General features: G+C 42.6%; 59 protein-coding genes and 2 tRNA genes (2 of these 61 only partly in view). 34 read left to right on the top strand and 27 right to left on the bottom strand.

The features are described 5' to 3' along the window. Window positions 1–690 carry the 5' portion of a hypothetical protein gene (locus tag ACMUMQ_RS03440; RefSeq protein ID WP_414680615.1) on the bottom strand. It extends 150 nt beyond the left edge of the window, so the window shows 690 of its 840 coding nt (coding positions 1–690); it begins with the start codon at window positions 688–690; its stop codon lies beyond the left edge, outside the window. A 102-nt stretch (window positions 691–792) separates the two neighbouring features. Further along, window positions 793–1,095: a YhbY family RNA-binding protein gene (locus ACMUMQ_RS03435; RefSeq protein ID WP_317002816.1), complete on the bottom strand. Its 303-nt coding sequence runs from the start codon at window positions 1,093–1,095 to the stop codon at window positions 793–795. A gap of 99 nt (window positions 1,096–1,194) precedes the next feature. Between ACMUMQ_RS03435 and rlmE the strand changes: the two genes are divergently transcribed. The 15 genes from rlmE (at window position 1,195) to ACMUMQ_RS03360 (ending at window position 16,995) form a co-directional block, all read left to right on the top strand. Next, window positions 1,195–1,815 carry a 23S rRNA (uridine(2552)-2'-O)-methyltransferase RlmE gene (rlmE, locus tag ACMUMQ_RS03430; RefSeq protein WP_414680614.1) on the top strand — a complete coding sequence of 207 codons (621 nt, stop codon included), beginning with the start codon at window positions 1,195–1,197 and terminating at the stop codon, window positions 1,813–1,815. Window positions 1,816–1,875: 60 nt separating this feature from the next. Next, window positions 1,876–3,846, top strand: coding sequence for an ATP-dependent zinc metalloprotease FtsH (gene ftsH, locus ACMUMQ_RS03425; protein WP_414680613.1), 1,971 nt, complete (start codon window positions 1,876–1,878; stop codon window positions 3,844–3,846). A 30-nt stretch (window positions 3,847–3,876) separates the two neighbouring features. Further along, window positions 3,877–4,710 carry a dihydropteroate synthase gene (gene folP, locus ACMUMQ_RS03420; protein WP_414680612.1) on the top strand — a complete coding sequence of 278 codons (834 nt, stop codon included), beginning with the start codon at window positions 3,877–3,879 and terminating at the stop codon, window positions 4,708–4,710. Next, window positions 4,710–6,056 (top strand): phosphoglucosamine mutase, encoded by a 1,347-nt coding sequence (glmM, locus tag ACMUMQ_RS03415; RefSeq protein WP_414680611.1) that lies wholly within the window; start codon window positions 4,710–4,712, stop codon window positions 6,054–6,056. The genes folP and glmM overlap by 1 nt, the downstream gene beginning before the upstream one ends. Before the next feature lie 87 nt (window positions 6,057–6,143). Then, complete coding sequence (gene tpiA, locus ACMUMQ_RS03410) at window positions 6,144–6,893, top strand: triose-phosphate isomerase (protein WP_414680610.1); 750 nt, start codon at window positions 6,144–6,146, stop codon at window positions 6,891–6,893. Between the two features lie 3 nt (window positions 6,894–6,896). Then, window positions 6,897–7,247: a preprotein translocase subunit SecG gene (secG, locus tag ACMUMQ_RS03405; protein WP_414680609.1), complete on the top strand. Its 351-nt coding sequence runs from the start codon at window positions 6,897–6,899 to the stop codon at window positions 7,245–7,247. Between the two features lie 62 nt (window positions 7,248–7,309). Continuing rightward, window positions 7,310–7,395, top strand: a tRNA-Leu gene (locus ACMUMQ_RS03400). Window positions 7,396–7,712: 317 nt separating this feature from the next. Further along, a complete protein-coding gene (gene rimP, locus ACMUMQ_RS03395) occupies window positions 7,713–8,174 on the top strand; it encodes a ribosome maturation factor RimP (protein WP_317002822.1) in 462 nt (153 codons plus the stop codon). Window positions 8,175–8,202: 28 nt separating this feature from the next. Beyond that, window positions 8,203–9,693 carry a transcription termination factor NusA gene (nusA, locus tag ACMUMQ_RS03390; RefSeq protein WP_414680608.1) on the top strand — a complete coding sequence of 497 codons (1,491 nt, stop codon included), beginning with the start codon at window positions 8,203–8,205 and terminating at the stop codon, window positions 9,691–9,693. A gap of 26 nt (window positions 9,694–9,719) precedes the next feature. Then, window positions 9,720–12,269 carry a translation initiation factor IF-2 gene (gene infB, locus ACMUMQ_RS03385; protein WP_414680607.1) on the top strand — a complete coding sequence of 850 codons (2,550 nt, stop codon included), beginning with the start codon at window positions 9,720–9,722 and terminating at the stop codon, window positions 12,267–12,269. A 12-nt stretch (window positions 12,270–12,281) separates the two neighbouring features. Then, window positions 12,282–12,677, top strand: coding sequence for a 30S ribosome-binding factor RbfA (gene rbfA, locus ACMUMQ_RS03380; protein ID WP_317002823.1), 396 nt, complete (start codon window positions 12,282–12,284; stop codon window positions 12,675–12,677). A 9-nt stretch (window positions 12,678–12,686) separates the two neighbouring features. Then, complete coding sequence (truB, locus tag ACMUMQ_RS03375) at window positions 12,687–13,616, top strand: tRNA pseudouridine(55) synthase TruB (protein WP_414680606.1); 930 nt, start codon at window positions 12,687–12,689, stop codon at window positions 13,614–13,616. Window positions 13,617–13,701: 85 nt separating this feature from the next. After that, complete coding sequence (gene rpsO / locus ACMUMQ_RS03370; RefSeq protein ID WP_012068748.1) at window positions 13,702–13,971, top strand: 30S ribosomal protein S15; 270 nt, start codon at window positions 13,702–13,704, stop codon at window positions 13,969–13,971. A 180-nt stretch (window positions 13,972–14,151) separates the two neighbouring features. Continuing rightward, a complete protein-coding gene (pnp, locus tag ACMUMQ_RS03365) occupies window positions 14,152–16,260 on the top strand; it encodes a polyribonucleotide nucleotidyltransferase (RefSeq protein WP_414680605.1) in 2,109 nt (702 codons plus the stop codon). Window positions 16,261–16,404: 144 nt separating this feature from the next. Then, a complete protein-coding gene (locus ACMUMQ_RS03360) occupies window positions 16,405–16,995 on the top strand; it encodes an LPP20 family lipoprotein (protein WP_414680604.1) in 591 nt (196 codons plus the stop codon). Window positions 16,996–17,058: 63 nt separating this feature from the next. Here the strand turns inward: ACMUMQ_RS03360 and ACMUMQ_RS03355 are convergent, their stop codons facing one another. After that, window positions 17,059–17,469, bottom strand: coding sequence for an acyl-CoA thioesterase (locus ACMUMQ_RS03355; protein ID WP_317002826.1), 411 nt, complete (start codon window positions 17,467–17,469; stop codon window positions 17,059–17,061). Between ACMUMQ_RS03355 and ACMUMQ_RS03350 the strand changes: the two genes are divergently transcribed. Further along, entirely contained in the window at window positions 17,468–18,493 is a 1,026-nt protein-coding gene (locus ACMUMQ_RS03350; RefSeq protein ID WP_414680603.1) for a DUF3080 family protein, read from the top strand. The two genes, ACMUMQ_RS03355 and ACMUMQ_RS03350, sit on opposite strands and share 2 nt — an antisense overlap. 10 nt (window positions 18,494–18,503) lie before the next feature. On the opposite strand, the gene ACMUMQ_RS03345 is transcribed toward ACMUMQ_RS03350, so the two are convergent. Further along, window positions 18,504–18,827, bottom strand: a complete 324-nt coding sequence (locus ACMUMQ_RS03345) for a hypothetical protein (RefSeq protein WP_414680602.1) — start codon at window positions 18,825–18,827, stop codon at window positions 18,504–18,506. Between the two features lie 282 nt (window positions 18,828–19,109). On the opposite strand from ACMUMQ_RS03345, the gene ACMUMQ_RS03340 reads away from it, so the two are divergent. The 4 genes from ACMUMQ_RS03340 (at window position 19,110) to ACMUMQ_RS03325 (ending at window position 23,394) form a co-directional block, all read left to right on the top strand. After that, entirely contained in the window at window positions 19,110–20,174 is a 1,065-nt protein-coding gene (locus ACMUMQ_RS03340; protein ID WP_317002829.1) for a diguanylate cyclase, read from the top strand. A 103-nt stretch (window positions 20,175–20,277) separates the two neighbouring features. Then, entirely contained in the window at window positions 20,278–21,252 is a 975-nt protein-coding gene (gene glk, locus ACMUMQ_RS03335) for a glucokinase (protein WP_414680601.1), read from the top strand. Between the two features lie 19 nt (window positions 21,253–21,271). Continuing rightward, a complete protein-coding gene (gene zwf / locus ACMUMQ_RS03330; RefSeq protein ID WP_347982702.1) occupies window positions 21,272–22,747 on the top strand; it encodes a glucose-6-phosphate dehydrogenase in 1,476 nt (491 codons plus the stop codon). Between the two features lie 20 nt (window positions 22,748–22,767). Beyond that, on the top strand, window positions 22,768–23,394 hold the full coding sequence (locus tag ACMUMQ_RS03325; protein WP_414680600.1) for a bifunctional 4-hydroxy-2-oxoglutarate aldolase/2-dehydro-3-deoxy-phosphogluconate aldolase: 627 nt from the start codon (window positions 22,768–22,770) through the stop codon (window positions 23,392–23,394). A 65-nt stretch (window positions 23,395–23,459) separates the two neighbouring features. On the opposite strand, the gene ACMUMQ_RS03320 is transcribed toward ACMUMQ_RS03325, so the two are convergent. The 5 genes from ACMUMQ_RS03320 to rpsU all read right to left on the bottom strand — a co-directional run bounded on the left by ACMUMQ_RS03320 (window position 23,460) and on the right by rpsU (window position 29,903). Next, window positions 23,460–24,863, bottom strand: a complete 1,404-nt coding sequence (locus tag ACMUMQ_RS03320; RefSeq protein WP_414680599.1) for a PhoH family protein — start codon at window positions 24,861–24,863, stop codon at window positions 23,460–23,462. Between the two features lie 326 nt (window positions 24,864–25,189). Next, entirely contained in the window at window positions 25,190–27,025 is a 1,836-nt protein-coding gene (rpoD, locus tag ACMUMQ_RS03315) for an RNA polymerase sigma factor RpoD (protein ID WP_414680598.1), read from the bottom strand. A gap of 115 nt (window positions 27,026–27,140) precedes the next feature. Further along, window positions 27,141–29,093: a DNA primase gene (gene dnaG, locus ACMUMQ_RS03310; protein WP_414680597.1), complete on the bottom strand. Its 1,953-nt coding sequence runs from the start codon at window positions 29,091–29,093 to the stop codon at window positions 27,141–27,143. A 4-nt stretch (window positions 29,094–29,097) separates the two neighbouring features. Then, on the bottom strand, window positions 29,098–29,544 hold the full coding sequence (locus ACMUMQ_RS03305; protein ID WP_414680596.1) for a GatB/YqeY domain-containing protein: 447 nt from the start codon (window positions 29,542–29,544) through the stop codon (window positions 29,098–29,100). A 143-nt stretch (window positions 29,545–29,687) separates the two neighbouring features. Then, window positions 29,688–29,903, bottom strand: coding sequence for a 30S ribosomal protein S21 (gene rpsU, locus ACMUMQ_RS03300; protein WP_009835737.1), 216 nt, complete (start codon window positions 29,901–29,903; stop codon window positions 29,688–29,690). 405 nt (window positions 29,904–30,308) lie between these two features. On the opposite strand from rpsU, the gene tsaD reads away from it, so the two are divergent. Together tsaD and folB are read left to right on the top strand one after the other, a co-directional pair. After that, window positions 30,309–31,346, top strand: a complete 1,038-nt coding sequence (tsaD, locus tag ACMUMQ_RS03295) for a tRNA (adenosine(37)-N6)-threonylcarbamoyltransferase complex transferase subunit TsaD (RefSeq protein ID WP_414680784.1) — start codon at window positions 30,309–30,311, stop codon at window positions 31,344–31,346. Between the two features lies 1 nt (window position 31,347). Next, window positions 31,348–31,719 carry a dihydroneopterin aldolase gene (folB, locus tag ACMUMQ_RS03290; RefSeq protein WP_414680595.1) on the top strand — a complete coding sequence of 124 codons (372 nt, stop codon included), beginning with the start codon at window positions 31,348–31,350 and terminating at the stop codon, window positions 31,717–31,719. 14 nt (window positions 31,720–31,733) lie between these two features. Here the strand turns inward: folB and ACMUMQ_RS03285 are convergent, their stop codons facing one another. From ACMUMQ_RS03285 to lptD, 8 genes are read right to left on the bottom strand one after another with little or no spacing between them, the layout of a single operon-like run. Beyond that, window positions 31,734–32,843, bottom strand: a complete 1,110-nt coding sequence (locus tag ACMUMQ_RS03285; RefSeq protein WP_414680594.1) for a tRNA nucleotidyltransferase/poly(A) polymerase-related protein — start codon at window positions 32,841–32,843, stop codon at window positions 31,734–31,736. 3 nt (window positions 32,844–32,846) lie between these two features. After that, window positions 32,847–33,170 (bottom strand): thiosulfate sulfurtransferase GlpE, encoded by a 324-nt coding sequence (gene glpE / locus ACMUMQ_RS03280; protein ID WP_317002843.1) that lies wholly within the window; start codon window positions 33,168–33,170, stop codon window positions 32,847–32,849. After that, window positions 33,167–33,994, bottom strand: a complete 828-nt coding sequence (locus tag ACMUMQ_RS03275; protein WP_414680593.1) for a symmetrical bis(5'-nucleosyl)-tetraphosphatase — start codon at window positions 33,992–33,994, stop codon at window positions 33,167–33,169. The genes glpE and ACMUMQ_RS03275 overlap by 4 nt, the downstream gene beginning before the upstream one ends. Before the next feature lie 6 nt (window positions 33,995–34,000). Next, the gene (gene apaG, locus ACMUMQ_RS03270) at window positions 34,001–34,375 is read right to left on the bottom strand and encodes a Co2+/Mg2+ efflux facilitator ApaG/CorD (protein ID WP_317002845.1); all 375 of its coding nucleotides are present in this window, start codon (window positions 34,373–34,375) and stop codon (window positions 34,001–34,003) included. Next, window positions 34,376–35,176 carry a 16S rRNA (adenine(1518)-N(6)/adenine(1519)-N(6))-dimethyltransferase RsmA gene (gene rsmA, locus ACMUMQ_RS03265; protein WP_414680592.1) on the bottom strand — a complete coding sequence of 267 codons (801 nt, stop codon included), beginning with the start codon at window positions 35,174–35,176 and terminating at the stop codon, window positions 34,376–34,378. Further along, window positions 35,173–36,192, bottom strand: a complete 1,020-nt coding sequence (gene pdxA / locus ACMUMQ_RS03260; protein WP_414680591.1) for a 4-hydroxythreonine-4-phosphate dehydrogenase PdxA — start codon at window positions 36,190–36,192, stop codon at window positions 35,173–35,175. Before pdxA ends, rsmA begins: the two co-directional genes overlap by 4 nt. Before the next feature lie 11 nt (window positions 36,193–36,203). Next, the gene (locus tag ACMUMQ_RS03255) at window positions 36,204–37,457 is read right to left on the bottom strand and encodes a peptidylprolyl isomerase (RefSeq protein ID WP_414680590.1); all 1,254 of its coding nucleotides are present in this window, start codon (window positions 37,455–37,457) and stop codon (window positions 36,204–36,206) included. A 2-nt stretch (window positions 37,458–37,459) separates the two neighbouring features. Next, entirely contained in the window at window positions 37,460–39,715 is a 2,256-nt protein-coding gene (gene lptD, locus ACMUMQ_RS03250; protein ID WP_414680589.1) for an LPS-assembly protein LptD, read from the bottom strand. A gap of 128 nt (window positions 39,716–39,843) precedes the next feature. On the opposite strand from lptD, the gene djlA reads away from it, so the two are divergent. Then, window positions 39,844–40,635 (top strand): co-chaperone DjlA, encoded by a 792-nt coding sequence (djlA, locus tag ACMUMQ_RS03245; RefSeq protein WP_414680588.1) that lies wholly within the window; start codon window positions 39,844–39,846, stop codon window positions 40,633–40,635. 44 nt (window positions 40,636–40,679) lie between these two features. On the opposite strand, the gene ACMUMQ_RS03240 is transcribed toward djlA, so the two are convergent. Next, window positions 40,680–41,639 carry a DUF3530 family protein gene (locus tag ACMUMQ_RS03240; protein ID WP_414680587.1) on the bottom strand — a complete coding sequence of 320 codons (960 nt, stop codon included), beginning with the start codon at window positions 41,637–41,639 and terminating at the stop codon, window positions 40,680–40,682. Window positions 41,640–41,725: 86 nt separating this feature from the next. Here ACMUMQ_RS03240 and rpe point away from each other — a divergent pair, with 86 nt between their 5' ends. Both rpe and ACMUMQ_RS03230 read left to right on the top strand, forming a co-directional pair. Next, complete coding sequence (gene rpe / locus ACMUMQ_RS03235) at window positions 41,726–42,397, top strand: ribulose-phosphate 3-epimerase (RefSeq protein ID WP_414680586.1); 672 nt, start codon at window positions 41,726–41,728, stop codon at window positions 42,395–42,397. Continuing rightward, complete coding sequence (locus ACMUMQ_RS03230) at window positions 42,397–43,077, top strand: phosphoglycolate phosphatase (RefSeq protein WP_414680585.1); 681 nt, start codon at window positions 42,397–42,399, stop codon at window positions 43,075–43,077. Before rpe ends, ACMUMQ_RS03230 begins: the two co-directional genes overlap by 1 nt. Before the next feature lie 81 nt (window positions 43,078–43,158). Here ACMUMQ_RS03230 and ACMUMQ_RS03225 read toward each other — a convergent pair whose 3' ends face one another. Both ACMUMQ_RS03225 and ACMUMQ_RS03220 read right to left on the bottom strand, forming a co-directional pair. Continuing rightward, window positions 43,159–44,280 carry a mechanosensitive ion channel family protein gene (locus ACMUMQ_RS03225; protein WP_414680584.1) on the bottom strand — a complete coding sequence of 374 codons (1,122 nt, stop codon included), beginning with the start codon at window positions 44,278–44,280 and terminating at the stop codon, window positions 43,159–43,161. Between the two features lie 63 nt (window positions 44,281–44,343). Next, window positions 44,344–45,675 (bottom strand): magnesium transporter, encoded by a 1,332-nt coding sequence (locus ACMUMQ_RS03220; protein WP_414680583.1) that lies wholly within the window; start codon window positions 45,673–45,675, stop codon window positions 44,344–44,346. Window positions 45,676–45,966: 291 nt separating this feature from the next. On the opposite strand from ACMUMQ_RS03220, the gene ACMUMQ_RS03215 reads away from it, so the two are divergent. The 4 genes from ACMUMQ_RS03215 to ACMUMQ_RS03200 all read left to right on the top strand — a co-directional run bounded on the left by ACMUMQ_RS03215 (window position 45,967) and on the right by ACMUMQ_RS03200 (window position 48,906). Continuing rightward, window positions 45,967–46,545: an anthranilate synthase component II gene (locus tag ACMUMQ_RS03215; RefSeq protein WP_414680582.1), complete on the top strand. Its 579-nt coding sequence runs from the start codon at window positions 45,967–45,969 to the stop codon at window positions 46,543–46,545. A gap of 9 nt (window positions 46,546–46,554) precedes the next feature. Then, complete coding sequence (gene trpD / locus ACMUMQ_RS03210; protein ID WP_414680581.1) at window positions 46,555–47,595, top strand: anthranilate phosphoribosyltransferase; 1,041 nt, start codon at window positions 46,555–46,557, stop codon at window positions 47,593–47,595. 26 nt (window positions 47,596–47,621) lie between these two features. Continuing rightward, window positions 47,622–48,437, top strand: a complete 816-nt coding sequence (gene trpC / locus ACMUMQ_RS03205) for an indole-3-glycerol phosphate synthase TrpC (RefSeq protein WP_414680580.1) — start codon at window positions 47,622–47,624, stop codon at window positions 48,435–48,437. Between the two features lie 61 nt (window positions 48,438–48,498). Next, window positions 48,499–48,906 carry an OsmC family protein gene (locus ACMUMQ_RS03200; protein WP_317002860.1) on the top strand — a complete coding sequence of 136 codons (408 nt, stop codon included), beginning with the start codon at window positions 48,499–48,501 and terminating at the stop codon, window positions 48,904–48,906. 78 nt (window positions 48,907–48,984) lie between these two features. Here ACMUMQ_RS03200 and arsC read toward each other — a convergent pair whose 3' ends face one another. The 7 genes from arsC to flgA form a co-directional block, all read right to left on the bottom strand. After that, window positions 48,985–49,404, bottom strand: a complete 420-nt coding sequence (arsC, locus tag ACMUMQ_RS03195; protein WP_414680579.1) for an arsenate reductase (glutaredoxin) — start codon at window positions 49,402–49,404, stop codon at window positions 48,985–48,987. 26 nt (window positions 49,405–49,430) lie between these two features. Next, window positions 49,431–50,447: an ACR3 family arsenite efflux transporter gene (arsB, locus tag ACMUMQ_RS03190; RefSeq protein ID WP_414680578.1), complete on the bottom strand. Its 1,017-nt coding sequence runs from the start codon at window positions 50,445–50,447 to the stop codon at window positions 49,431–49,433. 11 nt (window positions 50,448–50,458) lie between these two features. Further along, on the bottom strand, window positions 50,459–51,163 hold the full coding sequence (gene arsH, locus ACMUMQ_RS03185; protein ID WP_317002863.1) for an arsenical resistance protein ArsH: 705 nt from the start codon (window positions 51,161–51,163) through the stop codon (window positions 50,459–50,461). A gap of 268 nt (window positions 51,164–51,431) precedes the next feature. After that, a tRNA-Arg gene (locus ACMUMQ_RS03180) sits at window positions 51,432–51,506 on the bottom strand. A gap of 132 nt (window positions 51,507–51,638) precedes the next feature. After that, window positions 51,639–52,118, bottom strand: a complete 480-nt coding sequence (locus tag ACMUMQ_RS03175) for a flagellar protein FlgN (protein WP_414680577.1) — start codon at window positions 52,116–52,118, stop codon at window positions 51,639–51,641. 35 nt (window positions 52,119–52,153) lie between these two features. Continuing rightward, window positions 52,154–52,468 (bottom strand): flagellar biosynthesis anti-sigma factor FlgM, encoded by a 315-nt coding sequence (flgM, locus tag ACMUMQ_RS03170; protein ID WP_317002865.1) that lies wholly within the window; start codon window positions 52,466–52,468, stop codon window positions 52,154–52,156. A gap of 114 nt (window positions 52,469–52,582) precedes the next feature. Beyond that, window positions 52,583–53,275, bottom strand: a complete 693-nt coding sequence (gene flgA / locus ACMUMQ_RS03165) for a flagellar basal body P-ring formation chaperone FlgA (RefSeq protein ID WP_414680576.1) — start codon at window positions 53,273–53,275, stop codon at window positions 52,583–52,585. Window positions 53,276–53,415: 140 nt separating this feature from the next. Here flgA and ACMUMQ_RS03160 point away from each other — a divergent pair, with 140 nt between their 5' ends. The 5 genes from ACMUMQ_RS03160 to ACMUMQ_RS03140 all read left to right on the top strand — a co-directional run. Continuing rightward, complete coding sequence (locus ACMUMQ_RS03160; protein ID WP_414680575.1) at window positions 53,416–54,345, top strand: chemotaxis protein CheV; 930 nt, start codon at window positions 53,416–53,418, stop codon at window positions 54,343–54,345. Window positions 54,346–54,405: 60 nt separating this feature from the next. After that, on the top strand, window positions 54,406–55,242 hold the full coding sequence (locus ACMUMQ_RS03155; protein ID WP_414680574.1) for a CheR family methyltransferase: 837 nt from the start codon (window positions 54,406–54,408) through the stop codon (window positions 55,240–55,242). A gap of 204 nt (window positions 55,243–55,446) precedes the next feature. Further along, a complete protein-coding gene (flgB, locus tag ACMUMQ_RS03150; protein ID WP_414680573.1) occupies window positions 55,447–55,839 on the top strand; it encodes a flagellar basal body rod protein FlgB in 393 nt (130 codons plus the stop codon). A gap of 5 nt (window positions 55,840–55,844) precedes the next feature. Beyond that, window positions 55,845–56,294, top strand: coding sequence for a flagellar basal body rod protein FlgC (gene flgC, locus ACMUMQ_RS03145; RefSeq protein ID WP_317004866.1), 450 nt, complete (start codon window positions 55,845–55,847; stop codon window positions 56,292–56,294). 10 nt (window positions 56,295–56,304) lie between these two features. Beyond that, a protein-coding gene (locus ACMUMQ_RS03140; protein ID WP_414680572.1) for a flagellar hook assembly protein FlgD crosses the window boundary here: on the top strand, window positions 56,305–56,330 show its 5' end (the start). The gene runs 682 nt beyond the window's last position; the window shows 26 of its 708 coding nt (coding positions 1–26); it begins with the start codon at window positions 56,305–56,307; its stop codon lies beyond the right edge, outside the window.

Here is a 56,330-nt window from a genome sequence, read left to right as displayed (position 1 = left end):
CCAAATTCTTAAACCCGAGGTGTTGGACGGGTCTTGGTTTGCAGAGATTTTGCTCTGGTTTATATGTGAATACAGAGGTGATAGTTGGTCAGGCTCGCCATCTTGATCGAGCAAAATATGATAATGAGTCAGTTGCTGTGATAAGAAATCAGGTGAATAAGGCGTGTTTAGTACTGGTAACCAACTCTCTTTTGGCAGTGTATGGAACAAGCTGTGTGTTTCTGGTGAGCCATGGTGAGGAGACATTAATAATGTCATCTCAATTGGTATGCCATAAGCAGGCTTTACTGGAATATGGAAAATTAACTGTTTGGCTGGTGGTTGCTTATGTATTTCTGGCTCGATGTAGCCAGCGGTTCTTTGCGTATTTTCTGCTCTTACTGGTGGTACCTGTAAAAAAAGTTTCCAGTCTTTTGAATCTAAAGAAAGTTCTTCTGGTGAGTGTAGGTGTAGCTTTGTGCCCATTGTATGGCTCAAAACATGTTCGATAAGATTAGCAAACACACTTGCAGGGGCGGTTAGTTGAGTTTTTTCATGGCTATCAAGATGTATTTCTTTAACTTGATTGCCTGCTGAACTCAAATCAACAGAGTCTTTATGGCTGATGGTAGGGCGTTTTCTTTCCCTACTGATCAGCTTTTTTCCACTCGATTGAGGGTTGGCTTTATTGATTGCCTCTATAAATAACATGGTCCGGCTCCTGTGATAGCTGTCAAAGGTATCGGCCGAAATCTAGAGGAGTTTAGAGATAGTCGTTTTTTTTGAGCAAAAAGACCATCTCTTATGCCGTAATTAACGTAGTAAGTTAGATAGCTTTGGATTTGGCTCTAGGGCTGCGCGATAAAAAAGTGCGACTTTGCCAATCGTTTGAACGGTTTCACATTTCATTATTTTGCTAATTTCAGCGATTAATGCAGTGCGTACATCACGATCTGCAATGCTAATGCGTACTTTGATAAGCTCATGATCTTCAAGAGCACGGTCTACTTCTGTTAATACTGTTTCAGTTAAGCCGTTGCCCGCTATCATGACGACTGGGTTAAGGGCGTGTCCGATTAGACGATATTGCTTTTTTTGGGCGTTTGTAATGCTCATAGTAAAATTTTCTCATATTAGTTGACCCTCTTTATTGGAGGCTTTAGAGGTTAAGCGATATTATAGCGGAATATAGACTGATTTAGGTATGATGAAAACGTGGCAAGATCAAAAAGTAGTAATAGTTGGATGAAGGAACATTTTGATGATCCTTATGTCAAAAAATCCCAGCAAGATGGTTATCGTTCTAGAGCAAGCTATAAGCTGATAGAAATTAACGATAAGGATAAGCTGTTTCGACCCGCAATGCGTGTGGTAGATTTAGGAGCAGCTCCAGGAGGTTGGTCTCAAATTGCAGCTAAGCTTGTGGGAGACAAGGGTACGATTATTGCGTCTGATATTTTGGAAATGGCGCCACTGCCTGGTGTGACGTTTGTTCAGGGGGATTTTACTGAGCAAGAAGTTTACGAAGCCATCTTGGTTGAAATGGGTGATGAAAAAGCAGATCTTGTAATTTCAGATATGGCCCCCAATATGAGTGGTAACAGTTCTTCAGATCAGCCGCAGGCTATGTATCTTGTAGAGCTTGCTTTGGATATGGCGGCTCAAGTGCTACGTCCAGGTGGAAACTTTTTGGTTAAAGTGTTTCAGGGTGAGGGGTTTGAAGAATACCTCAAAGCCATGCGGGCTCAATTTTCGTCTGTAGTAACACGGAAACCAGATGCATCGCGAGCGAGAAGTCGCGAAGTTTATTTATTAGGAAGACAATATAAAGGTTAATCGAACATGTTCTGATACTATTGTCAGATACATTAAAAATAACCGTTTAGAGGTGTGCTCTTGAACGACATGATGAAAAATATACTGTTGTGGTTAGTTATTGCAGCTGTACTGCTAACAGTTTTTAACAATTTTAATACTCCGGCTGAAACAAATCGAATTACCTATTCTGAATTCGTGAAAGAGGTTCAAGACGGCCGTATCGCAAAAGTAACTGTTGATGGCTATATCATCAGCGGTAACAGAACGAGCGGTGATTCGTTTGATACTGTTCGTCCTGCTGCTGCAGACCCTAAAATAATGGATGATTTGCTGAACAATAATGTTGTTGTTGAAGGGCGTTTGCCTGAGCAAACAAGCATTTGGACTCAGTTGCTTGTAGCGAGTTTTCCTATTCTGCTTATTCTTGCCATCTTTATGTTCTTTATGCGCCAAATGCAAGGCGGTGGCGGTGGTAAGGGCGGGCCAATGTCTTTTGGTAAGTCTAAAGCACGTTTATTACCAGAAGATCAGATTAAAACAACCTTTGCTGACGTTGCTGGTTGTGATGAAGCGAAAGAAGACACTGAAGAGTTGGTCGACTTTTTGAGAGAGCCAAGTAAGTTTCAGCGCTTAGGTGGTAAAATTCCACGCGGTATTTTGATGTGTGGTCCTCCAGGTACAGGTAAGACTTTGCTTGCAAAAGCGATTGCTGGTGAAGCGAAAGTGCCTTTCTTTACGATCTCTGGTTCTGACTTCGTTGAAATGTTTGTTGGTGTGGGTGCGTCTCGTGTACGCGACATGTTTGAACAAGCTAAGAAACATGCACCTTGCATTATCTTCATTGATGAGATCGATGCAGTAGGTCGTAACCGTGGTTCCGGTATGGGCGGCGGTAATGATGAGCGTGAGCAAACATTGAACCAGTTGTTGGTTGAAATGGACGGCTTTGAAGGTAACGAAGGTATTATTGTTATCGCGGCAACTAACCGCCCTGACGTATTGGATCCAGCGTTATTGCGTCCTGGCCGTTTTGATCGTCAGGTGCAGGTAGGTTTGCCAGACATTCGTGGCCGTGAACAAATTCTTAAAGTGCATTTGCGTAAAGTGCCTTGCGATGATGATGTTGAGCCAAAAAACATTGCTCGTGGTACACCGGGTTTCTCTGGTGCTGATCTTGCTAACCTAGTAAACGAAGCGGCATTGTTTGCTGCTCGCTCTAATCGCCGTTTGGTGAATATGGAACAACTTGAATTAGCTAAAGATAAAATCCTCATGGGCGCAGAGCGTAAAACCATGGTGATGAGCGATAAAGAAAAATTAAATACGGCATATCATGAAGCGGGTCATACTATTATTGGTTACTTGGTTCCTGAACATGATCCTGTGTATAAAGTATCTATTATCCCTCGTGGTCGTGCTCTGGGTGTTACCATGTATTTGCCCGAAGAAGATAAGTACAGTGTCAGTAAGATCGGTCTGGAAAGCCAAGTGTGTAGCTTATATGGTGGACGTATTGCCGAAGAAATGATTCATGGATTTGACGGTGTTTCTACTGGTGCATCTAATGATATTGAGCGTGCAACTAGCATTGCTCGTAACATGGTTACTAAGTGGGGCTTGTCTGAAAAGCTTGGTCCATACGCATACGAAGAAGATGAAAACAGCGGTAGCTACATTTCAGGTCCTACTGGAAGTAAAGCGAACTATTTCTCACCAGAAACTGGCAAAGTAATAGATGCTGAAGTTCAAGATATCATTACTCGTTGTTATGCTAAAGCGACTGAAATATTGCATGAAAACCGCTCTAAACTGGATGTTATGGCTGAAGCCTTAATGCAGTATGAAACAATCGATGCGAAGCAAATTAAAGAAATCATGGATGGCAAAAAGCCATCTGCGCCAGAAGGTTGGACGGATCCAGGTTCTACACCGCCAAAGGGTGATGCGTCTGTTGAACCTACAAGTGAGACGGAATCGTCTTCTGTAGATGTTTCATCAGATGATTTAGATGCAAATCCAAATCAAGCATCTAAACCTTTGGGTGAATAATTTGTATTCATTGTCTGATATGGTTATTTCATGTCGTTGATATCTTTTGGGGACAAGTCGCTAGACTTGTCCCTTCCTCATGTTATGGGGATATTAAATGTTACGCCGGACTCTTTTTCTGACGGCGGGGCATTTAATTCCTTAGATTCCGCCTTGCGTCAAACAGAACGAATGATTCAAGAAGGCGCTAGCATCATTGATGTTGGTGGTGAATCGACTCGTCCTGGTGCTGCTCCTGTTTCGGTTCAACAAGAACTTGATCGTGTTTTGCCTGTTATTGAAGCAATCAAAAAACGTTTTGATATTGTTGTGTCTGTTGATACAAGCACTGCAGATGTAATGAAAGGTGCGGCTTTGCTTAATGCCGGACTGATTAATGATGTTAGAGCGCTTGAGCGTGAAGGTGCCTTGGAAGTGGCTGCAAGTACCAATTTGCCCGTTTGCTTGATGCACATGAAAGGATCGCCTCAAACAATGCAGGATCAGCCAGACTATCATTCTGTTGTTTCAGACGTTACAGAGTGTTTGCTGGCTAGAGTAAATGCTTGTGAGAAAGCGGGTATTGAGCGAGATCGTCTAATATTAGATGTCGGTATTGGGTTTGGTAAAACATTAGCCCATAATTTATCGTTAGTTAAACATACTGAGCATTTTAGAAAATTAGGTTTTGAAGTTCTGGTTGGTCTGTCTCGAAAGACCATGATTGGTGACGTGTTAGGTTTACCAGTTGAAGAACGTTTGTATGGCACCATGGGGGCAAATGCTTCCGCTTATATGAAGGGTGCCCGTATTTTTAGAGTTCATGATGTTAGGCCGCATGTAGAAATGCTGGCGCTGATGTCCCGTATTGAGAGAGAAGTTTGATGCGTAAATATTTTGGTACAGATGGAATTCGTGGAAAGGTCGGCACAACGCCAATTACGCCTGAGTTTATGCTTAAGCTTGGGTGGGCGGCTGGTCAAGTTTTTAAGGAAAATGACAAAAAAATATTGATAGGCAAAGACACTCGTATCTCCGGTTACATGTTTGAATCTGCACTTGAGTCTGGCATTGTTGCTGCTGGTGCGGATGTTCGTTTGGTTGGTCCTATGCCAACGCCTGCTATTGCTTATTTGACTCGTACTTTTCGTGCCAGTGCCGGCATTGTTATCAGCGCTTCTCATAACCCTTATTCAGATAATGGTATTAAGTTTTTCTCTGCGGAAGGTGGGAAAATCTCCGATGAGATTGAAGCGCGTATAGAGTATTTTCTAGAGCAGCCTATGGAAGTGGTGGAATCTAGCTTGATTGGTCGTGCTAGACGAATTGAGGACGCGGCTGGGCGTTATATTGAGTATTGCAAAGGTACCTTTCCAATTGGTCTGCAGTTGAGTGGATTAAAGATAATTGTCGATTGTGCTGATGGCGCTACTTATCATGTCGCACCTCGCGTTTTCTCTGAGTTGGGTGCGGAAGTTATTTCTATTGGTGTGAACCCTGATGGGTTGAATATCAACGAGTTTAGCGGGGCAACTAAGCCAGAGCTGTTGCGTAAGAATGTATTGGCTGAAGGTGCTGATATCGGTATTGCTCTTGATGGCGATGGAGATCGATTAATATTGGTTGATCGTCACGGTGTGGTTCGTGATGGTGACGATATTCTTTATATTATTGCCAATCATTTGATGCAAACGGGTCGCTTTAGTGGTGGTGTTGTTGGGACCTTAATGAGTAATTTCGGTCTTGAATTAGCATTTTCTGAAACGGGTATTGGTTTTAGCCGTGCTGCGGTTGGTGATCGATACGTTAATGAAAAGCTAATGCAACATGGTTGGGTGCTTGGTGGTGAGCCATCGGGTCATATCGTATGTCGTTCAATTACCACCACAGGCGATGGTATTATTGCTGCTCTTCAAGTGTTGAGAGCTATGGTTGAAGAAGGTAAGTCATTAGACGAGCTTTTGACTGGCTTGGTGAAATTTCCTCAGAAACTAAAAAACATTCGTGTAGCCAAACGTTTTGTGCCTAATGAAGAGCCAGCGCTACAAAAAGCGATTGCGATTGCTAATGAACGTTTGAACGGTTTAGGGCGAGTTTTACTTCGAGCGTCAGGGACGGAGCCTTTGATTCGAGTGATGGTTGAGGGTCGTGATGATGAGACAGTTAATGAGCTAGTGGATTATCTAGTGGAAGAAGTGAAGCTGGTTGTTGAATCCAAAACATCTGCATAAAGTGAATATCTTTAGTCGCTTAAATAAATACTTGAAACCAAACGGGGCTTTCCATAGAATGGGCGCCTCGAATTTAGGGGTTAGAATATGATTCGTCAGAAAATAGTAGCTGGAAACTGGAAAATGAATGGCTCAAAAGAGTCTATTAATGCCCTGGTTGATGGCTTACTTGAGATGAAGGGTTCTAATTCTGAAGTGGTGATTGCTCCTTCTTTTCCTTATCTATCACTTGTTAATGAGCTTGTTGCAGCTAGCGATTTTAGTTTGGCTGCTCAGAACGTTAGTGATGAAGTAAAAGGTGCTTATACAGGGGAAGTCTCGGCTTCTATGTTAGGTGATTTCGATGTTAAGTATGTTTTGCTTGGTCATTCGGAACGCCGCACACTTTATAATGAAACAGATGATGTTGTTGCAGCTAAAGTGGCGACTGCTTTGAATGCTGAGTTGACGCCAATTTTGTGTATTGGCGAAACCTTGGAAGAGCGCGAAGCAAATCAAACATTTTCTGTGTGCGAACGTCAGATTCAAGCTGTCATTTCAAAAGTCGGAATCGAAGCTTTCGCAAAAATAGTTATTGCTTATGAGCCAATTTGGGCGATAGGCACAGGATTATCAGCAAGTGCTGAGCAAGCCCAAGAAGTGCATCAGTCAATTAGAGCCTTCTTGGCAGAGTTTTCAGAAGTTGTGTCTCAAAAAGTACAAATTCTGTATGGCGGAAGTGTTAAAGCATCAACCAGTAAGGCTTTGTTTGAAATGCCTGATGTCGATGGTGCTCTTGTTGGTGGTGCATCACTTGATGCAAAAGAATTTATAGCAATAGTAAAAGCAGCAGGTTAATTAATGGAAGCACTTATTTTAGTTTTGCATGTACTGGCGGCAGTAGCGATTATTGCGTTGGTTTTACTGCAGCAAGGTAAAGGTGCAGATGCTGGCGCCTCTTTTGGTGGCGGTGCATCTCAAACAGTATTTGGTAGTCAAGGCGGCGGTAGTTTCTTCGGGAAAATGACAGCTGTATTTGCGTTGGTTTTCTTTTTGACGAGTTTTGGTTTGGCTTTTTTTGCCAGCGAACAAGCGAAAAGTGTTTCTGGTGCGCTTGATTTTGTTCCTTCTGCTCCTCAAGTGGAAGATTCAATTAGTTTGCCTGAATTGGGTGAAACACAAGCGACTTCAGATCTACCTGTTACTGAGTAATTTCAGTTTATAGGTTTCAATGAAATATCTAAATTGGATGTTTTATTGTTTATAAGTGTTTTGCGGATGTGGCGGAATTGGTAGACGCGCCACCTTGAGGGGGTGGTGAGCTATGCTCGTGGGGGTTCGAGTCCCCCCATCCGCACCAATCTTGAATTGATGTTGTATCTTGTGTATGATGTCGCGATATTGATGCAGAGTAATTTGGTTGGTTGAAGATAAACGCGATTTATCTTCATGGTTTCCTTTATTAGGTGTCCACGCCATTTTGTTCTTGGTATTAAGTGTCAGGATTGACGACCTTCTTTGAAGGATGCTCTTTCAGTGTTGCTGAATAGAGTATTAAGAACCCCTATATGGGGTTTTTTGTTATCTGTACTCTTATTGCTGTTTTATAAATGGAAATGGGCCTTGAGCCCGTTTTTTGTTTCTGCGTTTTACAAAATTGGTTTTCGGAGAAAACGATTGTCAGCAAAATATACGATTTTAGAAGAACTTATTCGACCTGTCGTTGAAGGACTAGGGTTTGAGTTCTGGGGGATGGAATATTTATCTTTAGGTAAAGATTCTGTGCTTCGCATTTTTATTGAGACGGATGCGGAGAAGGGTATCGATGTAGAAGATTGTGCCCGTGTTAGCCGTCAAGTTAGTTCTATTTTAGATGTTGAAGACCCAATTACTGGGGAATACAACCTAGAAGTTTCATCACCAGGTTTAGATCGACCTTTATTTAGTTTGGTTCAGTACCAAGCCTATATTGGTTCTGTTGTTTCTTTGCGTTTGCGAGTGCCATTTGATGGGCGTCGTAAGTTTAAAGGCCAACTTATGGGGATCGAAAACGAAGACGTCGTCATTCGTGTAGATCAAGAAGAATATTTACTGCCTATCGATTTAATCGATAAAGCGAATGTTGTTCCACAATTTTAAAAATTAACCTTGAAGAGAGGCTAAAAGGATGAGCAAAGAAATTCTTTTGGTAGTGGAAGCCGTTTCCAACGAGAAAGATGTTCCGAAACAAGTTATTTTCGAAGCCGTTGAAATTGCTTTAGCTAGTGCTGCCAAACGCCGTTTTGAAGAAGAGGCGTTAATTCGTGTCTCTATCGATCAGCGTACAGGTGATTATAAAACATATCGCCAATGGAACATTGTTGCAGATGAAGACTATTCCGCACCTGCGTATGAATTAACAATCGATGATTCTGAAGAACAAAACCTTGGCGTTGATATTGGCGGTGTTTACGAGGAAGAAGTTGAGTCTGAAACCTTTGGTCGTATTGCAGCACAAACTGCAAAACAAGTCATCGTACAGAAAGTGCGTGAAGCTGAACGCGCAAAAATGGTTGCGTTGTATGCCGAGAAAGTTGGCAAGCTTGTACACGGTCAAGTGAAGAAAGTGACTCGTGATAGCTTGATCATCGACCTTGGTGAAAACGCAGAAGCGTCTTTACCGAAAGATCAATTGATCGCGCGTGAAAGTTTCAGAATGAACGATCGTATTCGTGCATTGTTGTTAGAAATTCGTGACGACAGTCGCGGTGCTCAGTTGGTTCTATCTCGTAACGCACCAGAATTTATGGTTGAGTTGTTCCGCCTGGAAGTGCCAGAAATTGCAGAAGAAGTGATTGAAATTCGTAGCGCTTCAAGGGATCCAGGTTTACGTGCAAAAATTGCAGTAAAAACCAATGACCGTCGTATTGATCCGATTGGTGCATGTGTTGGTATGCGTGGTGCTCGAGTTCAAGCTGTATCGAATGAAATGAACGGCGAGCGTGTTGATATCGTACTTTGGGACGATAACCCAGCACAGCTTGTTATTAACGCTATGGCGCCTGCTGAAGTAGATTCCATCGTTATTGATGAAGATTCTCATTCTATGGATGTGGCGGTTAAAAGCGATAATTTAGCGCAAGCGATTGGTCGTAATGGTCAGAATGTACGTTTGGCTTCTACCTTAACGGGTTGGGCACTGAATGTAATGACCAGTGAAGATGCAGAAGCGAAGCAACAAGAAGAATCACAGAAGCTGATTGATGTTTTTGTTACTGGTCTAGATATAGACGACGATTTGGCGATCCAAATGGTTGATGAGGGATTCACTTCTTTAGAAGAAGTGGCTTATGTCCCAATGGAAGAAATGTTAGACATCGACGGATTTGATGAAGATTTAGTAAACGAGCTGCGTTCACGAGCAAAAGAAGCTTTGTTGAATCAAGCGCTTCAAGCTGAAGAGCAATTAGATGGTGCTAAACCTGCTGCTGATTTGTTGGCAATGGAAGGAATGGACAATCATCTTGCTTTAGTACTTGCGTCTATCGGCGTGATTACTATGGAAGATTTAGCTGAGCAATCAGTTGATGAGTTGCTTGAAGTTGAAGGTATGACTGAAGAGCGTGCTGCGAGTCTTATTTTGACTGCCCGCGCACCTTGGTTTGCTGAATCTGAATAAAATCTGAGTACATAAGGGGGAACTTAATGACAGTTCAAACCGTAAAGATACTATCCGAGTTGGTGAATACACCAGTCGATAAGCTACTAACTCAGATGAAAGACGCTGGTCTGCCTCAAACGAGTGCAAATCAAGAAGTCTCTGAAGTTGAAAAACAAACCTTGTTGAATTTTTTAAAGCGTCAACATGGTGAAGAAGGCGATAGCAGCCAACGAATTACTCTACAGCGTAAGACAACAAGTACTTTATCTCGTGGTGACGGCGGTAAAGCAGTCAATGTTGCTGTAAAGAAAAAGCGTACTTACGTGAAGCGCGATGATTTAGATGACGAAGCTCAAAAGCAAGAAGAGCTAGCTAAGCGTCTTGCTGAAGAGCAAGCGGCAGAAGAAGCTCGTTTACGTTTAGAAGCTGAGAAAAAGTTAGAAGCAGAAAAAGCCGCAAAAGCAAAAGCTGAGGCTGAAGCTGCAGAAAAAGCGCGTCAGGCTGCTGAAGCCAGCGCGGTAAATGATGCGGAGCAAAATGCTTCCGACAAAGGAGCAGAGCCCGTGGAAACGGTTAAGCGAGAGAAAGCACCTAAGAAAGCGTCTCAACCTGCAGCGGACAACAAAAAGTCTACTGTTGCGCCAAAAGGTAAAAAAGGTGCTACAAGACATGATAACGACAAAGAGAAAGATAAGCCTCGTGGTCGTAGTCCAGAGAACAAACGTTCTTCACGCGTTAATGTAAACGGTGACGAAGAGTTTGCTCGTCGCGGTAAATTAGGTCGTAAGAATAAGAAGCCTGTTAAACAAGAGCATGGTTTCCAAAAGCCGACTGCTAAAATTGTCCATGAAGTTGCTCTGCCTGAAAGCATTACAGTTGCGGAGCTTGCAGAGAAAATGACAGTGAAAGGCGCGGAAGTTATTAAGGTCATGTTTAAAATGGGTGCAATGGCAACCATTAACCAGACGATTGACCGTGATACAGCAACACTTGTTGTCGAAGAAATGGGTCACACAGTGACTTATATCGATGAAAACGCTGTTGAAAATGACATGATGGAAGCGATCGATTACGAAGGTGAAGCGATTAAACGCGCACCTGTTGTTACTGTAATGGGTCACGTTGACCACGGTAAAACATCTTTACTTGATTACATTCGTACAACACGCGTTGCTGCGGGTGAGTCTGGCGGTATTACCCAGCATATCGGTGCATACCATGTTGAGACACCACATGGCATGGTCAGCTTCCTAGATACACCTGGACACGCGGCGTTTACTTCTATGCGTGCTCGTGGTGCGAAAGCAACCGATATCGTTATCCTAGTTTGTGCTGCGGATGACGGTGTTATGCCTCAGACAATTGAAGCGATTCAGCATGCTCGTGCTGCTGAAGTGCCTATGGTTGTGGCAATCACTAAGATCGATAAAGAAGGCGCTGATCTTGATCGCGTTAAGAATGAATTAGTTGCTCAAGAAGTTGTACCTGAAGAATGGGGCGGTGACGTTCAGTTTGTTGGTGTCTCTGCTAAGTCTGGTGAAGGTATTGAGGAGTTGCTAGAAGCGGTACTTCTACAATCTGAAGTACTTGAGTTAACAGCGGTTCCTAGTGCGCCAGCGAAAGGTGTGGTTGTTGAAGCACGTCTTGATCGCGGACGCGGTTCTGTTGCAACTTTACTTATTCAGAACGGTACCTTGAAAAAAGGCGACATCGTCTTGGCTGGTTTGCAAATGGGCCGTGTACGTGCCTTGTTGGACGAGAACGGTAAGTCAATTACTTCTGCAGGACCTTCTATTCCTGTTGAGATTCTTGGTCTTGATGGTACGCCGGATGCTGGTGAAGAATTCATCGTTGTTGCGGACGAGCGTAAAGCTCGTGAAGTCGCTAACTTCCGTCAAGGTAAGTACCGCGAAGTACGCTTTGCACGCCAACATTCTGCTAAATTGGAGAACTTGTTCTCTGAAATGGGTAAAGACGAAGTTCGTACTTTGAACGTTGTTCTTAAAGCCGATGTTCGTGGTTCTCTTGAAGCATTGATCAAGTCATTAACTGATTTGAATACAGATGAAGTGCGAGTGAACATTGTTTCTAGCGGTGTGGGTGGCATTACGGAAACTGATGCAACGTTAGCCTTGGCTTCTGAAGCGGTTATCTTTGGTTTCAACGTTCGTGCCGATACATCTGCTAAGCAATTTATCGAACGTGAAAGCATTGATCTTCGTTACTACAGCGTTATCTACAACATCATCGACGATGTTAAACAAGCGCTTTCAGGTATGTTGTCTCCTGATTTACGTGAAGATATTCAAGGTACAGCGGAAGTTCGTGACGTATTTAACTCTCCTAAGTTTGGCTTAATTGCTGGCTGTATGGTGATTGAAGGTACTGTATACCGTAACAAGCAAATCCGTGTACTACGTGATGACGTTGTTATTTACGAAGGTGAGCTAGAATCACTTCGTCGCTTTAAAGATGCGGTTAACGAAGTCGGTCGAGGCATGGAATGTGGTATCGGTGTGAAAAACTACAACGATGTCAAAGTAGGCGATAAGATCGAGGTTTTTGAAACCGTCGAAGTTGCGCGTACGCTTTAATAGGGCAAAATCATGGCAGGCGAATTTAGTCGTACTAGTCGGATTGGTGACCAGCTCCAAAAGGAGCTGGCGTCCTTAATCCAGTTTGAAGTAAAGGACCCTCGTTTGGGGTTGGTTACTGTCAACGAAGTACGTGTTGCAAAAGATTTAGGGTATGCGGATATTTATTACACCGTACTCGGAAAAGACGATCAGCCAGAAGTGTTGGCAGAAAACCAAGCTGCATTAGACAGTGCGAAAGGTTTTTTACGTCGTCGTTTGTCACAAGAAGTGAAACTTCGTGTGATGCCGCATTTGCGTTTTCATTATGATCAAAGTGTTCTTAATGGCTCGCGAATGTCGTCTCTTATTGATGAAGCGATTCGTGTTGATGAGACGAAAAGCGGTAACGGTAACGAAAGCGAGTAATAACTTCGTATGTCTAAAACAAAATGGCGTTCAGTGGACGGTATTGTCTTACTGAACAAGCCAATAGGTTTAAGCTCAAACCAAGCGCTACAGCGTGTTCGACGTCTTTATCGAGCTGCGAAAGCAGGCCACACTGGAGCGCTTGATCCTTTGGCAACTGGAATGTTGCCTTTGTGTTTGGGGGAAGCCACTAAGTTTTCACAATTCCTGTTGGATGCAGATAAGCGTTATATCACTTGTATTCAATTGGGAAAAAGAACCACAACGGGCGACCGTGAAGGTGATGTTCTAACGGAAGAAGCGATTCCTACGCTGACCGATGAAGAGCTTGATTTGGTATTAGATCGCTTTCGAGGCGAAATAGAGCAGATACCTCCTATGTATTCTGCTTTAAAGCATGAAGGTAAGCCTTTGTATGAATATGCTCGACAGGGCATTGTTATAGAAAGAAAGCGCCGTCGTGTCACTATTACTAATTTGACGCTTGTTTCTCGAACAGAAGACACGCTGACATTGGACATACAATGTACCAAAGGAACTTATATTCGCACCATTGGTGAGGATATTGGCGAAGCGCTTGGTTGTGGAGCGCATTTGCATTCTTTGCATCGTGTTTCTACCGCCGGTTATTCTCCTGAAGGTATGCTCACTCTAGAAGAGTTTGAGCACATTGCTGAACAAGGTGAAGCGGAATTAGACGCCTATTTAATGACGATGGATACTGCCGTTGAGCATTTGAATAGGGTAGAATTGCAGCCCGAAGAAACAAAAGAAATGCTGTTTGGTCGAAGTGTCGAGAATCTGACATCGTTTGATGATGGGAGCTTGGTGAGACTGTACAACAAAAACACACAGCGTTTTTTAGGATTAGGCATTTTAAAGGATACAATTATTGGGCCTCATCGACTCGTAAATACCAGTGAGTTAACTAATATTTAATGTTAGACTAGCTCACTTAGGATAACTGAAAATATGCTCGGCTATCCTTTATTCTTAATAGCATATTAATTTGGAGATATAGATTATGGCATTGTCTGCAGAATCAAAAGCAGCGTTGGTTAAAGAGTTTCAAGTAGCGGAAGGTGACACTGGTTCTCCTGAAGTTCAAGTAGCATTGTTGACTAAGAACATCGAAGGTCTACAAGGTCACTTTAAAGCTCATATCCATGACCACCATTCTCGCCGCGGTCTAATTCGCATGGTAAACCAACGTCGTAAGTTGTTGGATTACCTTAAGCGTAAAGATGCAGCACGTTACACTAGTTTGATCAAAAAACTAGGTCTGCGTCGCTAAGACTGAAGAAGGGCCATAAATTATTATGGCCCTTTTTTTATTGGTCTCCCAAGGGACAGCCTGTACTTCATATGTGCTTTTCTCAGCATGCATAGCAGAGATCAAAAGAGTTCATCTGAGTACTGGCTTAAAAAGATGGTCTTTGGGAGAAAGCAATTTTTTTAATGAAAAGGAATACGTGTGAGTATTACAACTAAAACTTTCCAGTTTGGTAACGACACAGTTACCCTAGAAACAGGCCGCATTGCTCGTCAAGCAACGGGTGCTGTTCTATGTACTATTGGTGATGCACAAGTGTTAGCAACTGTTGTTGGTGCTAAATCAGCAAAACCAGGTCAAGACTTTTTCCCATTGTCTGTACATTACCAAGAGCGTGCTTACGCTGTAGGTAAAATTCCAGGTGGTTTCTTGAAGCGTGAAGGTCGTCCTTCTGAAAAAGAAACGCTGACTTCTCGTCTTATCGACCGTCCAATTCGTCCATTGTTTCCAAAAGGTTTCATGAACGAAGTTCAGGTTGTTTGTACAGTAATGTCGACAAATACTGATCTTGATGCAGATATCGCGGCTATGTTGGCAACGTCTGCTGCTCTAACTATTTCTGGCATTCCATTCAATGGTCCAATTGGTGCCGCTCGTGTTGGTTTCAACGATGAGTCTGGTTATATCTTAAACCCTTCTTACTCTGCACTAGACAGCTCTTTGCTAGACATGGTTGTTGCTGGTACGAAAGATGCGGTTCTTATGGTTGAATCCGAAGCACAAGAATTGACAGAAGACGAAATGCTAGGTGCGGTTCTTTTTGCACATAAAGAAATGCAAACAGCTATTTCTGCTATTGCTGAGTTCGCTGCAGAAGCTGGTAAGCCTCGCTGGGAATGGGAAGCTGAGCCTGCAAATGCAACTTTGGCTGAAGCGTTAGAGTCTGGTTATGCAGCACAAATCGAAGAAGCTTACGGCATCAGTGAAAAGATGGCCCGTTACGCTAAATTAGGCGAAGTGCGTGATGCAGCGGTTGCTGCGTTAGTGACTGAAGAAGGTGAGTTCTCTGAAGCAGATGTAACTGGTGCTTTCTCTAAACTTGAAAAGCGCACCGTTCGTCGTCGTGTTATCGATGGTCAGCCACGTATTGATGGTCGTGACAACAAAACAGTTCGCCCAATCAATGTAGAAGTAGGCTTGCTTAGCAAAACTCACGGTTCTGCTTTGTTTACGCGTGGTGAGACTCAAGCAATCGCTACTTGTACTCTAGGTACAAGCCGTGATGCTCAAATGTCTGACGGCTTAGCTGGCGAAAGCAAAGACAGCTTCATGTTGCATTACAACTTCCCTCCTTATTCTGTAGGTGAGTGTGGTCGTATGGGTGGTGTTGGCCGTCGTGAAATTGGTCACGGTCGTCTAGCTCGTCGTGGTGTTCAAGCTGTATTGCCTTCTGAAGATGAATTCCCATACACAATTCGTGTTGTGTCTGAAATCACTGAGTCTAACGGTTCAAGCTCTATGGCTTCTGTTTGTGGCGCGTCTTTGTCTATGATGGATGCAGGTGTTCCTCTTAAAGCGCCAGTTGCAGGTATTGCAATGGGTCTTATTAAAGAAGACGACGGCTTTGCTGTATTGACTGATATCTTGGGTGACGAAGATCACCTAGGCGATATGGACTTTAAAGTGGCTGGTACTGAAGAAGGTATCACGGCGCTTCAAATGGACATTAAAATCGAAGGTATCAATGAAGAAATCATGGATATCGCTCTAAGCCAAGCAATGGATGCGCGTAAGCACATCTTGCGTGAAATGGCGGAAGTTATCGGTTACGCACGTCCTGAAGTTTCTCCAAATGCGCCTTCTATGGCGACGATCAAAATTGATCCTGAGAAAATCCGTGACGTTATCGGTAAAGGCGGCGCAACGATTCGTTCTATCACAGAACAAACAGGCGCTTCTATCGATCTTGACGACGACGGTACAGTACGCATTTATGCAGCTGATAAAGCGTCTTCAGATGCTGCCTTGTTGAAAATCCATGAAATCACAGCTGAAGCAGAAGTAGATAAGCTTTACAAAGGTAAAGTGGTTCGTCTTGCTGAGTTTGGAGCTTTCGTTAATATCTTGCCTGGTAAAGATGGTTTGGTTCACATTTCTCAGATCGCTGAAGAGCGTATCCGTGCTGTGACAGACTTCCTTTCTGAAGGCCAAGAAGTCATCGTTAAAGTTCTAGATGTTGATGCTCGTGGTCGTATCAAGCTTTCTATGAAAGACGTTACAGAAGAAGAAAAAGCATCTTACACTGAGTAATTAATAGCGTAAGTTGATGTAAAAGGGTGCTATTTATAGCACCCTTTTTTTGTGCTTCAGGAAATAAATAACTAAGATAGAGTTATCTTGTAAAAATATCTTTGATGTTGCATCACTGAATTATTGTTATTGAAGGGAAATAAAATGAAATTGAAACTTGCCAGTTTATTAGTATCAAGTGTTGTGTTGGTTGCCTGCAGTAAAGATGTTGTGAATACACCTGTGGCAGCAATTCCTGATTGTGTTTTTGCGGATGGTTCAAACCAAGCTGCGCCTGATTGGGTTTGTGGTGCACCTGTTGAAGGTGTGGCCTTGTCCGCCGTTGGTTACAGCGAGAAGTCAGCAGCAGGTCCTAATTATATGAAGCAAATGGCGGCGACAGCGGCAAGAGTTGAATTGGCTCAAGTGTTGAGTGTTGATTTGCAAAATATGGTTAAGCAGTACGTGGAAACAACGGGTGCTGGCGATGCAGAAACTGTAGATCGAGTGAACAGTGTTGTGACCAAGCAAGTGACAGAGCAACAGTTGATCGGTTCTAAAGTGGTTCGCCAAATGCCAACACCATCTGGTGGTTTAGTTGTTTTGGTTGGTTTGGATCCTTCTCAGGCGGAAGGCGTAGCTGAAAGTATTTTGCGTACTTCTATGAGAAGTGAAGCGGCTTTATTTCAGAAATTAGAAGCTGAAAAGAGTTTTGATGAATTAGCGGAAGAAATTGCGAAGCGCTATTCTAATTGATCTATTGGTTATTTTATGGATGGGGATGCGCAGGCTTTGGTTTGCTCATCCCCAGATGTTTATTTAAAGCGAGCCTTCTTCATCAAAAATAGGGGTTGGCTTTTTGTTCTCATCAACGGCGACAAAGTTAAAGTGGCCTGTTACTGCTTTTGTGCGTTTGTCACTGTCTAGTTGCTCAAGGAAAATAGACACTTCTACCTTTAGGGATGTTCGTCCTACATGCACAACTCGGGCGATCAGTTCGACTAGGATCCCAGATGGAATGGGCTGTTTGAAGTCAACTTGCTCTGTTGAAATTGTCACCATAGATTTTCTAGAAAAGCGTGTTGCTGCTATATAAGCTACTTCGTCCATCCATTGTAATGCAATGCCGCCAAATAATGTGTCGTAGTGATTTGTTGTACCTGGAAAAACCATTTTGGCAACGCGAGTTTCGGAAATTTCTTCACGCTTTTGAATGAGTAGTTTGTTCATGTTAGTAAAACCTTTTCTTTCTATGATTCTGTTAGGTGGCATTATACTCATTGGAGTGAGCGGATGTGACACGCGTTTTAAAGCAGAGACTACTTTGTCTGATTATGTACAGGATTTAAACCGTTCTCAGTTTTTTTCCACAGAAATTCCAGCAATTGTAATGCCAAGTCGTTTACCACCTAAAAGATTACGTCAGCAGGACTTATCTACTTTTGATATTGGCCTGTTAGATTTCCTATCTCTTCAGCAATGTGATGTTGGTGCTGTGGCGGGGAAAAAGAACAGCATTTTAGGGAAAGTAATGCCGGATAGTCAGCGCTTCTTGTACGAGTTGGATATTATACGTGCTATTGAATCTTGTGATGTAACGGATATGGAGCTTGCTGAATCTCTCCAACAGGTAGCACAGGAAAAGCGACTTGAGTTACCTATTGCCTTTGGGAATGCCATTTTTCAAGGTGAAGAGAGTGATGCTTTTTTCAGCCTCTCCAATGGCTTTTTACCTTTAAATTACTCAACGGAACATCAGCAAGAACTATTGAATGCTTTGAATCACCTTATTGTCATAGGTGAGAATCTGGAGAGCCTTCCAGTGGTTGATGGTGACAGATTTGAAAATGATCTAAAGGCTTTGCTGAATAGTGAATACGCAGGGCGGCTTTTGTATTCTTTATCCCGAATCACGAGTTATTTGAATCAAGTGTCTCATGAGGTAAGTGCTTTGGATCAGAAGGTTTGCGGAGCACCTATTGCATATTTGTCGCAACAATTTGAGCGCCATTATGTGGAGGTGCTACAGCCATATATGGGAAGAATAAACAGCAGCGCTTATGAGGTTTTGCCTCTACTGAATCGATTGGCCGAATTAGGGAAGGTCAATAATGAAACGCAGGGTTTTATGCGCCAGTTTTCGTTACAAGGAGTAAGCGGAAGTGTTTGGCTTGATTATCAGGAAGCGTCTCAGAAGCATGCAAAACAATGGAGTCGAGCGCTTGGTCTCTGTTCTGTTTCACTCTCACCTTAGTTTTTTATAATTAAATTCGGGTGTGGATTTGTTGCTCTAAACTTTCTACTAGGTCGTATTGGAAAGCTTCACCTGAGGCCAATGGTTCTTGGCTTAACGCTTTGAGTAAGGCGAGATTGGCAACTGGGTTTGAGCCAATTCGATGAGAAAATTGAATCGGTCGAGTCAAAGCGTGAGGCTGATGAGCATTTAACGTATCAGCAGTATCCAGTAATGAAGGGCCTGGCTGACTAAATAAGCTCATCATTAGTGCAAAATGAGCATTGCCTGACACCGGACTGCCCGCTTTACTATTCTGGGTGACCTGTGTTTCAACAATTTCTCTTATATTCATTTGTTAGCCTAATTGGTTTAGTTGCAATAAAGCTATCGGCATGAAGTGTTTTTTCTTGATGGGGTGAGCGGATTAATTAAGAGGTGGTTTTTTGCTTATTTAATGGTAGAAACATTAAATTGTTATTTTTTTATAGAGCTTTCTATCAAATAGCTATCAGGTATGGCTCAAATTGTTCAAGCATCGTACTATAATGCATTATATATCAATTAGATTTCGAACATTTTGACTTTATTAATGTGGAAAAGTAAGCCGCTTTATTTTTTGCGGTAGGGCATATAGATGCATGACATCAACGAACTGATAGAGAATGTAAGGCATAACGAAGGGATTGCGCGTAAATTCTTCGAGATAGAGCGCTGTATTCTTTCTATTGGCCGTTGTGATCAGTTTGTTTCAACCCTCACCCGTGAAGTGCAAAAGCAATTTAATGTGCCTTATGTGTGGGTAAATCTAATCAATGAAGCCCCTTTGTCTCATCTCATAGAGAGTTTGGAAAAAATGCCAGATTTACGTGATCGGGTATTGTTTACAAGACGGCGCTCTATGATAGATATCATTAAGTCGAGTAATAAAACTGTCCTTGTTAATACGAATTTAAGCCAATGTCGGGACATCATCCCGAGTGTGTATCGCGACATTATTTCTTCTGTGGCTATTTCTCCTTTGACCATAGATGGTGAGTTGGTAGGGTTATTTTGCCAAGCCGACTCAGACAGTTCCCGTTACGATGCCACGACAAAAGATACATTTTTATTAGATCAGCTAGCCATTAAGATCTCTATTTGTCTGAGTAACGTAACGGCGCGAGAGAAGCTTGAATATCTAGCGACTCGTGATCCTCTCACTGGGCTGTTAAATCGTCGTCAATTGGAATTGATGCTAGATCGCGAATTTACTCGTACTAAGCAACAGAAGCGTGATTTGACCGTTGTGTTTATTGATTGTGATGCTTTTAAATCCATTAATGACACATTAGGACACAACTGTGGTGATGAAGTTTTAGAATACATTGCCAAGCGATTATTGAAGTATGTTCATAAACAGGGTTTGGCTTTCCGATTTGCTGGTGATGAGTTTGTGTTTGTTATGCCGGGAAAAAGCTATGAACAGGCGATGTTGGTGGCTGAATCTATTCAAGAATACCTTCAAGCTAACCCTTTAAGGTATAAATCTAATCTGGTTCCTATTACGATTAGTTATGGCGGTGCAAGTGTTCTATCTGATGCACCAAATAACTATAAACATTTGCTTAAAGTGGCTGATGAACGCCTTTACGACTATAAAAACAATCGTAAGAGACTAGTGCCAACGAAAGTGTTTAAATTTCTAAATAAATTGCGCTGATTTTGTAATTTTATTACATTTTTAGGCGCCATCTTTCGTGTATATGGTATTTTTCAGGTTGATTTTGTTGTAAAATTTCAAAAAAAATAATTAGGGTTCGTTTATGTCCCATGCGTTAATTGCTGATTTAGGTGGAACCAATGCGCGTTTTGCTATTGTTCCCATTCACGAATATGAACCACTAGAAGTTAGAGTGCTACCTTGTAAGGATTACGATAACTTTTTTGATGCAGCGTCTGAGTATATTAATCATTGTAGTGTTGAGCTAGCAGACATCGACGCCGTTGTTTTAGCTATTGCCGGCCCTGTAAATAAACCAGTAATTCGCTTCTCTAACAACCCTTGGTATTTTACTCGATCAGAGATTGAGTCTTATTTTGGCAAAGATAAAGCGGTAGCCTTGTTAAATGATTTCGATGCAGTTGGACATTGTTTAAAAGTTCTCACATCTGATGATGTGGTTGAAATTGGCGAAGCGAAACCAGTTGATGCAAAAGAGCCCTGTTGGGTTGTTGGCCCTGGAACAGGGTTGGGTGTGTCATGTGTGGTGCCACAAGAAAACGGACCAAGTATTATTTTACCAGGAGAAGGCGGACATATAGATTTGTCTTCTTGTAATGAGATTGAAGACTATATTCTTACCTTTCTTCGATCCCGCCATGAGCGTGTTTCAGCTGAGCGAGTGCTCTCTGGAATGGGGCTTGAAAATATTTATGAAGCGCTTGCTATGCGCGATGGAGTGGCGAAACGTTTAAGCGCTCCAGAAATTGGCGAAGCCTTGGCTCAGGGAAATGACCCTATTGCCGTTGCCGCTCTTGAGCAGTTTTTTGTGTTTTTAGGGCGAGTTATTGGTGACTTTGTTTTGTCTGTAGAAGCTCGAGGTGGTGTTTATATCGCGGGTGGTATTGTTCCTCGATATGTAAATGAAATTCTAAAAAGTGGCTTCCGTAAAGCCATGCAAGATAAGGGGCGTATGAAAGAGTTTGTTTCGCCTGTTCCTACTTTTGTTGTTATGTCTGAATATCCAGGGCTGATGGGATGTGCTTGTTACGCTTCCTATCTCGTCTCGAAAGCCTAGTCTAGTTGGAGAATGAAAAATGAAGGCAAGTTTAAAAGCCTGTGACGTTGTAATTTTTGGTGGTGGTGGCGATCTTGCGATGCGTAAGTTGCTTCCTGCTTTGTTCCATTTGGATATGGATGGTTTGCTTGCTCCAACGACCCGTATTATTGGTGCGTCGAGACGAGAAGTAAGCACAGCTGAATACCAAGAGAAAGTTCGTGCTGCATTGGATGAATTTGTTCCATCGAGTGTTGGAGACGAAAAAACATGGCCTCGCTTCAAAGAGCGTTTAAGCTATGTTTCTGTTGATGCGCAGCAAGAGTCTGACTTCTCTCGTCTTAATGATCACCAAGTCGGTGGTGATGATCGCGATGTCGTATTTTATTTGGCGACTTCTCCAGATCTGTTTGGTTCTATTTGTTCTTCCTTAGCTAGTCATGGCTTAAATGAAGAGCGTATGCGAGTTGTATTGGAGAAGCCTCTCGGTCGCGACTTGGTTTCCTCTCGTGCAATTAACGACGAAGTTATGAAGAACTTCAACGAGCAGCAGGCTTTTCGTATTGACCATTACTTGGGCAAAGAAACAGTACAAAACCTATTGGCTATTCGCTTTGGTAATACTTTGTTTGAACCTTTGTGGGACAGCGCACACATTGATAATGTGCAAATTACAGTCTCTGAAACGGTCGGTGTTGAAGGTCGTTGGGGTTATTATGACAAAGCTGGCGCTATGCGAGACATGGTGCAAAACCACTTGATTCAGTTGTTGTGTCTTGTGGCTATGGAGCCTCCAGGTCGAATGGATGCTGACTCTGTACGTGATGAAAAAATCAAAGTGCTAAAGGCACTACGACCAATCACAGGTGCAAATGCGTACACGAAAACAGTTCGTGGCCAATATGCAAAAGGCATGATTAAAGCGAAAGATGTAAAAGGTTATTTTGATGAAGAGGGCAGTAACCCAGATTCAAGAACCGAAACTTTTGTAGCTTTACGAGCTGATATTGATAACTGGCGCTGGGCTGGTGTTCCGTTTTATCTAAGAACGGGGAAACGCTTAGGCCAGCGTTATTCTGAAATTGTTATCCAATATAAAGCGGTTCCTCACAGTATTTTTAGTGATGAAAGTAATCGTCAGCTACAGCGTAACCAGTTGGTTATCCGTCTTCAGCCAGAAGAGAAAATTTCCTTAACGGTAATGAATAAAGTGCCTGGCGCAAGCGAAGGTATGAATTTGCAACCAGTAGACTTGAATTTGAGTTTAACGGAAGCATTTAATGATAAACGTAGCCCTGAAGCGTATGAACGTCTGTTATTAGATGTTATGCGTAATGATGCAACCTTGTTTATGCGGTATGATGAAGTAGAAGCGGCTTGGAAATGGGTGGATGGTATAATGTCTGCTTGGAGCCAAACAAGTGAACGCCCGAAAGAATACGCATCTGGTTCTTGGGGACCTGCGGCATCAATGGCGTTACCAATTAAAGATGGTCGTAACTGGCACGATTATTAATTATAAAAAAGGAAAATATAATGAGTACTTCTTATACTGCAGCACAGGTAATGACTGCAACTTCTGTAGTTCCTGTAATTGTTGTTGACGATGTTGAACAAGCTGTTGCTTTGGGTAAAGCGCTTGTTGCTGGTGGTGTTCCTGTTTTAGAAGTGACACTACGTACTCCTGTAGCATTAGAAGCAATCACAGCACTTCGTAAAGAGGTGCCTGAAGCGATTGTTGGCGCTGGTACGGTTTGTTCTCGTGCTCAATATATAGAAGCGATTGAAGCTGGCTCTCAGTTCATCATTAGCCCAGGAATGACTGCAGATCTTTTGAAAGTAGGTAAAGAGTACGATGTACCTTACTTGCCTGCTGTTGCAACGATTTCTGACATTTTGTTGGGTATGGAGCATGGTTATGACCACTTCAAATTCTTCCCAGCTGAAGTGAATGGCGGCGTTAAAGCGCTGAAAGCATTTGGTGGTCCGTTGTCACAAATTAAATTCTGCCCAACAGGCGGCATTGGCGAGAACAACTTCCGTGAATACCTAGCTCTACCAAATGTGCTTTGTGTTGGCGGTTCTTGGATTGTTCCAACAGACCTAGTGCGTGCTGGTAAATGGGATGAAATTACAGCATTGGCAAAATCTGTTTCTCAATAAGATTTTAGTGCTGCTCAAAAAAGGGAAAGGCGATCGCCTTTCCCTTTTTTATTGCCCGAAAAGCACTAGAGGTTTTCTTCTGCAAACTCCGCTAATCGGCTACGTTCTATGCCATTTACATGCATGATGCTCGCGTATTTGAAGGATTTAGATTTCTCCACGAGATAAGTGAGGCCTGAAGTAAGTGGCGTAATGTATTTGTTGTCTATCTGTGCCAAGTTACCTAAAACAATGATTTTTGAGTTACTGCCGATTCGGGTAACAATGGATTTTAATTGGAATTGAGTCAGGCCTTGAGCTTCATCGACAATGATTAAAGCGTTGTTAAAAGAGCGGCCGCGCATGAAGTTTAGGGATTTGAATTGGATGTTTGCTTTTTGTTTGACGTAATCGATGCTGCTAAAAGAATGCTCGTCTGCACCGTGAAGTATTTCTAAGTTGTCATCAAAAGCCGCTAACCACGGCGCCATTTTCTCTTCTTCTGTGCCAGGTAGAAAGCCAATATCTTCTGCCATTGGAGGTGTAGAGCGGGCCACAATGATTTTGTTGAAGCGCTTTTCTTCCATCGTCACTTGCAGTCCATAGGCAAGTGCTAGCAAGGTTTTTCCTGAGCCAGCAGGTCCTGTCATTACCATTAAGTCTGAATTGTCATGACGAAGAAGATAAAACGCCATTGCTTGCTCTAGGTTGCGTGGATGAATTCCCCAGAAGTTTTGGTTCATAAGATGCTGTCTATTAATGTCGAGAAGGTAGACAAACTCTTGGTCAATATTCACCACAAAACCGATGAAATCTTCATCGTCTATAACAAACATGTTCAGATAAATATTAGGTAGAGAGGTTTTGCTAATCACATGCACTGTATGGCGTCCATGAGCCTCTGTTTTCACACTGTTGATTGTTGACCAAAAACTGTCATCAAAATGAATGTAGCCTTTACTCATTAAGTCTAAGTCATCCAATACACGATCTTTTCGATAATCTTCTACGCGCTCTAATCCAGACCCTTTGGCTTTGATTCGCATATTGATGTCTTTTGTGACTAAGCACACGGAAGATCTAGGATGCGTCGCTTGCAGGCTTAATCCCACATTTATGATGCGATTATCATTGGCGTGGTCATGGTTGCCATTCAAGAAGGGGATGTTGTCAGTGAGTGTGATTTGTTGGTCAGGGAAAATAGCTAAGGTGCCCTCACTACCTTTTCCTTGGTTTGTGTCTTGGCTGTCTAATACTCGAATAGGAACACCTGCTTGAAGTGCTTTTGGGGAGGCATCGCCCACTATTTTGTCTATGGTATTAATGGCAACACGAGCTTCACGGCTAACGTCTTTGTCTCTCCTATCTTTGATGACGTCTAACTCTTCTAAAACTGTCATAGGAATGACGACCTTGTGTTCCGCAAAAGCGTAAATTGCTAAAGGGTCATGTAACAATACATTGGTATCAAGAACGTATATTTTTTCCATAGAGCATTACTCCTGAAGTGAGTGCAAGATGTTTGAAAATAAATAAGCGAATGAAACAAATGGTACTGGTTGAAGTTAATCGTGAGAGAGAATAAAGAGTAAAAGATAGATTCTTTAGTGTGAGCTTTGCTCCCCATATAAAAGGGTGCAGGTGAGAAGTGTGTTTTTTGAAATTATGGTTTTTTAGCAAGCTTAGCCTCACTGTCTTTATCCATACTCTAATTAGAGTGTATGACAGTTTTGTTGCTTATACTTGTTTTAATTAGTTTTTTTAGGCATAAAAAAACCGCTGGTTATAGCAGCGGTTTTTTTGAAGTGCTTAGATCTTACTCATCAAGGAAGCTTCGTAGGTGTTCTGAGCGGCTTGGGTGACGTAATTTACGTAACGCTTTTGCCTCAATTTGACGAATACGCTCACGTGTTACATCAAACTGCTTACCCACTTCTTCAAGAGTGTGGTCAGTATTCATATCGATACCAAAACGCATGCGCAATACTTTGGCTTCACGGGCTGTTAGACCAGAAAGAACCATAGTTGTTGATTCACGCAAACCTTCAATAGTGGCGATATCGATAGGAGATTCCGCACCATCGTCTTCGATGAAGTCACCAAGATGTGAATCTTCATCATCGCCAATCGGCGTTTCCATAGAAATCGGCTCTTTCGCGATTTTCAATACTTTACGGATTTTATCTTCTGGCATATCCATTCGAGCAGCTAGCTCTTCTGGTGTTGCCTCGCGACCCATTTCTTGTAGCATCTGACGAGAAATACGGTTTAGCTTGTTGATTGTCTCAATCATATGTACCGGAATACGGATAGTACGAGCTTGATCGGCGATAGAGCGAGTAATCGCCTGACGAATCCACCAAGTAGCATAAGTCGAGAACTTATAGCCGCGACGATATTCAAACTTATCGACCGCTTTCATCAAGCCAATGTTACCTTCTTGAATAAGATCCAAGAACTGTAGACCACGGTTTGTGTATTTTTTAGCAATCGAGATAACCAAACGTAAGTTCGCTTCTACCATCTCTTTTTTCGCACGACGTGCGCGAGTTTCACCGATCGAAATACGACGGTTAATCTCTTTCAGTTCAGCAATGGTCAAACCAGTTTCTTTGGTGACAGCGCGAAGTTTACGCTGGCTACGCATAAATTCTGCTTCGTTTTCTTCCAGAGCGGCAGCATAGTCTGCACCAGAAGAAATTTGTTCTTTTAGCCAATCAGGATTCGTTTCGTTGCTTGGGAAACGCTTCAAAAACTCAGTTCTAGGCATGCCTGACTTGCGCACACAAACTTGCATGATTAAACGTTCTTGGTCACGTATTTTAGTCATACGAGAACGAACGCGATCAATTAAGTCGTCAAATATTTTTGGAACTAATTTGATTGGAGCAAAGCTAATGCTTAGTTCTTCTTGCTTACTTTTTACTTCAGGATCTTGGCGATCTTTGGTTTCTAGTAAAACTTTTAGTTCATCGTAGATACGCGAGATTTCATTGAAACGTAAAGCTGTTTCTTCAGGATCAGGACCGTTATCAGTCTCTTCTTCCTCGTCATCTGAATCGTCATCTTCGTCAGTATCGACAGCGTCTTCTTCAACAGGGACTTCTTCTGTCATTAACTCTTCAAAGACAGGTTCTTCTCCGTCGCCATCGATAAATCCACTAAAGATGTCGCTTAGACGACCTTCTTCTTCTTGAACTTTTGCGTACGTATCAAGTAAAACGTCAACTGCGCCTGGGAAGTAGGAAACAGCAGCCATTACTTCACGCGTACCTTCTTCGATACGTTTTGCAATGGCAATTTCACCAGCACGAGTTAATAGTTCAACTGTTCCCATTTCGCGCATGTACATGCGAACTGGATCGGTTGTTCTGGTGATGTCGCCTTCTACAGCGGCTAAGGCTGCAGCGGCTTCTTCTGCGGCTGCTTCGTCCGTGGCATCGCCTTCTTCCATTAGAAGGCTATCTTTATCCGGTGCAATTTCAGAAACTGTGATGCCCATGTCATTGATCATGGCAATAATTTCTTCAACTTGCTCCGGGTCAGAAAGGTCATCAGGGAGGTGGTCATTAACTTCAGCAAAAGTTAGGTAACCTTGTTCTTTACCCTTGGCGATCAACTCTTTGAGGCGTGACTGTTGAGTGTCTGGCATTCGACAACCTATCGTTAGAAATTCATTTAGATGTTTAGCAAGCCGCGGATTATACTAAAAACGATTACTTTTTTCCAGAAAATCCTGCTTTTTTTGACTGTAATTTAGGCAGGGATTATGACTTTTTTTGTCTTATCTGTTCAATGCGTTTGAGTATATCTTGCTTACTTTCCTTTGTATCTATGGATGCGGGGCCCTTGTTTTTCAAGTACTCTTCGCCAAGTTTATTTTCATAAAACAAAATTGTGTCAATCACTTCTTTTTCTGGATTTGGGATCTTCGTTTTTATTGCGGCGTCTGGATGATTTAGTAACGCATAAACCTCAGCAATAAAAATATTATCCGTTATTTCACCTATTAAGTGACCGACGTTATTGTCAGGTTTTTTGTGAAAGTAACGCCAAATCTTACAGAGGATTTGCAGTTCTTCATTTGCCTTGTTTATCAGAGGGTCAGGGATTTCGACCTCTTTTGCTATGTGTGGATGAAGTAGCAAACAAATAGAGGCTTGTCTTATGCGGCTTAAGCTAGAAGGTGCAGGAGGGAAGTGAACCTCTTTCTCTTTAAATTTGCCGCCCTTTTTGAAGGGGTTTTTCTTATGACTTTCATACTGATTGGGTGTATTGCCATAGTCATGGTTTGAATGACTTTCATATTCATCGTATGCAGGAGCGTAATGGTCTTCGTCATAACCAATGTGTGGAATTTGTTCATGCGATTCTATGTATTGGCTCGTGTTTTGATTGCTTGGTTCGTGCCTTTGTTTGGGAATAGACGTATTACCGAGTGTGTCGCTGTCAATGCCAGATTGTTCACTTAATTGCCTAATAAGCACCGAACGGAAGGTCAATTCTTTCGGTATTTGTTGAATCATGCTCATGGCGTTGCGCGTAAACTGAGCTTCGCCTTCTTCGTCGCCTAGGGTGACTTGGTTTCTAGCATGTTCAAACAAAACATGAGAAAGAGAAGAGGCATCTTCTAATCTGCTATTAAAGGCGTCTTTGCCTTCCTGTCTTACTAATGAATCAGGGTCTTCGCCTTCCGGCAAAAACAAAAAGCGAATTTGTTTTTCATCTTGCATGACGGGAAGGGCGGCTTCTAGTCCGCGAATAGCCGCTGAACGGCCTGCTTTATCGCCATCGAAACAAAGAACGACTTTACTGACTAACTTAAAGAGTTTGCGAATATGTTGGCTGTTGACCGAGGTTCCAAGCGTGGCAACAGCATTTGTGATGCCATGTTGAGCCAACACAATAACGTCCATGTAGCCTTCGACGACAATAATTTGGTCTAAGATAGGTGTGTTTTGTTTGGCTTCGAATAATCCGTAAAGCTCTTGGCTTTTTTGAAAAACAGGTGTTTCAGGTGAGTTTAGGTATTTGGGTTTTTCATCCCCAAAAGCTCGTCCACCAAACGCAATAACTCGGCCACGAGAATCTCGAATAGGAAAAATAATACGATCACGGAAACGGTCATAATAATGGCCTGGTTGATCTTTCTTTTCGATCAGCATTCCGCCCAAGAGTAATTGCTCTTGGCTTTCGGCTCTCGTTCCTATGCGTTTTAGAAGATTGTCCCAACCTGGCGGCGCGTAGCCTAAACCAAATACCTTGGCTATTTGACCCGATAAGCCTCGATCTTTTGAAAGGTAATCAGTGGCTTTCTTCTTATCTGGGTGTTTTATCAATTGCTCTTGATAAAATTGCGAGCTTTCAGATAAGCGTTTCAGAAGTTCTGCGTTTTGTTCGTAACGATCTGGTGCGCCTTGTTCTCTTGGTACTTCCATACCGGCGTCTTTAGCGAGAACTTCAATCGCGTCCACGAAGTCTAAATGATCGTGTTCCATAACGAAGGAAATAGCGTTGCCGCCAGCGCCACAACCAAAGCAGTAGTAAAATTGCTTATTTGGATTAAGGCTAAAAGAAGGGCTTTTTTCGTTATGAAAGGGGCAGAGAGCGCTGTAATTTTGCCCTGTTTTTTTTAAGCTAATACGAGACGCAACCACGTCGGTTAGGTCTGTTCGAGCTAAAAGCTCGTCAATAAACTGATCAGGAATGCGTCCCGCCATCGAATTAGCCTAGTTGTGCTTTTACTTGTTTGCTGATTTGCGCCATATCGGCACGACCTTGTACTTGAGGCTTAACAATGGCCATTACCGCTCCCATTTGCTGCATTGAGCTAGCGCCTGTTTCTGCTATTGCGGCTTTGACAATCTCACCAACTTCTTCATCAGTCAATGGTGTTGGTAAAAATTCGCTGATGATTGCCATTTCTTCTTGCTCAACTTGAGCAAGGTCGTCACGACCGCCATCAAGAAACTGTTGATTAGAGTCTTTACGTTGCTTGTTCATTTTATCTAGAACAGCCAATACTCGAGCATCGTCTAACTCAATACGTTCATCGACTTCAATTTTTTTGCATTCAGCTAAAATTGTGCGAATGACGGTTACGCGTTGCTTTTCTTTCGCGCGCATTGCTGTTTTTAGTGTATCTGAAATGTGCTTTTTTAATTCTGACATGGGGTCCTCTTTATTTTCTAGTAGGCGAGTATATAAACAAAAAAAACGGCTAGTTAATTAACTAGCCGTTTTTATAAGCCTAAATACAAGATGCGTCTAGGCAAACATTTGTTTTTTAGCAAATTGCCAAACGGCAGATTGGCCTAGTACAAACGTTGGAATTTTTTCTGCTCACGAGAAACTTTCTTAGCGTGACGCTTAACAGCAGCAGCTGCAGCACGTTTGCGAAGAGTAGTTGGTTTTTCGTAGCATTCACGACGACGAACTTCAGCCAAAACGCCTGCTTTTTCACAAGAGCGTTTGAAGCGACGTAGAGCGATGTCAAATGGTTCGTTATCTTTTACTTTTACTGCTGGCATGTTTTTACCTTTCAATATGTTTTTTAAAGTTTAAGTATTCACAAAAACGGCGTGAATCATACCCGTGTTTAATGGGTTTTCAAAGCGCGCTTTTGTTGAACAGAGTGAGATCTAAATAGATCGATTTTTCTTACTCTGGACAGACTGTGGTCGCGTCTGTAACTGTATGTATTTTTTCAAGAGTGGTGTTTGGGTCGCCATATTACTTACATCAGAAGTTATGTGCCAAACGAGAAAAATCACCTGCCTTTTAATTTAAACATTGAAAACGCGCGCATTATAAAGCTTCTTGCTTGCATTGTCTAACTTCATTCACGATTACTCATTTTTAAGTGACGTTCGGCTCTGCAACCAAGGCAACAGATAAGGTACAATGCGCATCAAATGACTGATGAGATTGCTTCAATGAAAGTGTTGGGATTAGAAACCTCTTGTGATGAGACTGGAATCGCGATTTACGATACCGAAAAGGGTTTATTGGCTCATAAAATATATTCTCAAATTGCTCAACACGCCGAATATGGCGGTGTGGTGCCCGAATTGGCATCCCGAGATCATGTGCGTAAAACCCTACCATTGATTGATGAAGTGCTAGATGAAGCTGGTTTGAAAAAATCTGAGCTTGATGCTGTTGCTTATACCAGTGGTCCAGGCTTAGTGGGTGCTTTGATGGCGGGTGCCACGATTGGTCGTTCATTGGCGTATTCTCTGGGAATTCCCGCTTTAGGCGTTCATCACATGGAAGGCCACTTATTGGCACCAATGCTTGAAGAAACTCAACCAGCAATGCCTTTTATCGCCTTACTTGTTTCTGGTGGACACACGCAATTGGTTCGTGTTGATGGTATTGGCGAATATAAATTGTTGGGTCAATCATTAGATGATGCAGCAGGTGAAGCTTTTGATAAAGCCGCTAAGATGATTGGTTTGCCTTATCCTGGTGGCCCGCAAATTGCGGCGCTGGCAAAGCAAGGGAGCCCTGATTCTGGTTTGAAATTTCCTCGCCCAATGACGGATCGCCCAGGTTTGGATTTTAGCTTTAGTGGCTTGAAAACGGCCTTTTTGACGGCTGTTCATACTGCGCTAGATGAAGAGCGTTGCGATGAGCAGTTTAAAGCGGATGCCGCTTTAGCGTTTGAAACAGCCGTGGTTGAAACTTTGGTGATTAAGTGTCGCCGCGCGCTAGAAACAGAAGGATTAAAACAGCTGATTATTGCTGGCGGCGTGAGCGCCAATCAGCGTTTGCGTGAACAACTTGAAAGTCAGCTGAAAAAAATGAAGGGGAATGTGTTCTACGCACGACCTGAATTTTGTACTGATAATGGCGCTATGATTGCTTATGCTGGAGCTCAACGACTATTGAATGGACAGTCTTCGGAGTTGAATTTGTCTATTCGTGCTCGCTGGCCTTTATCCGAATTACCACCGTTAAAGGCGCCATAAAATGAAAGATTTAGTGTTTATCGAAGGTTTACAGGCTCAGGCGGTTATCGGAGTTTATGATTGGGAAAAGGAAATCCAACAATCCTTGGTATTTGATTTGGAAATGGAGCATGACAATCGCGTTCCTGCAGCAACAGATGATCTTTCAAAAACCTTGGACTATGAAGCCATTTCGAATTTCATTTTGGCATTTTGTGCTAATCGTCAGTTTGAGCTAATCGAAACCTTAGCTGAGCGTTTGGTGGAAGAGCTAATCGCCCAGTTTAAGTTGAATAGTGTGTTACTGACTTTACGAAAACCGGGAGCGGTTCCGGCAGCATCAGCGGTTGGCGTGAAAATTTACAGACAGTCAGATATAGCAAGTCAAGAGTAAATCGCTTTAGGGTTTTACTCGTTGTGTATATTGAGCGTAAGAGGTGAAGGTTTACTTTTGAGCGCTTCTATTCTGGATTGTTTCAATGCTTTTCCTAGCTCAGCACCATTGTAGCCTTGTTTCATAAGAGAAGATGCATTGATCGCGGCGATGGTTTCTCTAAGCGTATTCCAATCTTCTATTTTAGACTCCGTTAAATGACTTAAAACCTCAATCAATATCATAAATGGTTGAGGTTTTTTTATGGCATTCACCGACATTAACCAGTTTTCCCAATTTTCAGCATCCATTGAAATCTGTTGGATTTCACGAAAAGACCGAACCTGCTCGGCTAAAGTTTTAAATTGATTTGGGCATCGAATGCGCTGATGTAGCTCTGTTAGTAATTCAACCGGTGTGTCTTTTGAGAGAATCGCCCAGCGTTGAGTTGGCGTCCATTTTACCTGATTAAGTGTGTTTGTTTGCTCCGAATTACTTTTCCAAATTAACTCAGGAAAAAGCTTGTCTAGCGCGTTTGCCTCTTCTAAAACGCTAAAAAAAACATCAGCATGTTGCGTGTTCAGTGCTTTTTCTAGCTCTTTCCAGATGCGTTCAGCACTTAACGTAGCAAGCTCGCCAGAAGCGCTGATTGTCTGCATCAGCGCCATAGTCTCGGGTGCAATTTTGAAATCTAGATGATGAAAACGTGCGGCAAATCGAGCGACACGTAATACGCGCAAAGGGTCTTCTACAAAAGCTTCAGACACATGACGGAAAATGCGATTTTCTAAATCTTGCTGCCCATTGAATGGGTCAATCAGAGAGCCGTCTTTATCCTGCGCAATGGCATTGATGGTGAGATCTCGTCGCTCTAAATCTTCTTCTAAGCTGATGTCTGGGGAAAAGTCACATATAAATCCAGTGTAGCCAGCACCTTGCTTTTTTTCCCTTCGAGCGAGAGCGTATTCTTCTTTATTAGTGGGATTTAAGAAAACAGGAAATTGTTTGCCAACTTGTTGATAACCTTGTTGTTCAAGCTGCTCTGGTGTGGCACCGGTAACAACCCAGTCTCGGTCAATAACTGGGATGTTGAGTAATTGATCTCTTACGGCACCGCCAACGAGATAGACTTGATAAGAGGGCATTGTTTACGACTGGCCCATTTCACATTGTTCTGGAAAAGTTGCACTCCACTGGCTAAAACCGCCGTTTAAGGAATACACTTCTTGGAAACCTTCTGCGGCAAGGTACTCTGCAGCGCCTTTACTGCTGTTGCCATGGTAGCAGCAGACAATGACAGGTTTGGATTTATCCGTGTTATCAATGAAGTTTTGAACGTTGTCGTTGGTTAGGCTAATGGCATCGGTTACGTGACTTGTTTGAAAGCTTGCTAAGTCACGAATGTCGACGATGATAGCGTTGTTTTCAATGATAGGAAGAGCGTCTGCGATATCGATACAAGTATAGGTCATGAAATATTCCGGTTAATAGAGCACGATGTGCTAAAGCGTTGTCTGTCTTCTAGGCGTAAGGCGGTTAAACTTCCGCCCCAAACACAGCCAGTGTCTAACGCATGAATGTTATCTTGATGAGTGATTCCTTCAATGGCAGCCCAATGCCCAAAAACAATATGGCAGTTTTCAGGGAGTTGGGTTGGGTAGTTAAACCAAGGAGCGTAACCTTTTGCCGCGGTGTTAATACCTTCTTTTGACTTTAGATCGAGCTTGCTGTTTTCGTCACAAAAACGCATACGAGTTAAGTAGTTAGTTATGGCCCGTAATCGATCCATCCCTGTTAAATCATCACTCCACTTTCTAGGAGTATTACCATACATGGCTGCAAAAAAATCATCAACTGTGTCGGATTTGAGCTTTTCTTCGACCTCTGTCGCTAACGACAGTGTTTTATCCAAGTCCCAGCAAGGCGGTATGCCTGCGTGAGTCATAATGGTGTTTAGTTGTGGGTCGTAATGGCAAAGAGGCTGATTTCGAAGCCAATTCATTAATTCATCACGGTCGCTGGCCATTAAAATTTCGGCCAAGGTGTCTTTGCGTTTTAGGTCTCCGTGACCATGAGCCACTGCGAGCAGATGTAAATCATGGTTGCCTAATACCACTTTCGCGCTGTCACCGAGAGACTTGATAAAACGCAGTGTTTCAAGCGACGCTGGCCCTCGGTTAATTAAATCACCAGCGAACCAAAGGCGGTCTTCTTCTGCTTGGTAATTTATTTGCTCTAACAGCTGTACGAGTTGTGGTAAGCAGCCTTGAATATCTCCTATCGCATAAGTTGCCATAATCGCCTAATGAACCTGATTTGGAACGGAAAGAGTGAATGGAAGAATGACGGCATCGAACTCCGTACCGTCGTCAGCGACAAACTGATAACTGCCTTGCATGCTGCCAACTACTGTATCCATCACAGTGCCGCTAGTGTAGTGAAATGATTCACCCGATTGAAGGTATGGATATTCTCCAATTACGCCGCTGCCTTTGATTTCTTGCACTTGTTCGTTGCCATTGGTGATTATCCAGTGGCGAGTAGTCAGTTTGGCTGGTTCCGTCCCGCAATTTGTCATCGATATATGATAAGCAAAAATATATCGAGACTCAGATGGTGTTGACTGGCTTGCAAGATATTCGGTGCGTACTGACACCACGACGTCGTACTTTTCCATTTACCCTTCCTTTTGCAGTACGTGATTGGTGATTCGTACAAAGTCTTCTATGTCCAATCTTTCTGGACGCAGGCTTGGGTCAATGTTGAGTGTTGCAAAGTCGTCATTGTCTAGCACGCCTTTGTAGTTATTGCGTAGGGTTTTGCGACGTTGCTGAAAGCCAATGCGAACCATGTCTTCTAGCTTTTTAATATCGCTAACAGAGTAGGGCAATGTCTTGTGAGGCGTCATTCTAACAATGGCTGAATCTACTTTTGGCGCAGGGTCGAATGACTCTGGCCCAACAATGAAAAGCGACTCTACTGCGCAATAATACTGCGCCATGACACTCAGACGACCATAAAGGCTGTCTCCTGGGCGTGCAGCTAAGCGGTCAACCACTTCTTTTTGAAGCATGAAATGCATGTCTTCAATCACTTCTGCTTGACTCAACAAATGGAAGATAAGAGGCGTTGATATGTTGTACGGCAAGTTACCAACAACACGAATGGATTGCTCATCTGTCTTCAAGGATGTGAAGTCGAATTTCATCGCATCGGCTTCATGAACAGTTAGTTCAGGAAATTTAAACAGATTTACTTTTAGAATTGGGATCAAATCACGGTCAAGCTCAACAACATCCATTCGCTCTGTAACGCTGATGATGCCTTCTGTTAAGGCGCCTTTACCTGGGCCAATCTCAACGATTCGTTGTCCTTTCTTTGGGCCAATGCAAGCCACAATACGACGGATCACGCCGTGGTCATGAAGGAAGTTTTGGCCGAATCTTTTTCTCGCTTTATGGGGTTGCTGTTTGCTCATTTAGAAAACTTTTTTGCGTTATTTGCCATGTTAATAGCATGTTGAATGGCCACTTTTAGGCTGCCGTTATTTGCTTTGCCTGTGCCAGCTAAGTCAATTGCTGTGCCGTGGTCGACGGATGTTCTTATGATGGGTAAGCCTAATGTAATGTTTACAGCGTTACCAAAGCCTGAGTATTTTAACACAGGTAAACCTTGATCGTGATACATGGCCAAAGCGCAGTCTGCATTGTCTAAGTATTTGGGTGTGAATAAGGTGTCTGCAGGTAAAGGGCCGATTAAATCTAAGCCTTCTTGGCGTAGCTTGTTTAAGGTTGGAATAATCACATCGATCTCTTCCATGCCTAAGTGTCCGTCTTCGCCTGCATGAGGGTTTAAACCACAGACCAAAATCTTAGGCTGCTTGATAGCAAACTTTTCTTGCAGGTCTTTGTTTAAAGCTCTCACAACCAAACTGATACTTTGCTCAGTGATAGCGGCTGAAATATCTTTAAGTGGCAAGTGAGTAGTGACCAGCGCCACTTTCATTGCTTCTGTGGCAAGCATCATCACCACATGGGGTGACTGACACTGAGCTTGAAAAAACTCTGTATGGCCAGAAAAATGCACGCCAGTTTCACATAGAATGCCTTTATGAACGGGCGGTGTGACAATGGCATCAAATTCGCCACGAATACAGCCTTCTCCTGCGACTTTGAGTGTTTCTAATACATAGGGAGAATTTGCTATATCAAGAACGCCTGCTGTGCTTTGTTTTGCCTGCTGTATTGGCAGCACAGAAATGTCACCTTGCTTGTGAGAGGCTGCCTCATTGGCGTTTTTAAGCGAAATGATGTTAGGCGTTAAGCCAAGAGCTTTGGCTCGATTGCTTAATAATTCGGGATCGGCAAGAACAATTAAGCGAGCAGGGAAGGTTTGCTCGCTTAATGCACTAATAATAATGTCAGGGCCAATACCTGCTGGTTCCCCAGAGGTAATAGCGATAATGGGAAGAGAATGTGTTGTATCACTTACCATTTTTTTGTCTCTCAATTCGATTTTCTATCGATGAAGGCATCAGCGCGTAACTCATCCAACCAGCTGCTTAATACAACGTCTTGCTTTTGAGCGGTAAGCGCTTGTTGTGCGTTTTGGCGTTTTACTTTATCGCTAATGTCGGCTTCTCTTCGACCTTCAACTTGCAGAATGTGCCAACCAAATTGAGTTCTAAACGGTTTGCTAATATCGCCAACATTGGTTTGGTTCATCATGGTCTCGAATTCTGGAACCATGGTTCCCGGTGTTACCCAACCTAGATCACCACCTTGTAATGTCGAACCTTGGTCTTCGCTGTATTCTTTCGCAAGTTCGTTAAAATCTGCGCCAGCTTTTAATTTGTTATACAGCTCATCCGCAAAAACTTGTGTCTGAGACATGTCTCGAATTTCATTTGGACGTACGAGAATATGTCGAGTTTTTGTTTGCTCTTGCAAGGTCACGGATGGTGAACGTTTTTCAATTAGCCACAATAGATGGAAGCCAGCGTTACTTTCTATAGGTCCAATTAACGGGCCTGTCTCTGAATCTAATGCACGAACAAAAAGAGGTGGCAATTGATTAAGAGGGCGCCAGCCTAAATCACCGCCTTCAATAGCGAATTGACCATCGGATTTTTCAACGGCTTGCTGAATGAAGTCAGCTTCAGTGCGTGTATTTTCTGCAATGGCTTGAATTTCTGCCTTGGCTTTATCTGGATCTGTCGCTCGAATAATAATGTGGCGAAGGTGAACCTGATCTTTTTCTTTAGTGATACTTGTGTTGGAGCTCAAGTAATCATCAATTTCTTGGTCTGTAATCGAAATACGCTTTCTAATGATTTCGCGTTTAACGTTGTTGATTAAGATTTCTTGTTCAATTTGATCTCGATAGCGAGCAAAGTTAATGCCTTTGCTGGCAAGCACATTCTTTAAACCTTGAAGGTCTAGATTCATATTTTGTGCAACGCCCAGAATTGCTTGGTCAACATCTGAGCTTGAAGCGCGCATACCAATTTTGCGAGCGTAATTAACTTGCAAGACTTCATCAATCATTTGGTTAAGGATTTGACGATGAATATTGTCTGTCATCACACCGCCTGGCACACGATCTTTTACAATTTGAAAACGGTTTGAAATATCGCTTTCTAAAATAGGCGCTGAATCAATAATCGCAGCAATACCGTCAATTTTGGTTTGGGCCGCATTAAGTGTTTGGAGCGGTGTCACTGCTAGGGCTGTAAAAAATAAAAAAGAAAACAACTTCATGGTTAATATCCAACTTTTCCTTGGTTCCAGTAGGTATCTGCAATGCTGCTTGCGTCGCTGTTTGCGCTGCCAGCGGAGCTTAGACCGCGTAAAGTAAATTGTAAGAAAACGCCTCGATCAGATTCATCATCGTCATCAATCCAATCCTGATAACTCAACGAAACTTTTACACAACAGTTCTCATAGCCTAATCCAAAGATTTGTCTTGAGAAATCTTCATCTAAGAAGTCATATGTGTATTGTGTATACATTGACCAATTTTGGTTGACAGGGAGAATGGTGCCAATAGCCGCTTGATGTGTATCGTCATCTGAATCGCTGTTATCGAGGGAGTATAAATAACTTAAATTGATCTTTATATCATCGATAGGTTCTAAAGCGGCAATAAACTGCACTAAGCTGACGTCGTTTTCATCTAAATCGTAGTTTAAATTGTTCGTTAAGCTATAACGGTCGCCACTGTAGCTGACAGATGTGAGTAAATCACTCTGTTCTGCGTCATCAATGGCTGTATCTTCATCTGTGTCGCCGTCAATATCAACATAACGGTCTTTTAAATAAAAGATCTGGCCTGCTTTGAGTACCCACTTTTCATTATTATTTTCATCATATATACGGCTTTCTAAACCAAAAGTGATTTGTTCCGTATCGCCGATACGGTCATCACCGCTAAATCGCTCATGACCGAAAGCTTGTGAGTAAGTCAGTGTTGGGTCACTGCCATCAAAGTCTTCAATCTCATCTTGATCTTGGTAAGGTGAGTTTAGGTAATTAAGTCGAGGCGTTAGTGTTTGACGACCTACAGAATCACCTATAGCAAGCTTGCGCTCGAAAGTTATCGAAGAATCAAGATAGCTAGTTAGATGCCCAATAGAGGAAGAGCTGTCCGACCCTGTTGTGTAGTCATGCACATTGTAGTCTCGATACTGAGCTAAAATACCCGGAGAAATGCTGCCCCAAGCATTGCTAAAATCAAGGCTGATGTCTTGATTTAATACAAGACGCTCGCCATCGAAGTCATCTTCATCTGGGTCATAAAAATCGGTGTATTGTGTGGTCAATGCGTAGTTAAAATAAGACGAACTGGCGGCATAAGAACTGCTTATTCTTGGGCGCCATTCAAAGGGTTTGTCCTCTGATTCATCAGGCGTTTGATAGGTTAGGTAAGTGATCTTATTTAAGAAATTACCATTATTGAAACTGATGTAGGCGCTGCGCTCGTAGTTGTCTTTTTCACCAATCGATGTGGTGTTCGCTTCTGGGTATAAGTCTTCTGTTGGGTTGTCTTCTAATGTGACGCCCGTGGTGATGTAAGAATTGAACTTTTGCTTGGTTGTGAATTTGATCAGGGTTTGTTCACCTTCATCATCGCTCTCAAATGTCGATTGCTCATACGTGGTTGTGCCATACGAGCTTAGATGTCTAATCTCTAAATCAATGCCTTCCCCTTCCTGTTGAATGTAGTTAGGAGTAATAGTCGCATCAAGATTTGAATCTATGTTCCAGTAGAAAGGTGTTGATAAGCTCAAGCCATCTGAGCCGGAATAACCAAAGCTAGGGAATAAAAAGCCTGTTTGGCGGCGGTCATCGATAGGGAAGCGTAACCAAGGGAAATAGAAAACAGGGATATCAGCAATACGAATGTGAACATGTTTCGCTGTACCAAAGCCGCTGTTTGGGTCCAGTTCGATTGAGCTGCCGTAAAGCTTCCAGCTTTCATCAGTGGGTTCGCATGTGGTGAAGAAGCCTTCTTCTATAAAGACCACACCGTTCTTATCGTACAGTAAAGAGTCTGCTTCGAGTCGAGCGCCAGTATTATGATCGAGAAAACGTGCATCAGTAAATTCGGTTGCTGTTTGGCCATTATTGGAAATGTAGCTGTTAGAGCTTCTAATTAGCTGATTTTTGCTACGCAGCACAACATTGCCACTGGCTTGGTAATACTCATCTGGAACCCCTTCAATCTGATCAGCAGATAAAGTGGACTCTGGCTGTGTAATTTCAGCCGCACCTTCAAGGTGTATTACGCCGCTTCTGTCCCGAACGATTAGGTCGGCCATAAGATGTGTGTTTGGAGAGCTTGTCGATTGCCAAGTGTTAACATAAGCCCCTTTGCAGTATTGACTGAGTTGAGCTTGCTGTTCAGCTGTCAAAGATTCTCTAGGCGCCCAGTCCCATTGATTATCTTGCGCCTGAGCAAGTGGCAATATGAAAAGACTTTGCAAAAATAAGGCGTAGGTTCGTAAATGCTTAACCATGCGAGGTATACTTGTTACCAATAATTATTGTCCGAAATCGGATGCTGCCCATAAGCGGGTCCATGTTGTGAGACAAATGATAATCTAAGCAGGCCCATAGGGGCTACCGATTCTGGAGAAATATCTTTATGTGGAAAATTGTTTGTGCCGTTTTAGGCTTTATTTTGGGCGGTTTTTTTCTCGCTCTAATTGGTTTTTTTATCGGTAGTGCTATTGATAGAAGTCAGGCAGGTGGAGCGTTTAACGGTTTTGGTGGGCGTGCAAATGTGCGTTTACAACAGGAAACTTTCTTTCGTACATTATTTCTTTTAATGGGACGTCTAGCCAAATCCGATGGACAGGTATCAGAAGCGGAAATCCAATTGGCGCAAGCGGTTATGCAGCGCCTTAGGCTATCTCCTGCAGCACAAGAGCAAGCCAAACAGCTTTTTAATGAAGGTAAATCAGCAAATTTTGACTTAAACGCTGTTTTGAATAATTTCAAAGAAGTGGTTGGTCCTGGCGATCTTACTCGAACTTTGTTGGAAGTCTTGCTGGTCTCTTCTTATGCAGACGGTCATTTTAGTGTTGAAGAAAAATCTTTCGTCTCTCAGGTGTGCGCTTACCTTGGTGTGTCTGTGGCGGAATTCGAAGCCCTACATATTCAAGTTAAACAGCAAGCACATTTTAGACAGGGTTATCAGTCTTCTTCGGATGGTGCGAGCTCAAAAGATTTATTGAAGTCAGCCTATGAAGTATTGGGTGTAACAGAAGATATGACGGATGCTGATATTAAAAAGGCTTATCGTAGGCTAATGAGCAAGAATCATCCTGATAAATTAAGCTCACAAGGTTTACCTAAGGAAATGATTGAGCTAGCGAAGGAAAAGACGCAAGAAATTCAATCTGCTTATGAGTTGATTAAAAAAGCTCGTAAGTAAACGAGCTTGAGTAAGTTTTTTATAAAATACTTTGTTATTTAGAATTAAGGGCTTTCATAGAAAAGCCCTTTTTTTACGCTTGGTAATGTCTTTCTTTGGTCTATTTGACTGGTGTTTTGTTTCAAAAAACCACGAACTCGCTGTACTAAGAGTTGTTTGCTTTTCTTTCCTGTCACTCTGTCTGGCACAGCATCCAATTGGATAAAATCACCGACCGCTTCTTCCCTTTGGTTGGCCGCTTGTTTGCGCCAAATGGCGAATTGATTACTTCCTGCGTGGTTATTTACATAATAATCAAGGATTGGCTGAGGTATTCCACGAATCTGCTGGGCAAGGTTGTAATGGTTTGTGGTCGCAGGTGTTTCAATATCGATGAGCATTAATGCGCTCGCCGTGTCTGGATTATTCGCTAAGAAGTTCAACGCGTACGCCGCGCCAGTTTTGTAGCCCAAAAGGGTGAATTCTTCTATTTCATTACTTTGTGCTTTGGCGATCGTGGCAAGAATTCGTGCAAATACCACATCTTGATTTGGCAATTCCATTGCTTGGGCATTGTCTTCTTGAGCATTGATTTGTGTGTTGATCGCTTCCGCCCGTTTGATAATGTCTGGGACTTCGATGGAGATTGTGCACCAGCTGTGTTCTGGTAAGGCATTACGCAGAGGAGCAACCGCATCTGGCCAGTCTGGGTGTTCATTGTCACTGTGTAGAATGATGACGCAGCCTTGAGTTGAGCTGGTTAACGAAGGTTGATAAAGCGTTAGAAACGGTTCTCCGTTCGCTTCCAATGTATCGATCTGATGAGTGAGGTGGCGAATTCTTAATGAGGTTTCCAGCGCGCTTATGCGTGATGCTTGAGGCGTTGGGGTAATATAGCTTCTGTCTTCTTTATTATCATTTGCTGTTTCATTGGCTGGAGCGGAAGTTTCAGCAAGCGATAGACTGCAAACACTCAGAAGTAGAAACGATAATAAAATATTAAACAGCGCTGTATTTTTCTTCATTGTTTTCAATACTTCTTTTGTGTGCCTTGTTAAAATAATGACATACTTTCAAACTATCTTTTATTGTGTCACCGCTGGAGTCAGATATGAATGATTTTTTCATCGCACCTTCGATCCTTGCTGCCGATTTTGCTCGATTAGGCGAAGAGGTCGATCAGGTTTTAGAAGCGGGAGCAGACATCATACACTTTGATGTGATGGATAATCATTATGTTCCCAATTTAACGATTGGTCCTATGGTCTGTAAGGCGCTGCGTAAACATGGTGTGACGGCCGATATTGATGTTCATCTTATGGTGAAGCCTGTTGATCGCATGATTGGCGACTTTATTGAGGCGGGCGCTTCTTTTATTACTTTTCACCCAGAAGCCAGTGAACATATAGACCGATCTTTGCAGATGATTCGTGACGGTGGATGCAAAGCAGGTCTGGTTTTCAACCCTGCAACACCTTTGCATTATTTGAAGCACGTTATGGATAAGGTGGACATGGTGCTTCTGATGTCGGTTAACCCTGGTTTCGGCGGGCAGTCATTTATTCCTGGAACATTAGATAAGTTGCGTGAAGCGAGAGCTTTGATTGATGCGAGCGGTTACGACATTCGACTTGAAGTTGACGGCGGCGTTAGTGAAAAGAACATCGCAGAAATTGCCAAAGCCGGTGCAGATACCTTTGTTGCGGGCTCAGCCATATTTGGTAAAGACGATTACAAAGCTGTGATTGATTCCATGCGAGCTGAATTGGCGAGTGTACGCTAATGAAAACACCGAAACTTTTTTCAAAATGGTTTGAAGGTTGGCCTGAATTGGTGTGTCTCGATTTAGACGGCACCTTGGTTGACAGTGTTCCTGATATTGCGGGTGCAGTAGATGCGTTTTTAGCCGAGCTTGGTGCGCCTTTGGCTGGCGAAGACTTGGTGCGTACTTGGGTGGGTTTTGGTTCTGCTAAATTGATCGAGCAGGCGTTGGAGTGGGCAAACCTTGATGCTGAAAAGCATGAAGAAGCTTATCGAATTTTTCTGATGCATTATCACGCTCATTTAACGGACAGAACGACCTTATATCCTAACGTGGCGGCCTTATTAAAAGCACTAAAACATAATGGTGTGCCTGTGGCATTGATCACGAATAAGCCAAGCGTTTTTGTTAAGCCTATGTTGGATCATTTTGAACTGACTGAGCAATTTGGTTGGTTACTGGGTGGCGATACATTAGAAGAGAAGAAGCCTTCCGCTTTGCCTTTGTTGCATTGCAGTGAGTCCATCGAAGCCTTGCCTGAAAAATGCTTGATGATTGGAGACTCGATTACCGACTTTAACGCAGCGAAGAATGCTGGATTCAAATGTGCTTTGGTGACTTATGGTTATCATCAAGATGTTGATCTTGCTGGTTTAGGGGCTGATGCGGTGATGGACGATTTAGCCGAATTACTAATGTGATTCTAATGAAATTGATTCGTAAGAATTGATTTAAAAACGCCAAGTGGCATATCCACTTGGCGTTTTTTTATGGCTTAAATGTCATTTCTTTGAAGACGCTTCGACTTCAGCTGGTGGCAGCATATTGCCATTGTCGGCCATATGAACTGTATGTGTAGGGAAGGCCACTTCGGCACCATGAGATTCAATGATGCTCATTGCTTTGAAGAGAACATCTTCTTTCACATTATGAAAGGTTCGCCAATCTACTGTTTTGGTGTAGGCGTAGATAAAGAAGTCCAGAGAAGAAGGGCCAAATTGGTTGAAATTCACCATGTAGACTTGCTCTGTATCGAGGTCTTCGTGATTGGCAACCATACTCTTAATTTCGGCCAAAATAGTAGGCAAAAGACTAAAGTCGTCATAACGTACACCAATGGTTTCATTGATACGACGATGTGTCATACGAGACGGGTTTTCGACAGATATAAGAGAAAATGTTGCGTTTGGAACGTACAGCGGTCGTTTATCAAAGGTACGAATGCGAGTCTGGCGCCAACCAATATGTTCTACAGTTCCTTCAATATTTTGGTCTGGTGAACGAACCCAATCGCCAATGGCAAAAGGTCGATCCAAGTAGACCATTAATCCGCCAAAGAAGTTTGCTAATAAGTCCTTCGCAGCAAAGCCAACAGCAATACCGCCAATACCGCCAAAGGCCAATACACCTGAAATGCTGTAGCCAAGTGTTTGTAATATCACCAAAGCAGATGTAATGATGACAGAAGCGCGCAATAACTTACTAATAGCGCTTGCGGTTGTGTAATCGACGTTGGTTTTTACCTTGTCTGAATTAACAATGGCTTTTTCGCTTTCAGCTATGCAGCGCAAAATAAACCAAGTTAATAGGGCGATGACGCCGACTTCTCGGACAGCTGAAATTAAGGACGATAAATCTGGGTCGATTTCTGTTCCTGAAATTTCTGCCGCAACGCTTAGGCCGACCAGCCAAATAAAGGCGCCAGCAGGTTTTTGTGCTGCGGTAATGAGTACGTTGTCCCAAGGTGTTTTAGTGCGCTCTAGCTGTTTATCGAGGCGCATTAAAATACGATGGACAATAAAATTGACAACCAAGGTGACTGAGACAACCAAAAATACACGGACAACCCAATGCATGTCTGTATCGCCTAGACCTAAGTATGTTTGTGCCGTTTCCCAATTCATTATGAGTTCTCTATTTCTATTGTGTGGTTCATGTATGGTTTTTTACTTCTCTAAGATCTCGTCTTAAAGTAATAGCAAGGTGCCCAAGCCTAAGAAAGCAACAAAGCCAGCAATGTCTGTTACCGTGGTTAAAATAACGGAGCCAGATAAAGCAGGATCGATTTTCAATTTATCGAGCAATACAGGAATCAATACGCCAGACAGGGCGGCCATTAAGATATTCACAATGATGGCCAAGCCGATTACCGCACCAAGCATTGGGCTTTCAAACCACCAAAGGGTGATACAACCAATAACAATGGACCATAAAATGCCATTTAAACCACCGACCTGAAGCTCCTTGCTCAGTAAGGATTTCAAGTTACTTCGGGTGATTTGCCCGAGCGCCAAACCGCGAACAATCAAGGTTAATGTCTGACTGCCTGCGATGCCTCCCATGGACGCAACGACAGGCATTAATACTGCCAAGGCGACGACTTCTTGCAAGGTCGCTTCGAAGATTCCAATAAAAGCCGATGCTAAAAAAGCCGTCAGCAAGTTAATGCCTAGCCAGATGCCACGGGTTGCCGCGCTGCGTTTTACTGGTGCGAATAGATCCGACTCTTCATTCAAACCTGCTGTCGCCATTTGTTGTGCTTCATGCTCTAAACGCCAAGTCTCCATGGCAAGGCCTGCATGAAAGCGACCTAATAAGACTAGGTTCTCGTCCACCACAGGCAGTGCGGAAAACGCAGAGCGCTCTAATTGTTCTGCCGCCTTGGTTAACTCTGTATCGGATCGAATAAAAGAGCATTCTTCATCGATCAGGCTGGAAATAGGTTCATGACCTTGAGCTTTGAAAAGTTTGTCGAACTTTACGCAGCCAACCCAGCGACCAGTGCGGTTTACCAAATACACCATGTCCGTATAACTTGGCGTTTCTTTTTTCAACAATCTAAGCGCTTCTGACGTTCGAATAGACTGTGAAGCAATCAGCAAATCGTGATCAATCCAACGACCGACAACGTCATCATCGTAAACAATACCTTGTTGGTAATATTCACGTTGTTTGTTGTCCATCTGGTTTAGAGCGATATCAACTAAGCGATCCGGCAAGGAATCGGCTATCTCTAAAAGGTCTTCCGCGTCTACGTCAGTAAACAGGGTTTCTATTTCGGTGTCGTCTAGCTCTCTTAAAAGCAATTGACGAGATTCGCCGCGCATTTCCACTAAGATATCAAGGCGGTTTGCTTGCTTGATATTCGCCCAAGCCTGCTGTCTTTGGGCAAGCGGGATAGATTCTAATGCCAGTGCTACATCATCAGGAGTAAGCTCTGAAATAGCTTTGTTGACGGACTCTGTTGAGTGTTCGTCATTGATAAGAGTTTCGATGAGGTCAGCGACTTGGCTATGCACAGGAGATCCTTAAAAACACTGAAAAATTGACTGTAAAGATAGCATGCGGGCTAGTGTCTTATACAACAGTTTGTTTATCAAACAAGGCTTTGTTTTTGCACGGAATTATTGAAATGTTTCCAGAGTATTGAGAAACCACGTTAATCCAGAAAGTAATGAAAGGTGCAGAACAATAGTTTTCATCGTGCAAATCCTTTAAAATCACGGGCTATTTTTTGCGATTCTTCTTTATCCAATGTTTTGAACAGGCAAATAGAGCCTCAGAAAAGCAGTTTCATGAGTTAACCCGACATGCTGTTAATGATCGATAATTACGACTCTTTTACTTATAACCTTGTGCAGTATTTTCGCGAATTGGGCGCGGATGTGCAGGTGTATCGTAATGATGAACTATCGATAGACGATATTGAGCAACTCGCACCTACTCATTTGGTGATTTCCCCTGGGCCTTGTACGCCTAATGAAGCGGGAATTTCAATGGCTGCTATTGCGGCGTTTGCTGGAAAAATTCCAATATTGGGTATTTGCTTAGGTCATCAAAGTATTGCGCAGGTCTTTGGTGGAGAAGTGATTCGTGCTAAAAATGTTATGCATGGTAAAACCTCACTGATACATCACCAAAATACCTCGGTATTTTCAGGTTTACCTAACCCGCATGTGGCGACACGTTATCATTCCTTGATTGTGTCTGCTGATTCCTTGCCCGACTGCTTTGAAGTAACGGCTTGGTGTCAAAATGAAGCGGGTGAACAAGAAGAGATTATGGGAATTCGACATAAAGAGTTGGCGATTGAAGGGGTGCAATTTCATCCTGAGTCGATTCTTACTGAGGCAGGGCATGCCTTATTAGCAAACTTTTTAACACGATAGGAGAGGCTGGTGGATATTCAAAAAGCGATTGCTACCGTTGTTGAGCGCCAAGATTTGAGTGGCGACGAAATGCGTACGGTAATGAGCGACATCATGACAGGAAAAACCACACCAGCACAAATTGGTGGTTTTCTAATTGGTTTAAGAATGAAGGGCGAGACGGTCGAAGAAATTAGCGCCGCTGCCCAAGTTATGCGTGATTTATCAAGCAAGGTTGACTTGGATTTTGACCATATTGTAGACACCTGTGGAACAGGTGGTGACGGCGGAAACTTATTTAATGTTTCGACGGCGTCGGCTTTTGTTGTTGCGGCAGCAGGTGGCAAAGTGGCGAAACATGGCAATCGCTCTGTTTCCTCTAAATCAGGTAGCGCAGATGTGCTGGAGCAGGCTGGTATTTACCTTGGTTTGGATGCTGAACAAGTTTCTCGATGTGTGGCTGAAATCGGCTTAGGCTTTATGTTTGCACCTAATCATCATTCAGCAATGAAACATGCTATTGGTCCTCGTAAAGAAATGGCGACACGTACGATTTTCAATTTGCTTGGGCCGCTAACCAACCCTGCAAATGCGAAACGTCAAGTGATGGGCGTGTTTGATCGTAAGTGGGTTCGCCCAATTGCTGAAGTGTTAAAAGCGCTTGGCAGTGAGCATGTTTTGGTGGTTCATTCACAAGATGGCTTGGATGAAATGAGTATTGCCGCACCTACTTTTGTGGCAGAACTAAAAGATGGCGTTGTTTCTGAGTATATGGTTTCACCAGAAGACTTTGGGATTCCATTGCAATCAATTGAAACGATTCAAGCCTTAGACGCAAGCGAGAGTTTGGCGCTGATTAAAACAGCGCTAGAAGGTAAAGGTAAAGTTAACCCTGCACGAGATATCGTCGCGTTAAATGCGGGTGCAGCGATTTATGTTTCAGGCATTGCCGATACTTTGGCAGAAGGCGTGAACATTGCTGAAGACGTCATTGGTGGTGGTACCGCTAGAGTTAAAATGTCTGAGTTGGCGAGTTTTACACGCTGTTTTATGAATCCCGACTCACAGTAATAAAAATAAATAGGAGCGGCAGCCTAATGCAAATAGAAACACCAACCATTTTAAAGAAAATTGTTGCTCGTAAATACGAAGAAATTAACGAGCGCAAAGCTCATACACCTTATAGCAATTTAGAAGTGGCCGCGTCTGTTGCGAATGTTCACAACGCGCCTCGCGGTTTTGCTAATGCTTTGAGACATCAAATTGCGATTGGCAAAGCGGGAGTGATTGCAGAGATTAAAAAAGCCTCTCCAAGTAAAGGTGTTCTGCGTGAAAACTTTGTGCCTGCAGATATTGCTCGATCCTATGAAAAAGGCGGAGCGGCATGTTTGTCTGTTTTAACAGACCGTGACTTCTTTTTAGGTCATGAGGACTTTTTAGTTGAAGCTCGTAGCGCATGTGGGTTACCTGTTATTCGTAAGGACTTTATTGTCGATGAATATCAAGTATTAGAAGCCAGAGCCATTGGTGCCGATTGTATTTTGTTGATAGCGGCGTGCTTGAGCGGTGACAAACTACGTCAGCTCGATAATATGGCGCGTGATCTTGGTATGGATGTCTTGGTTGAAGTGCATAATCGTCCAGAGCTTGAGCTGGCGTTGGAATACACAGAAACCGAGTTGTTTGGTATTAACAACCGTGATTTACACACGTTTGAGCTGAGTTTAGATCATACATTTGAGTTGATGGACAGCGTTCCGTCTAACCGTCTTATTGTGACGGAGAGTGGCATTCACACTCAAGATGATGTGGCGCTAATGCGTGAAAAGAATATTAATGCCTTTTTGGTTGGCGAAGCCTTTATGCGCGCTGACAATCCGGGTGAAAAATTAGCTGAGTTGTTTCAGTCTTAATCAACGACATTACGACTGATTAAAGATAACTTCGGACACAACGAATAATGTAGGTTAAATGATGAAAACGAATGTAAGCTGGCAAGAAGATGTGCATTTTACGGCCGAGACAGGTTCTGGTTTTAAAGTAGAAATTGATGGCAATCAGGTTGCAGGGCCAAGACCTATGGAATTGCTGCTTGCTGGATTAGGCGGTTGTACTTCTTATGATGTAGTTGGGATTTTGAAAAAATCTCGCCAAGATGTTGTGTCTTGTGTCGCTCAAATTGATGCAGACCGTGCGGATGCGGTACCTGCTGTTTTTACAGAGATTCGAGTTCACTTTGTGGTCACTGGTCGTAAGTTGAAAGAAAGTGTGGTTGCTCGTGCGGTGAAACTATCAGCAGAAGAATACTGCTCTGCATCTTTGATGTTGGAAAAAGGTGGCGTGAAAATCGTTCATAGCTTTGAATTGGTTGAAGCTGAGTAAGTTCATAGTCTTCTCGCGATGTAAGTATAAAAAAAAGCGCCTCAGGCGCTTTTTTTTATACTTACAATTTATTGTGCGTTATTTTACGCGCTTACCTTGTTCGTCAATGATCATTTCGCCATCTTCCTTATGGAAAGGTGCAGCAGGCCAGTTATCCAATAAGTCCAAAACGGCCTCGCTTGGTCGGCATAAACGAACCCCTTTGGGAGTGCAAACTAAAGGGCGATTGACAAGTATTGGGTGCTTTATCATGGCGTCTAATAGCGCTTCATCAGAAACCTCAGGGGATAAAAGTCCCAATTCCTCAGCGGGTGATTTTGTCGTACGCAATGCCTCTCTCGGCGTTAGATTTGCTGCAGCAAAAAAGCCTTGCAGCTGTGCTTTCGTCCAACCTTCCTGCTGATAATCAATGATGGTTGGCGTGTAGCCTGCAGCTTGAATGACATTTAAAACGTTTCGAGATGTGCCGCAGTCAGGGTTATGGTAGATCACGATCATGTTATAACTCCTTGATAATAAATACTTTACTTAAACCAGTGCTGAGTTCGGTTGGCAAACCAAACCAAAGACAGCATGACTGGGACTTCCACAAGAACGCCCACCACAGTAGCAAGCGCTGCTCCTGAATGAAGGCCAAACAGAGAAATAGCCACCGCGACAGCCAATTCAAAGAAGTTTGAAGTGCCGATCATGCAAGCTGGCGCTGCGATGTTGTGTGGCAATTTCATGGATTTGGCGAGCCAGTAGGAGATGGCAAAAATCCCGTAAGTCTGAATCAGTAAAGGGATGGCAATCAGCACAATCGCTTCAGGTTTAGAAAGAATCGTGTTGGACTGGAAACCAAATAAAAGTGTTACTGTTGCAAGCAAACCAATGATTGACCAAGGCTTCATTTTCCCAAGGAAATTATCGAGCTTAGAGTGATCATTGTTTTTATCGAGCTTTTTGCGAGTCAAGGCGCCAGCAACGAGAGGAATAAGAACATACAGCACAACGGACAATAATAGTGTGTCCCAAGGCACGGTTACATCGGTTACACCCAGTAAAAAGCCTGCAATAGGTGCAAAGGCAAATATCATAATGATATCGTTGATGGAGACCTGTACGAGAGTGTAGTTTGCATCGCCTTTGGTCATTTGGCTCCATACAAATACCATGGCAGTACAAGGGGCAACGCCAAGTAGAATCATACCGGCGATGTATTCTGTCGCAGTGCTTGGATCAACCCAATCAACGAAGAGGATTTTGAAAAACAACCAACCTAAAAAGGCCATGGAAAAGGGTTTGATTAACCAATTAATGATAAGAGTTAATACTAATCCCTTTGGTTTTTTGCCCACATCTTTGATGGATGAGAAATCGATTTGCACCATCATTGGGTAAATCATCAGCCAAATTAAGATGGCGATGGCGATGTTCACATGCGCGTATTCGAATGTCGCAATTACGCCGAATACGTCAGGCACTAAATGGCCAAGCCCAATTCCAGCTAAAATCGCTAGGCCGACCCATACAGATAAATAACGCTCAAAAAGACCCATGAAAAAACTCCTTACAATGATTTTTGATTAACGCGTTCGCTAAGTTGTTCTGCGCTTTCAACTCGCTCTGAGTAACGATCGACAAAGTAGTCTTTTTTGTCTCGCATTAATAAAGTGAATTTCATAAGTTCTTCCATTACATCGACGATTCGATTGTAATAAGGAGAGGGCTTCATGCGACCATCTTCTTCAAATTCCAAAAAGGCTTTTGCGACAGAGGATTGGTTAGGAATGGTCACCATGCGCATCCATCGCCCTAAAATTCTCATTTGATTGACTGTGTTGAATGACTGAGAGCCGCCACATACCTGCATAACTGCCAATGTTTTTCCTTGAGTTGGGCGAACGCCGCCAATACTCAGTGGAACCCAATCAATTTGGCTTTTGAAAATGCTGGTCATTGAACCATGGCGTTCTGGTGAGCACCAAACTTGCCCTTCTGACCAAATCATTAATTCTCTCAGTTCTTTAACTTTAGGGTGAGATTCATCTTCTGTATCTGGCTGAGGTAAACCTTGAGGGTCGAAAATACGTGTTTCGGCACCGTAAGCTTTAAGTAACTCTGCGCATTCTTCAACGACTAAACGGCTGAAAGATCGTTCTCTTAATGAGCCGTATAAAAGCAATATTCGAGGTTTGTGTGGAAGTGAAGAGGTTTTCATTTTATCCACATCAGGAAGGTGGAAAGAGTCTTTGTCGATGTTAGGCAGATTCATGTTAGGTGCTTCCGTTGGGTGTAGCCGTTCAAATAATCAGTAATTTGAATTTGGCTTTATATATGAAAAATAGAATATATGAAATTTCACATATATTATTTGTTTGGTCAATGCTTTTTCATTAGGTGGGTTAAATGAACCCGATAGACTGATAACTATAAACCTTAGATGTGTCAGTTTTTTTGCTGTGGTTGATTTGAAAGATAGGTAAATGAAAGCTCAGAGAAATTTTTGATAACGCAAAGAGGGGATTTTATTTGGAAGAGGATGGTGTCCCTGGCAGGAATCGAACCTGCAACTAACCCTTAGGAGGGGTCTATTATATCCATTTAACTACAGAGACACTTCGCGAGTGACTATACCACTTTTCGTTTTTAGGTTAAACCTAACGATTGCTAATCAATTGTTTATAAAGAGAATTTGTAGTTCTGAAGGAGTAGTGAGCAAAGGTACAGTTAGGTTTAGCTAAGGTAGTTTAGGCCCTGCCTAGTGTTTGTTTGCTGCTGATTGGTCGAGTTGAACCACGAGCCGTATACACTTTGTTTTTTCCGTTATGGCCTTGCAGAAGCTCAAATAAATGTTTATTGCGTTTTTGCAGTGTATTTAGAATGCGAGAGTTGGTGTTGTTTTTTGTCTTGCAGGTTCTAAGTAGGCTTTCACATTCCCTCATGAGTAGACGAACGTCATCCATAGAGCTGTCTTGTTGGTCTAGCCAGTTCTTAAATTCTTCTTCGGTTGGTTTTTTTCTATCTAGGACGTCGAACTTAATGAGCATGTTAACTCTTTTCTCATTAAGTTGGTTCATTTCATCAAGCAGGGCTTGCTTTTGCTCGGATAGGTCTATGATTACTTGGCTGTCTGAGGCGCTATAAGCAATGCGCTCTTCATCAAGAAGCACAGAGAGCTTTTCGAGAGTCTCTTTGCTTCTGATGAATATGGATGCAATTGGAATCATAAGTTAAACCGTTCAAAACCTAAGTGATTAACAGTTTAGAAAAGAGAATCCATAGAAGCCATATTATTCGCTAGCTGCTGGCTATTTATTTTGTATTCGCCTGCAGAAATGGCTTTTTTGATTTGTTCTACTTTATCCATATCGATATCAGGTAAGTTACCGATCTTAGATTGCTGGCTTTGTAACGTTTGTGCTGTGCCACTTAATTTGACTGTGTCATCAGCTAACGTTCCGCCACTTTTTACTGCGCTCTGTCTTTCAGTCGCGCTACCAGTCACATCATCCTTCTGCGAACGTTCGCTTTTAGTGATGGTGCCTTGGTTTGATAGACCTGTTAAATGTATTGCCATTGGGTTTTTCCGCCCTTTTATAATTTGCCTGTCTATATTGTCGGCTATGCCTCTAAAAACTTTAGTGGCAATCAACAATAAAAGAGAATTAATTGTATGCCAACGAGTCTATGTTCAATAGTTTACAAGAACCTCACTGCTAGTTACAACTTTGGCGTATATAATTCGTTCAGAACTGGTGTTTTTTACGCGTATTTGTTGTCCTTTTATACCGTTTTCTAAAGCAACTCCGTTCATCCTGACTATAATGTTTCCATTGCTTGCTGTAATAAGCACTAGGTCGCCTTTTTTTACTAAGGTCGGTTGGTTGATTAAATTGTCTGTTATATAGGTGTTGATACGTAAGTTGCGTGAGGCAATCAGGCCATAAGGTGGATTCTTTGCGGTAAAAACTTGGCCTCTTAATGTTGATATATCAACATCGCCAACACCGGTGTTAGCTCTGTTTATTTCTTGTCCTCGATTGATGGGGGAAATCGTTTTGATTGCTGGGATAGTAATGGATTGAGTGACTGGTACATAAGACTTCCATACAGGCGAATCGCAGCTAACTTCATAAGTCGTGCGCTTGTTGGCCTCAGGTCTTTGATTTGTAACTGTAATGGTGCCTGCTTCACAGTCAGGTAAATAGTTTAATGCTGCTAGGTTATTTAAAGAAATCGTAACGTCGGCTTCTGGGTATATTTCTAGTAATCGAGGTATCTCTACTTGGTTTATGTAGTGATTAATTTGGTTTTCTATAGATTCAGCAAATATTAAACTTGCTTGGAAACAAAAGAAGGCTATTGTTAGCCTTATGATTCGCATGATTAGCTCTCTTTGTTTATTATTACGTTAGAAATAAGATAGTTAGTAAAATCTGATAAATCACTTTATCATTGGATGATGTAACTTAACAATTATGAGGTGATACCTCAGTATGATGTTTGCACATTTTGGAGGCGTTTATGGCTGGAGTTTTGGATACTGTTAATCAACGTACGCAGTTGGTAGGTGAAAACCGACTAGAGCTGTTGTTATTCCGCTTAAACGGTAAGCACCTTTACGGTATCAATGTTTTTAAGGTGAAGGAAATTCTTCAATGCCCTAAACTTACCTCTATGCCTCATAGCTCACCTGTTGTTCGAGGTGTTGCTCATATTCGTGGCGGCACAATTCCTATTTTAGATTTGGGATTAGCGACAGGTGCAAGCCCGATTGAAAATATTGATCAATGTTTTGTTATCATCACTGAATACAACCGTCGTATACAGGGGTTCTTGGTACGTGGCGTTGAAAGAATTGTGAACATGAACTGGAGTGATATTCAGCCACCACCAAAAGGTTTGTCTAATGACAATTACCTGACAGCTGTGTGTCAGGTAGAAAAAGAGATGGTTGAAATTCTCGATGTTGAGCAAATTCTTTCTGAAGTAGCACCGACTCGTCAGGATATATCTGCTGGTATTGTGGATGATAACGTTCAAGAGAATGCCAAAAAACACCATATTCTTATTGTTGATGACTCATCTGTTGCTCGTAAGCAGATTAAGCGTTGTATGGAACAAGTAGGTTTTGAGACGACCGTCTTGCATGATGGTCGTGAAGCGCTTGATCATCTTGAAGGCCTTGTAGCTGAAGGCAAAGATATTACAGAGGTATTTTCCATGGTGATTTCAGATATTGAAATGCCTGAAATGGATGGTTATACCTTAACGACAGCGATTCGAAACGATAGCCGCTTACAAGATTTATTCATCCTGCTTCATACATCATTAAGTGGTGTTTTCAACGAAGCGATGGTGAAGAAAGTTGGGGCAGATGGCTTTTTGGCAAAATTCCAGCCGGATGAGTTAGCTCGATTAGCAATAGAAACAGTACAGGTTCAAACGGAATAGTCGGTAGGCTCCTTTTCGATTGGCTTTATTTAATGGGCGTCTGCCACATATGGAGTTTTAATGCTCAGTAGTACAAATGCAATCACACCTAACGGATATATTAGGTTTAGGGAATATCTTCAAAAGGTATGTGGCATATCCCTTAGCGATAATAAGCAATATTTGGTGGCTAGCCGTTTAGGGCGAATTTTAGAGCGAGAAAACTTCACTAAAATTGAGCAATTGGTTGATGCGCTTGAAAGGTTTGGTAATGCCAAACTTAAAGAAGAAGTCATCAATGCAATGACAACCAATGAAACACTTTGGTTTCGTGATACTCATCCTTTTACTATTTTAAAAGAGAAGATATTGCCTGAAATGTCTTCTGCTCCTTTGCGAATTTGGTCTGCTGCCTCTTCTACTGGTCAAGAGCCTTACTCTATCAGTATGGTAATTGAAGACTTCAAGGCTTCTCGTCCAGGTGTGATGAAAGCTGGTGAGAAGATTATTGCGACAGATATCTGTACCAATATACTTCAGCACGCAAAACAGGGTGAGTATGACAGCTTAGCGATCGCTCGTGGCTTGGGTGCAGACTTTCAGAGACGTTATTTTGACAAGATCAATGAACAAACTTGGAAGATAAAGCCTCACTTGAGTTCTAGAGTGGAGTTTCGTTATTTGAACCTAATTGATTCATTCGCTGGTTTGGGTAAGTTCGACGTTATTTTTTGTCGTAATGTTCTGATTTATTTCACTGGTGATTTGAAGATGGATATTCTTAAAAGAATGCATGCCGCTTTAAAGCCTGGAGGATATTTGTTCTTGGGCGGATCTGAAGCGTTAAGCGGCCTTTCAGCCTACTTTGAGATTGTCCAGTGTCATCCTGGTATTGTTTACAAAGCTAAAGCCTTATAGCCTTTGTAAAAGCCTTATTAAAAAGCCCGCCTTAGTTTTTCTAGGGCGGGCTTTTTTGTCTTTGTTTTCCTTGTTTACTGTTTGCCGCTTTTTGCCGTTCCTCTAGATGAAAATCATAACCCATTGAATTATATAGTTATTTTATTTTGGCATCATAATTGCTTTGTCTTGTTTAGTTTATGATGTTTTTAGTTTGAGGGTTTAATGGCTATATCTTTTGCGAGTGCATTTGCAGGACACGATAAGACGCTAGAGTTTAGAAGCGCTAGAGCGGCAGTGCTTGCTAATAATATCGCCAATGCTGATACGCCTAACTTCAAATCGCGAGACATCAGCTTTGATTCTATGCTTAACGATGCTAGCAGCAAACTGAAATTAGCGGGTACAAATTCTAAGCATATTTCAGGAGAAGGTTTTTCGTCAGGTTCGGATGCGCTTTTGTATCGAAACGCTAATCAACCTTCTTTGGATGGAAATAATGTCGATATGCAAAGAGAGCAAGCAGAATATGCACAAAACTCCTTGCAGTTCGATACAAGCTTTATGTTTTTGGATAGAAAAATTAGTGGCATGAAAAAAGCGCTTACTGGGAACTAATAACGATGTCTTTAAGTAATATTTTTACAATTTCTGGATCGGCAATGAGTGCTCAAACAGTACGTTTGAACACAGTGGCCAGCAACATGGCAAACGTAGACAGTGTTGCTAGTTCAGCAGATCAGACCTACCGCGCTCGTAAACCTGTATTTTCGCAGATGATGAATGACAGTATGCGTGAATTTGGTTGGAGCAATGCCAGCATGGATGACAGTGGTGCTGGTGTGGGTGTAAAAGTAGATGGCATTGTTGAATCAGATGCGCCGTTGCAGCCTAGATATGAACCAGATCATCCAATGGCAAATGAAGAAGGGTATGTGTTCTATCCGAACGTGAATCCAATAGAAGAGATGGCAGATATGATGTCAGCTTCTCGATCTTTTCAAACGAATGTGGAAATTATGAACTCGGCAAAAAGTATGATGCAGAAAATGCTCACACTTGGACAGTCGTAGGAGCTAACAGATGGCAAATATATCTGACACTAAAGG

It is taken from the genome of Marinomonas algae (genome assembly GCF_047525555.1).
Classification (GTDB): domain Bacteria; phylum Pseudomonadota; class Gammaproteobacteria; order Pseudomonadales; family Marinomonadaceae; genus Marinomonas.
The sequence above is the reverse complement of the archived record's forward strand: the minus strand, read 5'-3'. Positions and strand labels throughout refer to the sequence as shown.

Coding starts and splice junctions, on each gene's coding strand:
- ACMUMQ_RS03435 (WP_317002816.1), bottom strand. CDS start 1,095: ATGAGCATTACAAACGCCCAAAAAAAGCAATATCGTCTAATCGGACAC.
- folP (WP_414680612.1), top strand. CDS start 3,877: ATGTCGTTGATATCTTTTGGGGACAAGTCGCTAGACTTGTCCCTTCCT.
- glmM (WP_414680611.1), top strand. CDS start 4,710: ATGCGTAAATATTTTGGTACAGATGGAATTCGTGGAAAGGTCGGCACA.
- tpiA (WP_414680610.1), top strand. CDS start 6,144: ATGATTCGTCAGAAAATAGTAGCTGGAAACTGGAAAATGAATGGCTCA.
- secG (WP_414680609.1), top strand. CDS start 6,897: ATGGAAGCACTTATTTTAGTTTTGCATGTACTGGCGGCAGTAGCGATT.
- nusA (WP_414680608.1), top strand. CDS start 8,203: ATGAGCAAAGAAATTCTTTTGGTAGTGGAAGCCGTTTCCAACGAGAAA.
- infB (WP_414680607.1), top strand. CDS start 9,720: ATGACAGTTCAAACCGTAAAGATACTATCCGAGTTGGTGAATACACCA.
- rbfA (WP_317002823.1), top strand. CDS start 12,282: ATGGCAGGCGAATTTAGTCGTACTAGTCGGATTGGTGACCAGCTCCAA.
- truB (WP_414680606.1), top strand. CDS start 12,687: ATGTCTAAAACAAAATGGCGTTCAGTGGACGGTATTGTCTTACTGAAC.
- rpsO (WP_012068748.1), top strand. CDS start 13,702: ATGGCATTGTCTGCAGAATCAAAAGCAGCGTTGGTTAAAGAGTTTCAA.
- ACMUMQ_RS03360 (WP_414680604.1), top strand. CDS start 16,405: ATGAAATTGAAACTTGCCAGTTTATTAGTATCAAGTGTTGTGTTGGTT.
- ACMUMQ_RS03350 (WP_414680603.1), top strand. CDS start 17,468: ATGTTAGTAAAACCTTTTCTTTCTATGATTCTGTTAGGTGGCATTATA.
- ACMUMQ_RS03355 (WP_317002826.1), bottom strand. CDS start 17,469: ATGAACAAACTACTCATTCAAAAGCGTGAAGAAATTTCCGAAACTCGC.
- ACMUMQ_RS03345 (WP_414680602.1), bottom strand. CDS start 18,827: ATGAATATAAGAGAAATTGTTGAAACACAGGTCACCCAGAATAGTAAA.
- ACMUMQ_RS03340 (WP_317002829.1), top strand. CDS start 19,110: ATGCATGACATCAACGAACTGATAGAGAATGTAAGGCATAACGAAGGG.
- glk (WP_414680601.1), top strand. CDS start 20,278: ATGTCCCATGCGTTAATTGCTGATTTAGGTGGAACCAATGCGCGTTTT.
- zwf (WP_347982702.1), top strand. CDS start 21,272: ATGAAGGCAAGTTTAAAAGCCTGTGACGTTGTAATTTTTGGTGGTGGT.
- ACMUMQ_RS03325 (WP_414680600.1), top strand. CDS start 22,768: ATGAGTACTTCTTATACTGCAGCACAGGTAATGACTGCAACTTCTGTA.
- ACMUMQ_RS03320 (WP_414680599.1), bottom strand. CDS start 24,863: ATGGAAAAAATATACGTTCTTGATACCAATGTATTGTTACATGACCCT.
- rpoD (WP_414680598.1), bottom strand. CDS start 27,025: ATGCCAGACACTCAACAGTCACGCCTCAAAGAGTTGATCGCCAAGGGT.
- dnaG (WP_414680597.1), bottom strand. CDS start 29,093: ATGGCGGGACGCATTCCTGATCAGTTTATTGACGAGCTTTTAGCTCGA.
- ACMUMQ_RS03305 (WP_414680596.1), bottom strand. CDS start 29,544: ATGTCAGAATTAAAAAAGCACATTTCAGATACACTAAAAACAGCAATG.
- rpsU (WP_009835737.1), bottom strand. CDS start 29,903: ATGCCAGCAGTAAAAGTAAAAGATAACGAACCATTTGACATCGCTCTA.
- tsaD (WP_414680784.1), top strand. CDS start 30,309: ATGAAAGTGTTGGGATTAGAAACCTCTTGTGATGAGACTGGAATCGCG.
- folB (WP_414680595.1), top strand. CDS start 31,348: ATGAAAGATTTAGTGTTTATCGAAGGTTTACAGGCTCAGGCGGTTATC.
- ACMUMQ_RS03285 (WP_414680594.1), bottom strand. CDS start 32,843: ATGCCCTCTTATCAAGTCTATCTCGTTGGCGGTGCCGTAAGAGATCAA.
- glpE (WP_317002843.1), bottom strand. CDS start 33,170: ATGACCTATACTTGTATCGATATCGCAGACGCTCTTCCTATCATTGAA.
- ACMUMQ_RS03275 (WP_414680593.1), bottom strand. CDS start 33,994: ATGGCAACTTATGCGATAGGAGATATTCAAGGCTGCTTACCACAACTC.
- apaG (WP_317002845.1), bottom strand. CDS start 34,375: ATGGAAAAGTACGACGTCGTGGTGTCAGTACGCACCGAATATCTTGCA.
- rsmA (WP_414680592.1), bottom strand. CDS start 35,176: ATGAGCAAACAGCAACCCCATAAAGCGAGAAAAAGATTCGGCCAAAAC.
- pdxA (WP_414680591.1), bottom strand. CDS start 36,192: ATGGTAAGTGATACAACACATTCTCTTCCCATTATCGCTATTACCTCT.
- ACMUMQ_RS03255 (WP_414680590.1), bottom strand. CDS start 37,457: ATGAAGTTGTTTTCTTTTTTATTTTTTACAGCCCTAGCAGTGACACCG.
- lptD (WP_414680589.1), bottom strand. CDS start 39,715: ATGGTTAAGCATTTACGAACCTACGCCTTATTTTTGCAAAGTCTTTTC.
- djlA (WP_414680588.1), top strand. CDS start 39,844: ATGTGGAAAATTGTTTGTGCCGTTTTAGGCTTTATTTTGGGCGGTTTT.
- ACMUMQ_RS03240 (WP_414680587.1), bottom strand. CDS start 41,639: ATGAAGAAAAATACAGCGCTGTTTAATATTTTATTATCGTTTCTACTT.
- rpe (WP_414680586.1), top strand. CDS start 41,726: ATGAATGATTTTTTCATCGCACCTTCGATCCTTGCTGCCGATTTTGCT.
- ACMUMQ_RS03230 (WP_414680585.1), top strand. CDS start 42,397: ATGAAAACACCGAAACTTTTTTCAAAATGGTTTGAAGGTTGGCCTGAA.
- ACMUMQ_RS03225 (WP_414680584.1), bottom strand. CDS start 44,280: ATGAATTGGGAAACGGCACAAACATACTTAGGTCTAGGCGATACAGAC.
- ACMUMQ_RS03215 (WP_414680582.1), top strand. CDS start 45,967: ATGCTGTTAATGATCGATAATTACGACTCTTTTACTTATAACCTTGTG.
- trpC (WP_414680580.1), top strand. CDS start 47,622: ATGCAAATAGAAACACCAACCATTTTAAAGAAAATTGTTGCTCGTAAA.
- ACMUMQ_RS03200 (WP_317002860.1), top strand. CDS start 48,499: ATGAAAACGAATGTAAGCTGGCAAGAAGATGTGCATTTTACGGCCGAG.
- arsC (WP_414680579.1), bottom strand. CDS start 49,404: ATGATCGTGATCTACCATAACCCTGACTGCGGCACATCTCGAAACGTT.
- arsB (WP_414680578.1), bottom strand. CDS start 50,447: ATGGGTCTTTTTGAGCGTTATTTATCTGTATGGGTCGGCCTAGCGATT.
- arsH (WP_317002863.1), bottom strand. CDS start 51,163: ATGAATCTGCCTAACATCGACAAAGACTCTTTCCACCTTCCTGATGTG.
- ACMUMQ_RS03175 (WP_414680577.1), bottom strand. CDS start 52,118: ATGATTCCAATTGCATCCATATTCATCAGAAGCAAAGAGACTCTCGAA.
- flgM (WP_317002865.1), bottom strand. CDS start 52,468: ATGGCAATACATTTAACAGGTCTATCAAACCAAGGCACCATCACTAAA.
- flgA (WP_414680576.1), bottom strand. CDS start 53,275: ATGCGAATCATAAGGCTAACAATAGCCTTCTTTTGTTTCCAAGCAAGT.
- ACMUMQ_RS03160 (WP_414680575.1), top strand. CDS start 53,416: ATGGCTGGAGTTTTGGATACTGTTAATCAACGTACGCAGTTGGTAGGT.
- ACMUMQ_RS03155 (WP_414680574.1), top strand. CDS start 54,406: ATGCTCAGTAGTACAAATGCAATCACACCTAACGGATATATTAGGTTT.
- flgB (WP_414680573.1), top strand. CDS start 55,447: ATGGCTATATCTTTTGCGAGTGCATTTGCAGGACACGATAAGACGCTA.
- flgC (WP_317004866.1), top strand. CDS start 55,845: ATGTCTTTAAGTAATATTTTTACAATTTCTGGATCGGCAATGAGTGCT.